Origin of the sequence: Pseudomonas sp. NPDC089741, from assembly GCF_044748825.1 — a bacterium.
Lineage (GTDB): Bacteria > Pseudomonadota > Gammaproteobacteria > Pseudomonadales > Pseudomonadaceae > Aquipseudomonas > Aquipseudomonas helmanticensis.
The window spans coordinates 3464-56878 of sequence record NZ_JBIVGT010000003.1; the positions used below are offsets into that span (position 1 = coordinate 3464).

Below are 53415 nucleotides of genomic sequence, written 5' to 3' on the forward strand. Positions count from 1 at the left end.
CCCGACCCCGGGGGTTGGGCAGGGTGTCGACGCCAGTGCCTTCCATTTCGAAGCTGTCTTCTTTCGACATGCAGTAAAGCCCTCGGTATCCAATGAATGGCCCGGTGCAACTGCGCCAGGCAAAAGCGGCGTGCATTGTGCCCGAAAAATGGGGTTTACGCCAAGGGGTTTAGGGTGCGGGTTTAGTTGAGGATGACCCAGCGCTGATTAATCAGCAATTCGATGGGCCGATATTGCGTCTTGTAGTTCATCTTTTTGCAGTTCTTGATCCAGTAACCCAGGTAAACCGCTTCAAGCCCGAGACGCTGGCTCTCGCCGATCTGCCACAGGATCGCGAAACGCCCGAGGCTGCGCCGCTCTTCGTCAGGTTCGTAGAAGGTGTACACCGCCGACAAACCGTTGGGCAGCAAATCGGTCACCGCCACAGCCAGCAACCGTCCGTCGAGTCGGAACTCGTAAAAGCGCGAGAAGGGCAGGTCGCGCACCAGAAACGTCGAGAATTGATCACGGCTCGGCGGGTACATATCGCCGTCGGCATGGCGTTGTTCGATGTAGCGCTGGTACAGATCGAAATATTCTTCGCTGAACTGCGGCTTGGCCGGGCGCACTTGCAAATCGGCATTGCGTTTGAAAATGCGTTTCTGCTGACGATTGGGGGTGAACTGCGCGACCGGAATGCGCGCAGGCACGCACGCATTGCAATTCTGGCAATGCGGCCGGTACAGATGATCGCCGCTGCGACGAAAGCCCATTTCCGACAGGTCTGCGTAGACGTGCACATCCATGGGCTGACTCGGGTCGAGAAACAGGGTCGTGGCCTGCTCCTCGGGCAGATAACTGCAAGAGTGAGGCTGAGTGGCATAGAACTTCAAACGCGCCAACTCGGTCATGATCAACCCTCGGGATAAGCTGGTGAATTAAGTGTAAGCCACGCGCGCAAAAGTCGCTCAGCAAACCCAGGTGGCGCGACTGGGTTGATCCAGGTGGCGGGCCAGATAATCAGCGAATTCGTCGCGGGGAATGGCCCGGGCGCCGAGACTGTGCAGATGATCGGTCGGCATCTGGCAATCGATCAGCACGAATCCCGCGTCTTTCAGGTGCTGTACCAGCGTGGCAAAGCCATATTTCGAGGCATTGTCGGCGCGGCTGAACATCGACTCGCCGAAAAACAGTCGGCCCATCGCCAGTCCATACAGGCCACCGACCAATTCGCCCTGATCCCAAACCTCGACCGAGTGGGCAAAGCTGCGGCGGTGCAGTTCAATGTAAGCGTCTTGCATCGCCTCCGTGATCCAGGTGCCGTCGGCGTAATCGCGGGGCGCGGCGCAGGCGCGGATCACCGCATCGAAGTCCTGATCGAACGTCACTTGATAGCGTTGCTGGCGCAACAGTTTACCGAGGCTGCGCGAGACATGCAGTTCGTCGGGAAACAACACGGTGCGCGGGTCCGGCGACCACCAGAGAATCGGCTGGCCTTCGGAAAACCACGGAAAACAGCCGTGGCGATACGCCTGGATCAAACGATCGGCAGACAGATCTCCGCCAGCGGCGAGCAGTCCGTTGGGGTCGCGCATGGCCTTTTCCAGTGGCGGAAAAGTCAGGGAATTGCGTTGTAACCAAGTCAGCATGGCATCCAGGCTTGCAGAAGGGGAGGGCAGTGCGGACCGTTCGGCCCGCGATAAAGTGTGCCGTTAAATGACAGGAATGTCGTCCAGATACTTCTCGGCATCAAGCGCGGCCATGCAGCCGGCGCCGGCTGAGGTGACGGCCTGGCGATAAACATGGTCAGCGACATCGCCGGCGGCAAACACACCGGGGATGGCGGTGGCGGTGGCATCGCCGTCGCTGCCGCCCTTGACCTGCAAATAACCGTCACGCATCGGCAGTTGGCCTTGAAACAGGTCGGTGTTGGGTTTGTGGCCAATCGCGATGAACACGCCGGCCAGCGCCAGCTCGCGGGTTTCGCCGGTGTGGCTGTCGCGCAGACGGGCGCCGGTCACACCGCTGGCATCACCGAGCACTTCGTCGAGATTCTGGCTCCAGTGCAGGCGCACATTGCCGTTCGCGGCTTTTTCGAAGAGTTTGTCCTGGAGGATTTTCTCTGAGCGCAACTTGTCGCGACGATGGACCAAATGCACTTCTTTGGCGATGTTCGACAAGTACAGCGCTTCCTCCACGGCAGTGTTGCCACCACCGATGACCGCGACCACCTGATTGCGATAAAAGAATCCGTCACAGGTCGCACAGGCGGAAACACCCTTGCCGGCGAAGGCTTCTTCCGACGGCAGGCCCAGATACTGCGCCGAGGCGCCGGTGGCAATGATCAGCGCGTCGCAGGTGTAGGTGCCGCTGTCGCCGACAAGCTCAAACGGGCGCTGCTGCAACTTGGCGGTGTGGATGTGGTCGTAAACGATCTCTGTGGCAAAGCGTTCGGCGTGTTTCTGCATGCGCTCCATCAACACCGGCCCAGTGAGGCCTTCGACGTCGCCGGGCCAGTTGTCGACTTCGACCGTGGTGGTGAGCTGGCCACCGGCCTGCAGACCGGTAATCACCACCGGTTTGAGGTTGGCGCGGGCGGCGTATACGGCGGCGCTGTAACCGGCCGGGCCGGAGCCGAGGATGATCAGGCGTGAATGCTTCGCTGCGTTCATCAAATACACCTCATAAGCCTTTGTCACAAAAGGTAATGCATGCTCAAATTGGCCCACAGGTTTGTGTGCTTGACTATGCTTTACCCTGGGGTTTGAAGCATGGCATCGCACGTACAAACCCGTACAATGCCGGGCTGTTACAGAATATTCGCGCTGTGCCGTGTTTTTAAAAGCCTCGGCGCAGTGTTAAAAGTAGTCCCAGTTGCGCTCGCTCACTTTGTTACCTGCCTGGATTGGGCAGTTTTTTATCGTCATTCAATAGATGGACGCGCCTCGGGCGCAGGAAAAGTAGCGTTTTGAAGAAATCCACCGCAGCACCTAAAACAGTCGTTCCGCTCTGGCGCCAACAGTTGCACTACCGGCTCAAGGAAGGTGCATTGATCGCCATTGGCGCCTTGTGCCTGTTCCTGATGATGGCCTTGCTGACCTACGGCAAGGACGATCCGGGCTGGAGCCACAACAGCAAGATCGACGACGTACAGAATTTCGGCGGCCCGGCGGGCTCCTACAGCGCCGACATCCTGTTTATGGTGCTCGGCTATTTCGCCTATATCTTCCCGTTGCTGCTGGCAATCAAGGCTTATCAGATTTTTCGTCAGCGTCACGAGCCGTGGCAGTGGAGCGGCTGGCTGTTCTCCTGGCGCCTGATCGGTCTGGTGTTTCTGGTGCTGTCCGGCGCTGCGCTGGCGCATCTGCACTTTCATGCGGCGTCGGGTCTGCCGGCGGGTGCGGGCGGTGCGCTGGGCGAAAGCCTCGGCAATCTGGCGAAGAACGCGCTGAACATTCAAGGCAGCACACTGCTGTTCATTGCCCTGTTCCTGTTCGGCCTGACCGTGTTCACCGACCTGTCGTGGTTCAAGGTGATGGACATCACCGGCAAGATCACCCTCGACCTGTTCGAACTGTTCCAGGGCGCACTCAACCGCTGGTGGTCGGCGCGTACCGAGCGCAAACAACTGGTCGCGCAGCTGCGTGAAGTCGACGATCGCGTGCATGATGTGGTCGCGCCAACGGTCACCGACAAGCGCGAGCAAGCCAAAGTCAAAGAACGCCTGATCGAACGTGAGCAAGCCCTGAGCAAGCACATGTCCGACCGCGAGAAACAGGTGCCGCCAGTGATTGCCCCGGCGCCGGTCAAGGCCCCAGAGCCAAGCAAGCGCGTACAGAAAGAGAAACAGGTGCCGTTGTTCGTCGACAGCGCCGTGGAAGGCACCTTGCCGCCGATCTCGATCCTCGATCCTGCGGAAAAGAAACAACTCAATTATTCGCCGGAATCCCTGGCAGCGGTCGGCCACTTGCTGGAGATCAAGCTCAAGGAGTTCGGCGTCGAAGTCACGGTGGATTCGATCCATCCCGGCCCGGTGATTACCCGTTACGAAATCCAGCCGGCTGCTGGCGTCAAAGTCAGCCGCATTGCCAACCTGGCGAAAGATCTTGCGCGTTCGCTGGCCGTGACCAGTGTGCGGGTGGTCGAGGTAATTCCGGGCAAGACCACCGTCGGTATCGAGATTCCCAACGAAGACCGGCAGATCGTGCGCTTCTCCGAAGTGCTGTCGACGCCTGAGTACGACAACTTCAAATCGCCGGTTACCCTGGCGCTGGGCCACGATATCGGTGGCAAACCGGTGATCACTGACCTGGCGAAGATGCCGCACTTGCTGGTGGCCGGTACCACCGGTTCCGGTAAATCGGTTGGTGTCAACGCGATGATCCTGTCGATCCTGTTCAAGTCCGGCCCGGAAGACGCCAAGCTGATCATGATCGACCCGAAGATGCTGGAATTGTCGATCTACGAAGGCATTCCGCACCTGCTCTGCCCGGTTGTGACCGACATGAAAGACGCTGCCAACGCTTTGCGCTGGAGCGTTGCCGAGATGGAACGGCGCTACAAGCTGATGGCGAAAATGGGCGTGCGTAACCTGTCGGGCTTCAACGCCAAGGTCAAGGAAGCCCAGGACGCCGGCGAGCCGTTGAGCGATCCGCTGTACAAGCGCGAAAGCATCCACGACGAAGCGCCGCTGTTGCAGAAGCTGCCAACCATCGTTGTGGTCGTCGACGAATTCGCTGACATGATGATGATCGTCGGCAAGAAGGTTGAAGAACTGATCGCCCGTATCGCGCAGAAAGCGCGTGCGGCGGGTATCCACTTGATCCTCGCGACCCAGCGACCGTCGGTGGACGTGATCACCGGTCTGATCAAGGCCAACATTCCGACGCGTATGGCGTTCCAGGTGTCGAGCAAGATCGACTCGCGGACCATCATCGACCAGGGCGGCGCCGAACAACTGCTGGGCCACGGTGACATGCTCTATATGCCGCCGGGCACCAGCCTGCCGATCCGGGTTCACGGCGCGTTCGTTTCCGACGAAGAAGTCCACCGTGTGGTGGAGGCGTGGAAACTGCGCGGCGCCCCGGAATACAACGACGACATCCTCAACGGTGTCGAAGAGGCCGGCAGCGGCTTCGAAGGCAGCAGCGGAGGCGGCGATGGCGATGATCCGGAAACCGACGCGCTGTATGACGAAGCCGTGCAGTTCGTTCTCGAAAGCCGTCGTGCATCGATTTCTGCGGTACAGCGCAAGCTGAAGATCGGTTACAACCGCGCTGCGCGGATGATCGAAGCCATGGAAATGGCCGGCGTCGTCACCTCCATGAACACCAACGGTTCGCGTGAAGTCCTGGCCCCGGGCCCGGTTCGCGACTGATTGCAAAAGCAAGAGGCGGGACAATGATGTTCCGCCGCTCTCCCACGAGTATTCAAGAGGACTCCCATGCGTCTTATCCGCATGCTGTTGCCAGTACTGGCGTTGACCACCCTCACGGCTCACGCCGATGACAAGGACGTGGCACGTCTGACCCAATTGCTGGAAACATCCAAGACCCTGAGCGCGAACTTTTCGCAGCTGACCCTCGACGGCGGCGGCACGCAGTTGCAGGAAACCACTGGCGACATGACCCTGCAGCGTCCGGGCCTGTTCTACTGGCACACCAATGCGCCGGCCGAGCAGACCATGGTTTCCGATGGCAAGAAGGTAACGCTGTGGGATCCGGACCTGGAACAGGCCACCATCAAGAAGCTCGACGAACGCCTGACCCAGACCCCGGCGCTGCTGCTGTCCGGTGACGTGTCGAAGATCAGCCAGAGCTTCGACATCAGCGCGAAAGAAGCGGGCGGCGTGATCGACTTCACCCTCAAGCCGAAAACCAAGGACACCCTGTTCGACAACCTGCGTCTGTCATTCCGCAACGGTCTGCTTAACGACATGCAACTGATCGACAGCGTCGGCCAGCGCACCAACATCCTGTTCACCGGGGTCAAGGCCAACGAGCCAGTGCCAGCCTCGAAGTTCAAGTTCGACATCCCCAAGGGTGCGGACGTGATCCAGGAATAAATCCAGGCCCCTTGTGTCAGGGCCTTTGTGGTGAGGGCCTGCTGTTGAGGGGCTATTGTGGCGAGGGGATTTATCCCCGTTCGGCTGCGCAGCAGTCGTCGCTTTTGGGGCAGCTTCGCAGCCCAACGGGGATAAATCCCCTCGCCACACGGTTTCACACAGTATTCGAAAAAATAGAGGTTTCAACGCTACGTGATGGATCTGTTTCGCAGTGCACCGATTGCCCAGCCACTGGCCGCGCGTTTGCGGGCGACCAATCTGGATGAGTACGTCGGCCAGGAACACCTGCTCGCTCGCGGCAAGCCTCTGCGTGAGGCGCTGGAGCAGGGTGCCCTGCATTCGATGATCTTCTGGGGCCCGCCCGGCGTGGGCAAAACCACCCTGGCGCGATTGCTCGCGGAAGTCTCCGATGCGCACTTCGAAACGGTCTCGGCGGTGCTCGCCGGGGTCAAGGAGATCCGTCAGGCGGTTGAAATCGCCAAGCAGCAAGCCGGCCAGTACGGCAAGCGCACGATTCTGTTTGTCGATGAAGTGCACCGCTTCAACAAATCCCAGCAGGACGCGTTCCTGCCCTACGTTGAAGACGGCACGCTGATCTTCATCGGCGCCACCACCGAAAACCCTTCGTTCGAACTCAATAACGCCTTGTTGTCCCGCGCGCGCGTCTACGTGCTGAAAAGCCTCGACGAAGCGGCGCTGCGCAAACTGGTGCAGCGCGCGCTCAGCGAAGAGCGCGGCCTGGGCAAGCGCAATCTGACGCTCAACGATGAAGGTTTCCAGATGCTGCTGTCCGCCGCCGATGGCGATGGTCGGCGCCTGCTTAATCTGCTGGAAAACGCCTCGGATCTGGCCGAAGACGACAGCGAGATTGGCACCGAGCTGCTGCAAAGCCTGCTCGGCGACACCCGTCGACGCTTCGACAAAGGCGGCGAAGCGTTCTACGACCAGATCTCGGCGCTGCACAAATCGGTACGCGGCTCCAATCCCGACGGCGCGTTGTACTGGTTTGCGCGGATGATCGACGGCGGTTGCGATCCGTTGTATCTGGCCCGGCGCGTGGTGCGCATGGCCAGCGAAGACATCGGCAACGCCGACCCGCGCGCACTGAGCCTGTGCCTCGCGGCGTGGGAAGTGCAGGAACGCCTCGGCAGCCCGGAAGGCGAGTTGGCGGTAGCGCAAGCCATCACTTATCTGGCGTGTGCGCCAAAAAGCAACGCGGTGTACATGGGTTTCAAAACCGCCCTGCGTGCCGCCGCCGAACACGGCTCGCTGGAAGTGCCGCTGCATTTGCGCAACGCGCCGACCAAGCTGATGAAACAGTTGGGTTATGGCGACGAATACCGCTACGCCCACGACGAACCGGATGCCTACGCTGCCGGCGAAGATTATTTCCCGGAAGAACTCGAGCCGATTGCGTTCTATCAACCGGTGCCTCGCGGCCTGGAATTGAAGATCGGCGAGAAGCTCAACCACCTCGCCCAACTCGATCGTTTAAGCCCTAGGCAGCGGAGAAAATAGTGGTTCCACTGATTATTGCAGTCTCCGTCGGCGGCATGGCCGGCACCTTGTTGCGCTTCGCCACCGGCAATTGGATCAGCGCCAATTGGCCGCGGCACTTCTATACCGCGACGCTGGCCGTTAATATCGTGGGCTGTCTGTTGATTGGCGTGTTGTACGGCCTGTTTTTGATACGCCCGGAAGTGCCGATCGAGGTGCGCGCCGGGTTGATGGTCGGCTTCCTCGGGGGCCTGACGACTTTTTCATCCTTTTCACTGGATACGGTGCGCCTGCTGGAAAGCGGGCAAGTACCGCTGGCCCTGGGCTATGCGGCACTCAGCGTATTCGGCGGGCTGCTCGCAACGTGGGCTGGCCTGTCTTTGACCAAACTTTGATAACGAGAAACCGACATGCTCGATTCCAAACTGTTACGTAGCAACCTTCAGGACGTAGCGGACCGCCTGGCTTCCCGTGGCTTTGCCCTGGATACCGCGCGCATCGAAGCGCTGGAAGAACAGCGCAAGACCGTCCAGACCCGCACCGAAGCACTGCAGGCTGAGCGTAACGCGCGTTCCAAATCCATCGGTCAGGCCAAGCAGCGCGGCGAAGACATCGCTCCGTTGATGGCGGACGTCGAGCGTATGGCGGGCGAACTGAGCGCCGGTAAAGTCGAGCTGGACGGGATCCAGACCGAGCTGGACTCGATCGTGCTGGGTATTCCTAACCTGCCACACGAATCCGTGCCGGTCGGCAAAGACGAAGACGACAACGTCGAAGTGCGCCGCTGGGGCACGCCGACGGCCTTCGATTTCGAAGTGAAAGACCACGTTGCCCTGGGCGAGAAGTTCGGCTGGCTGGATTTTGAAACCGCCGCCAAGCTGTCCGGCGCCCGTTTCGCCTTGCTGCGTGGCCCGATCGCCCGTCTGCACCGCGCACTGGCGCAGTTCATGATCAACCTGCACGTCAATGAGCACGGCTACGAAGAGGCCTATACGCCTTATCTGGTTCAGGCGCCGGCACTGCAAGGTACCGGTCAGCTGCCGAAGTTCGAAGAAGACCTGTTCAAGATCGCCCGCGAAGGCGAAGCCGATCTGTACCTGATCCCGACCGCCGAAGTGTCGCTGACCAACATCGTTGCCGGCGAAATCGTCGATTCGAAACTGCTGCCGATCAAGTTCGTCGCTCACACTCCGTGCTTCCGCAGTGAAGCCGGTGCGTCGGGTCGCGACACGCGCGGCATGATTCGCCAGCACCAGTTCGACAAAGTTGAAATGGTCCAGATCGTTGAGCCGTCGACCTCGATGGAAGCGCTGGAAGGCTTGACCGCCAACGCCGAAAAAGTCCTGCAACTGCTCGGTCTGCCTTACCGCACCCTGGCCCTGTGCACCGGCGACATGGGCTTCAGCGCGGTCAAGACTTACGACCTCGAAGTGTGGATCCCGAGCCAGGACAAGTACCGCGAAATTTCCTCGTGCTCGAACTGCGGCGACTTCCAGGCCCGCCGCATGCAAGCGCGTTTCCGCAACCCGGAAACCGGCAAGCCTGAGCTGGTGCACACTTTGAACGGTTCGGGTCTGGCGGTTGGTCGTACGCTGGTGGCCGTGCTGGAAAACTACCAGCAGGCCGACGGTTCGATCCGCGTGCCGGACGTACTGAAGCCGTACATGGGTGGCCTTGAGGTCATCGGCTAAATGAAATATCTGCCGCTGTTTCACAACCTGCGCGGCAGTCGTGTGTTGGTCGTCGGTGGGGGGGAAATTGCCTTGCGCAAGTCCCGCCTGCTGGCCGACGCCGGTGCGCTGCTGCGGGTGGTCGCACCTGAAATCGAAGCGCAACTGCGTGAACTGGTCGTCGCCTCTGGCGGTGAATGCCTGTTGCGCGGTTACGTCGAGGCCGATCTGGACGGTTGCGGGCTGATCATCGCCGCCACCGACGACGAAACGCTGAACGCACAAGTCTCGACCGATGCTCATCGGCGCTGCGTGCCGGTCAACGTGGTCGATGCGCCTGCCTTGTGCAGCGTGATCTTCCCGGCGATCGTCGATCGCTCGCCGCTGATCATCGCGGTGTCCAGCGGCGGCGATGCGCCGGTACTGGCGCGGTTGATTCGCGCCAAGATCGAAACCTGGATTCCATCGACTTACGGCCATCTGGCCGGGCTCGCGGCACGCTTCCGCAATCAGGTGAAAACCCTGTTTCCGGATGTGCAGCAGCGCCGTGGCTTTTGGGAAGACGTGTTCCAGGGCCCGATTGCCGATCGGCAACTGGCCGGGCAGGGCGCCGAAGCCGAGCGTTTGCTACAGGCGAAGATCGATGGCGAAGCCACGGTCACCACTGGTGAAGTGTATTTGGTCGGAGCAGGGCCGGGCGATCCGGATCTGCTGACCTTCAAGGCCTTGCGCCTGATGCAGCAAGCTGATGTGGTGCTGTACGACCGCTTGGTCGCGCCGGCGATTCTTGAACTGTGCCGTCGCGATGCCGAACGCATTTATGTCGGCAAGCGTCGTGCCGATCACGCCGTGCCGCAGGATCAGATCAACCAGCAACTGGTCGATCTGGCGAAGGCCGGTAAGCGTGTGGTGCGTTTGAAGGGCGGTGATCCGTTTATCTTCGGCCGTGGCGGCGAAGAGATCGAAGAGCTGGCGGCCCACGGCATTCCGTTTCAGGTGGTGCCGGGAATTACGGCGGCCAGCGGTTGCGCGGCGTATGCCGGGATTCCGCTGACTCATCGTGATTACGCGCAGTCAGTGCGTTTTGTTACCGGGCATTTGAAGGACGGTTCCACCGATCTGCCGTGGGCCGACCTCGTCGCGCCGGCGCAGACGCTGGTGTTCTACATGGGCCTGGTGGGTTTGCCGGTTATCTGCGAACAGCTGATCAAGCACGGTCGTTCGGCGGATACTCCGGCGGCGTTGATTCAGCAGGGCACCACGGTCAATCAACGGGTCTTTACCGGCACGCTGGCTGATCTGCCGCGATTGGTGGCGGAGCATGAAGTGCATGCGCCGACATTGGTGATCGTTGGGGAAGTGGTGCAACTGCGCGAGAAACTGGCGTGGTTCGAGGGCGCTCAGGCGCAGGTCTGAAGCAGATCAAAAGATCGCAGCCTTCGGCAGCTCCTACAGGGGAACGCATTCTCATGTAGGAGCTGCCGAAGGCTGCGATCTTTTGTTGTTAACCCTTCAACCAAACCCCTTTGCCAGCCAACCGCGCCCGATCATGGGCCACAGTGAAATCCTGCTCCGGTCCCTTCGGCACAACTCCCGTCGGGTTGATGGTCTTGTGGCTGCCGTAGTAGTGATTTTTGATGTGCTGAAAATCCACCGTCTCGCCAATCCCCGGCAACTGATACAACTCACGCAACCAGTTCGACAGATTCGGGTAATCGGCAATCCGCCGCAGGTTGCACTTGAAGTGGCCGTGGTACACCGCGTCAAACCGAATCATGGTGGTGAACAGACGCACGTCCGCTTCAGTCAGGTATTCACCGCTCAGATAACGGTTGGCGCCTAACACGCGCTCCAGATGATCGAGCTCGGCAAACACCTCATCGAACGCTTCTTCATAAGCCTGTTGCGACGTGGCGAACCCTGCGCGATACACGCCATTGTTCACCGCCGGATAAATCCGCTCGTTCAGCGCATCGATTTCACCGCGCAACGGCGCCGGGTAGAAGTCCAGATCGTTGCCGGTCAAGCCATCGAACGCGCTGTTGAACATGCGGATAATCTCCGCCGATTCGTTGCTGACGATGCGCTTGAGCTTTTTGTCCCACAGCACCGGCACGGTCACACGCCCGGTGTAGTCGGCGGTATCGGCGGTGTAGCGTTGGTGCATGAAGTCAAAGCCATCGAGTTTGTCGCCGGTCGAGCCGTGCGACTTGTCGAAGGTCCAGCCGTTTTCCAGCATCAACCAACTGACTACCGAAACGTCGATGAGACTTTCCAGGCCTTTGAGTTTGCGCAGGATCAGCGTGCGATGCGCCCATGGACAAGCGAGCGAAACGTAGAGGTGATAACGCCCGGCTTCAGCGGCGAAGCCACCTTCACCGCTCGGGCCGGGCTGGCCGTCTGCGGTCACCCAGTTGCGGCGCTTGGCCTGTTCGCGCTGGAACGCGCCGTCCTTGCTGCTTTCGTACCACTTGTCCTGCCAGTGGCCGTCGACGAGTAAACCCATGATCAAGACTCCGTAAACCAATAATAATCGTTGGAGTCGAGTCTATTCCGATGAGTTCGAACAAAAAGCGCAAAGATCGGGCGTGAATGATCGGTTAAATCGATTTGTCCCGAGCGGCCCAATATTGCTCGGCGGTGGCGAAAGCCTGTTCACGGTTTTGACCGAGACCGCGCAATGCCAGGGCCATGGTCGCAATCAGGGCCATTTGCGGGTAGCTGTCGACCACGTCGCCGCGCCACACGGCCTTCAGGTGTTCGACCTCCAGCGAGGCCGGTTTGACGTGACGTTGCGCCGACAGTTGCGGCCATTCCTCGTCCCAGCTCTCGCCGCCGGTAGTACCGTAAAGGTGACTGTCGGCATCCGGGTTGATCTCGATTTCGCCGCCGTCGCCCTTGACCACAATCGCCGTGTCGCCAAGCAGACCGCTGGCATCGCGGTGCACAGCCTGATAGCCGGGGTGGAAGATGCTTTGCAGCCCGCAACGTGCGCCCAGCGGATTGAGAATCCGCGCCAGCGAATGAATCGGTGAGCGCAGGCCCAGCGTATTGCGCAGGTCGATCATCTTTTGCAGCTGCGGCGCCCAGTCCACCAGCGGCATGAACGCCAGACCACCGTTATCCAGCGCCGTGCCAACCTGCTGCCAATTGCGGCACAACGCAATGTTCAGCTCGCCGAGCAGTTGTTCGCTATACAGACGCCCGGCGGTGTGTGCGCCGCCGCCGTGCATGAAAATGCGCAGGCCGTTCTGCGCCAGGCACTTGGCCGCCAGCAGATACCACGGCAGATGGCGCTTCTTGCCGGCATAGGTCGGCCAGTCCAGATCGACATTCAAGGCCGGCGCCTGCAAACGTGCGCGCAGGGCTTCGGTGAAACCGGCCATTTCCTCGGCGCTTTCTTCCTTGTGCCGCAGCAACATCAGAAAGGCGCCGAGCTGAGTGTCTTCGACCTTGTCGTCGAGGACCATGCCCATCGCCTCGCGAGCCTCTTCGCGGGTCAGGTCGCGAGCGCCGCGTTTACCCTTGCCGAGAATGCGCACGAATTGGGCGAACGGGTGCTCGGCGGGTGTTTCGAGGGTCAGCGCTGGAAAGTCGGTCATAAGCAATTCGTCGGTTTGGGCAGGCCCGCCAGTTTCGCGGCGAGTTTGGCAGGGGTGCCTTTGAACAGTCGGTTCAGGTGCAGGCTGTTGCCTTTATCCGGGCCGAGTTTCAGCGCGGTGTACTTGATCAGCGGACGTGTGGCCGGCGACAGCTGGAATTCTGCATAGAAGCTGCGCAGCAGTTCGAGGACTTCCCAGTGTTCAGGCGTCAACTCGATCTCTTCTGCGGCGGCGAGGGCGCTGGCGACGTCGGCCGACCAGTCGCTCAAGTCGACCAGAAAACCGTCCTTGTCCAGTTCGATGGCGCGGGCGCCGACGGTGATCGAATTCATAGCCAGCTATTGACCTTGTCGTGGTGGATCGACAGCTCGACGAAGGCCGGGTAATCGATGGCTTCGGCCCAGTCCGGGATCTCGATGGCGCGGGCCTGCGCGTCTTCCGCGAGGATGAACAGTTTCACCTGACGGCTTTGCAGCGCATTAAACGGCGCAGTGCCGGGTTGCAACGCATAAGCCGCGTCGCCGGACAGCAGCAACGCGTCTGCATTGCCGATGATGCGCAGGCAACTGTTCAAGCGATCATCGCCGAACGGGGAATGAGACAACACGTGCAAAGTCGACATCAGAGGGTGATCACTTGGTCGTAACGGTCAATAAGGGCGGTGATTTGCTCGGCGGCCAGCGCCTGCGCTTCGTCCAGCGACAACTGGTCGAGGCCACGGGCGCTGGCGCTGTCGGCGCAGTAGAACAACTCTTCTACACCAAACATCGGCAGCGCTTGCAGGTTGGCGCTGAGGTCTTTCTGTTGCAGGGCCTTGGCGTTCTGCCCGGCAGCGAGTTGCAACACACCGTCATCGAGAAACAGCAGACCGATCGGCAGATCGAAGGCACCACCGGCGAGGACGATGTCCAGCGCTTCGCGGGCAGCCGGGCCGGACCATGGCGATTGGCGGCTGATGAGCAGCAGGGATTTGGCCATGTTACGCACCTCCGAAGCAGATCAGACGGTCGGCGTCTTGCACCGCGTCGTGCAACTGACCGAGACCGGACAACTCCCACGGCGCGCTGACGGAAACCGCTTCACGCTGATAACGCTGGGCTTCCTCATTGTTCAACACACCACGACGCAGGGCAGCGGCGATACACACCACGCCGTCGAGCTTTTGCTCACTGATGAATGCGCGCCACTGCTTGGGCAGGTCGAGTTCGTCCTGCGGCGTGACCACCGCGTCCGAGGCGTTGTAGACGCCGTCCTGATAGAAAAACAGCCGGACAATTTCATGCCCACCGGCCAGCGCAGCCTGAGCAAACAGCAGGGCGCGGCGCGAGGAGGGCGCGTGGGCGGCGGAAAACAGCGCGATGGCGAACTTCATGACGGACTCGATCAGCAAAACTGCGGCCATGATAAAGCATTGCGGCCGCCAAAGGATCGCGCAAACCCGATCCCTGTAGGCACTGCGGCACGCTGCGATCTGTTGATCTTGATTTTAAAAAACCAGATCAAAAGATCGCAACCTCGTTTCACTCGTCAGCGCCTACAGGGGATTTGCGGTTAGCGGGGCATGTAGCCGAGTTGCCAGCGCCGCGGGATTTTCAGCGAGAGCAGCCCGATCATCGCGGCCAGTAAACCGCTGGCAAACATCGCCTTGAGTCCGAAATGATGTTCCAGCACCGCTCCCAGAATCGCGCCGATGAACATCCCGCTCCACGGCACCAACTGCACCCGCCAGCCGCTGCGCCGTTCGCCAAGCATCCAGCGGCCCAGTCCGCGTCCGAATCGCGACAACGCGCCGGTGACATAGGTGAGTCCGACCGGTAAACCATTCACTTCTTCGACCGACGCGTTGAGCATGCCCATCGCAATGATCGCTGCGAGCAATGCCGGCAGTTGCGTGTCATACGGCCAGGCTGCCGCCGCACAGAGCAGGGTGGCGATGCACAGCAAAAGCGGCAGCGCGCGTCGTCCGGCCAGACGCGCCACGACAACCCCCAAGGCGTTACCGACCACGAACGTGGTGACAAGAATCACCAGGCGCATGGTCAGTCCGATGTCACCAACGCTGATTGCCACGGCCAGTCGGGTAGTGTTTCCGCTCATGAACGAGACGAAGTCGCCGCTGGCCATGAAGCCGATGGCATCGGTCATTCCGGCCAGTACCGACAGGCTCGCCACCAGTGCCAGACCCACGCGGCCGCGCCACTTTTGCGTGTGCAGATGGCCAGGGCTGGCGCGATGAGTCGAGGCGGATGGCAGCATCGGTGCAGGTGTCCTTGAGCGGCAGTTACGGTTCTATCCCATACAAATCGCAATATTCCAGCCAATCCATCCCGGCCATTTCTGCGACTTCACGATGCACTTCCAAACGTTGCACCTGATATTCCTCGGGCGAATCAGCCGTCAATTGCAAGGTCAATTCCCAGGCAAACAGTCCGAGATTTTCCGCCTCGGCCTCAAACGCTTCATGCAGGCGCTCTTCGCGATACTGTGCCTGGGTTTCGCCCTTGGCCTGGGCCAGCAACGGATTGAGATGGTCGAGACTTTCGCGCAGCTCGGGGCGGGCATCGAGAAATACTTGCAGGGCGTGTTCATGTCGTTGGTCGGTAGGCGCCATGGGTTTTCCTTGTGAGGCTGATGTCCTTAGGTTGCCGCAGCGGCGGGCAGGTGTCGCGCTATAAATGCAGTAAAGCAGAACGATTTCCCGCGTTGCAGTGATACAGTCCGCTTTTTTCTGAATGAGCGAATGCAATGCGAATTCTGATGGTAGCGCTGGCCGCGACGGTGCTGGCCGGTTGCGCGGGTTCGGCGATGAACGATGCTCGCACGCAAGCCCCTTACAAAGTACTGACCTCGGACAAAGCCGAGAAAGTCGTGGCTCAGTGCGTGCAATTCGGCTGGCAGGACGAGGCGGTGTTCGGTGTCGATGCGGCGGCTTATCTGGAGCCACGCAAGCTTGGCGGGACAACGGTCTATACGCGTTCGGCGGAGTCGTTTGTCGACGTGATCACCGAGGCGTCGGGCACGACGTTGAATTACTACGCGCAGAAGGATGATTTTGTTGCCAAGCGGCGCCTGGCGGCGTTGGCGACCTGCCTTTGATCGTGCGGTGATGCTAAAGCCGCCATCGCGAGCAGGCTCACTCCTACATTGTCCGTGTCGTGCACAAATCCAATGTAGGAGTGAGCCTGCTCGCGAAGAGGCCCTTGAATTCAACCGATAAGCCGCTTCTGAAAGAAATGCCGCTTATGCCCCAGCGGATAATCGACAATCTCGCCACACTCGCTAAACCCCACCTTGCGGTAAAACTCCGGCGCCTGAAACGAAAAGGTGTCGAGCCAGATCCCGACGCAATCGTTGTCCCGGGCAAAATCCTCGGCCATCTGCATCAACTTTGACCCGATGCCCTGGCCGCGCCCTTGCTCCGGCACTGCCAGCAGCTCAATGAATAACCAGCGATAGAACGTGTGGCCATACAGGCCGCCGAGAATCGCGTCGTGCTCGTCGCGCACCAACAGCGCCAGCGGTTCCTTCTTCGAGGCGCCGGCCTGGGCGATGTTATGCGCGCGCAGCGGCGCCAGAATCGCGTTGCGTTGTTCTTCGGTGGGGTTCTGCGACAACTCGATATGCAAGTTCATGCATGACTTCCTTGTGGTCTGAATCAACAGCCTATCCTGCCCGACGGACATCTTCCAAACGCTTCTTCAACTCGGTGGAACTGCCGCTCTCACGCCGGGGTCTAGCCTTTACAGCGTCATTCCAGCACGCGGTTGATGAGGACATCCCATGAACATTTTCGAAGCCCTTCGCGAAAGCCACGACCGCCAGCGCAGCTACGCCAAAACCCTGATCGAGACCAGCGGTGACACGCCAGAACGGGTCGAGGCCTACAAACAGCTCAAGGCTGAGCTGCAAGCTCATGAAACCGCCGAAGAACGGCACTTCTACATCCCGTTGATGGAGTTCGACAACGGCGTCGATCTCAGCCGTCACGCGATTTCCGAACACCATGAAATGGACGAGATGATGGAAGAACTCGACGAGACCGAGATGTCCAGCCCCGCGTGGCTGGCCACGGCGAAAAAACTCTCGGACAAGGTTCATCATCATCTCAAGGAAGAAGAGCAGAAGTTCTTCCAGATGGCCGGCAAACTGCTCAACGAAAAGCAGAAAGAGCAGCTGGCCGGGCAATACGAAAAGGAGTTCAAGGCGCAGTTGCCGTGATGGGTGAATGCAAGATTTCGTAACATCGACGTGTACGCCTTTGGCTACACGTCAGGTACGAATCGTTGCAATGCACTGTTTATCCATCCAGTATTTTCGCCGTTTCAGTGGTTTTCGACGTCAGGCTGCGACAAAAGCGCCGATGGACAAAAAATACCCCTCCGTTAGCTTGAAGGCCTCTCCTCGGACAGGAGAGTTCTTAAATCAACGGAGTGAAAAACATGAATCAACCACAAGCACAAACCCAACTGCGACACGGTCGTGTCATTTCCCCTGCCAGCCGCGGTGCGGTTGCCATCGAGCAAGGATTGCTCGGTGCCTGGCAGGTCAACGAGATGGAAGGTGGCAAGAACTTCCCGGCACTGACGGCGGGGCCTTTCCCGGCGCCGTATCAGACCGACTCTGACAGTGTCACGCCGCCAGCCGACGGTTACATCCTCAGCGGTGGCAAGACCGATGCCCGCGACTGCGTGAACTTCACCAGCGAGGAAATGAGCAAGAAACTCGCTCGTCCGTTCACTTGGCCGCTGCTTAACGTCACCCCGGGGCAGACCCTCGAAATCAAATGGGAATACACCGCGCCGCACACCACTCGCGGCTATCGCTGGCTGATCACCAAGGATGGCTGGGACCCGAAACAACGCATCACCCGCGCGCAACTGGAAACCCAACCGTTCTTCGAGGATTTCTACCCGCAGGTGCCGTACTACAGCTATCCGAACGAGCTGAAGGCCAAGGTCAATCACGCGGTGAAACTACCGGCCAATAAAAAGGGTCATCACGTTATCGTGCTGATGTGGATCGTCGCCAACACTGGCAACGCTTTCTATCAGGCTTTTGACGTCGACTTCAAATAGCGTTCGTAACGCCAAATCCACACGTTCTGAAGGATTAGAACATGTCAAACATCGATTTTTCTTTAATGCACAACGCGGCGAGCGATGCTGCCTCGCTGATGCCGGACATTGCCGGCAAGAAGATCCTCATGGGCTTCTGGCACAACTGGTCGGCGGGGCCTAGCGATGGTTATCGCCAAGGCCGTTTCGCCAGCCTCGCGCTCGAAGAGGTGCCCAAGGAGTACAACGTGGTTGCGGTGGCCTTCATGAAGGGCAGCGGGATTCCGACCTTCAAACCGTTCAATGTCTCCGATGCCGAGTTTCGCCGCCAGGTCGGTGTGCTCAACAGTCAGGGGCGGGCGGTGCTGATTTCCCTCGGCGGTGCCGATGCGCACATCGAGCTGCGCGCCGGCCAGGAACAACCGCTGGCCAACGAGATCATCCGGCTGGTGGAAACCTACGGCTTCGATGGTCTGGACATCGATCTTGAACAGAGCGCGATTGATTTCGCTGCCAACAAGACTGTCCTGCCGGCTGCGCTGAAACTGGTCAAGGATCATTACGCCGGCCAGGGCAAGCACTTCATCATCAGCATGGCCCCGGAGTTTCCCTACCTGACCAGTAACGGCAAATACGTCGGTTACCTGCAGGCACTGGAAGGCTACTACGACTTCATCGCGCCGCAGTTCTACAACCAGGGTGGTGACGGCGTCTGGGTGCCTGAAGCGAATAACGGTGCGGGCGCGTGGATCGCGCAAAACAACGATGCGCTGAAGGAGGACTTCCTCTATTACCTGACCGAAAGTCTGGTAACCGGCACGCGTGGCTTCACCAAAATCCCGGCGGACAAGTTCGTCATCGGTCTGCCAGCGAACAATGATGCGGCTGCCACCGGTTACGTGATCGATAACACCGTGGTCGGCAATGCGCTGAAGCGTCTGGCGATCAAGGGGCATCCGATCAAGGGCTTGATGACCTGGTCGGTCAACTGGGACAACGGCGTCAGCAAGGATCGCGTGCCGTACAACTGGGAATTCAGCCGGCGTTATGGGCCGCTGATTCATGGGGCGCGGTTGTCTGATCAGGCGTTTGATGCGCTCGTGGAGGGTATTGCTCATCAGCGGTAAGTGAACAAAAAGCCCGGTAGCGCTGCCGGGCTTTTTTGTGGGTTGGTGAAGATCAAAAGATCGCAGCCTGCGGCAGCTCCTACATTTAGAAGCCTTCCAAACGTCCGGTGGTTCCTGGCCACTGCCCACCTTCAAGCACCAACAGCCGCTCTTTTGCCTCAAGGCCTCCGGCAAATCCGGTCAGTTTTCCGGATGCGCCAATCACCCGATGACACGGCGCGACGATGGAGATCGGATTACGCCCGTTCGCCGCACCCACCGCTCTTACCGCTGCAGGATTGCCGATCTGCTCGGCGATCTGGCTGTAGGTGCGTGTTTGGCCAAACGGAATGGTCAGCAATGCGGCCCAGACCTGTTTCTGAAACGCCGTGCCGGCGAAGTCCAGTTCAAGATCGAAGCAATCGCGCGTACCGGCAAAATATTCTTCGAGCTGCCGGGCGGTTTTCAGCAGGATCGGATTGTCCGGCGCTGCGCTCATCGGCCCGAGGGGCACGCGGTTCGGTTTGTCGTTTTCCCAGAGGATGGCCGCCAGTCGTGCGCCGTTCGCGACCAGCTTCAGCTCGCCGACCGGCGAGGGCAGGGTGATGAACGTGTAGGGCATGACGACAGGCTCCGGCGCAAAGTGTGAACGGCGTCCAGCATAGCGCCCGTGCAGGGAGGCGCAATACGCAAAGCCGACCATACTGCTTGTTGCTCTTGAAGCGTTCCCCTGGGTTTTGCCCAACTCCTAAAAACAAAAAAAGAGATCGACTCATGAAGTACGAACCTTTGGCCAAATCGCTGATAGCGACCTCACTGGCACTCAGCTGCCTCATGGCTCACGCCGCCTCGGTGGCACCGGTTGCCGCCGAAAACGGCATGGTGGTCACCGCGCAACACCTCGCCACTCACGTTGGCGTCGACGTCTTGAAGAGCGGCGGGAATGCCGTGGATGCCGCTGTTGCAGTGGGTTATGCGCTGGCGGTGGTGTATCCCGCCGCCGGTAACCTGGGCGGTGGCGGTTTCATGACCATTCAATTGGCGGACGGGCGCAAGACCTTCCTCGACTTCCGCGAAAAAGCTCCGCTGGCAGCGACCGCCAACATGTATCTCGACAAGGACGGCAACGTCGTCCCGGATCTGAGTACGCGTGGCCATCTGGCCGTCGGCGTGCCGGGCACCGTGTCCGGCATGGAGCTGGCCCTGAGCAAGTACGGCACCAAACCGCGCAAGGAAATGATCGCGCCGGCCATCAAACTGGCTGAAGACGGTTTTGAACTGGAGCAGGGCGACGTCGAACTGCTGGACTACGCCACCGATGTGTTCAAAAAGGACATGCGCGATTCCGGTTCGATTTTCCTGCACAACGGCGAGCCGATGCAGGTCGGGCAGAAACTGGTGCAAAAGGATCTCGGTAAAACCCTGCGGACGATTTCCGAAAAAGGCGCCGACGGATTCTACAAAGGCTGGGTGGCCGATGCCATCGTGACCTCCAGCCAGGCCAACAAGGGCATCATCACCCAAGCCGACCTCGACAAGTACAAGACCCGCGAACTGGCGCCAGTGGAGTGCGATTACCGTGGCTATCACGTGGTCTCCGCGCCACCGCCAAGCTCCGGCGGTGTGGTGATCTGCCAGATCATGAACATTCTTGAAGGCTATCCGATGAAGGATCTGGGCTTCCATTCGGCCCAGGGCATGCACTACCAGATCGAAGCGATGCGCCACGCTTACGTGGATCGCAACAGCTACCTCGGCGATCCGGATTTCGTCAAGAACCCGATCGAGCACCTGCTCGACAAGAACTACGCGACCAAACTGCGCGACGCCATCCAGCCACAGAAGGCCGGTGTGTCGGCTGAGCTGAAACCCGGCGTCGCACCGCATGAAGGCAGCAACACCACGCACTATTCGATCGTCGACAAGTGGGGCAACGCAGTCTCGGTCACCTACACCCTCAATGACTGGTTCGGCGCCGGCGTGATGGCAAGCAAAACCGGGGTGATCCTCAACGACGAAATGGACGACTTCACCTCCAAGGTCGGCGTGCCGAACATGTACGGCCTGGTGCAGGGCGAAGCCAACGCCATCGCCCCGGGCAAGGCGCCGCTGTCGTCGATGAGCCCGACCATCGTCACCAAGGACGGCAAAGTGGTGATGGTGGTGGGCACACCGGGTGGCAGCCGGATCATCACCGCGACCTTGCTGACCATGCTCAACGTCATCGACTACGGCATGGGCTTGCAGGAAGCGGTCGATGCGCCACGCTTCCACCAGCAGTGGATGCCGGAAGAAACCAACCTCGAAGACTTCGCCGCCAGCCCGGATACGAAGAAGATCCTCGAAAGTTGGGGGCACAAGTTTGCAGGTCCCCAGGATGCCAACCACATCGCCGCGATTCTGGTCGGCGCGCCGTCACTGGGCGGTAAACCGGTCGGCAAAAACCGCTTCTACGGCGCCAACGATCCACGGCGCAACACCGGGTTGTCACTGGGTTACTGAGGGGCGTAAAAAGGGGGCGGAGTCATATCCGCCCCTGTCTCAAGGACTGATCAAGGAAGGCACACCATGACCACCGCATTGCTGATCATCGACGTCCAGCGCGCCCTCTGCTCGGGCGAATACCAGTGTTTCGACATTCACCGCGTGATCAATACGATCAATGACCTCAGCGGCCGTGCGCGCAAAGCCGGCGTGCCGGTGGTGTTGATTCAGCACGAAGAAAAGGGCAGCCCGCTGGCCCATGGTGCTGACGGCTGGCAATTGGCCGAAGGCCTTGAAACAAGTGCGAAAGACCTGCGCGTGCGCAAGACCACCCCGGATTCGTTCTACCAGACTGATTTGCGCAAGCTGCTGCCCGGCGAAGATTTCGAGCAACTGGTCATCTGCGGCCTGCAAACCGATTACTGCGTCAATGCCACCGTGCGACAGGCCCATCAACTGGGTTATGACGTGGTGCTCGCCGCCGATGCGCATTCGACCATCAACAACGGCAACACCAGCGCCGAAGACATCATCGCCGAACACAACAAGGACCTCGCCCACCTGACCGGCTCCGTGGCCCGAATCGACGTAAAACCCGCCGCCGCCATCACCTTCAAATAACCCCCCCCCCCCGAGCCACTGCAGGAGCAACGCATGCTCGCGAAGGCGGCAGCACTGACAACACTTCGCTGGCATAATGCCGCCGCCCCGAAGAATGGAATCTGTCGATGTTGTCTTGCAAACTCCGCCACGCTTTTCTGCTGGCTTCCCTGATGTTTTTTCCCGCTGTACACGCCAGCAGTTTCGATTGCGCCAGCGCCTCCAGTCCGGCTGAGAAAACCATTTGCTCCGACCCCTACATCTCCAATCTTGATGAGAAACTGGCCTCGCTGTGGCGTGCGACGTTGCCGAACGTTGTGGATGCGAAAGCCTTGAAAGTCGATCAACGAGGCTGGCTGAAGCAACGTAATCAATGTGCTGCGGATGTTGCGTGTTTGCGCCGGCAATACCTGATGCGCCTCAAGGCCCTGGAGTTCATGGCCAAACCCTTCGATTGGGATGCGACCTGGCAGCTCATTCCATGGGGCGTTTCATCGGCGGTTGTGGTGAATACCAAGTGTATCGATGCCACTCATATCGCCTTTGATATTTCTGGCGTGGCCGGCGCCAACTCCGGCGACATGGATGGCGTCGCCACCATTGAGGGCAGCGAAGCGCACTATGCCCAAGACAACTGTTCGTTGAAGTTCAGCGCATTCAACGGACTGCTGGACATTGCACAAGAGGGTGCAGACCCAACTTGCGGTGGTGGCATGGGGGTTTATTACGGCGGGCGCTACGTAGCGTCGGAACAGTCGCTGTCGATTGATTACGACCTGCTCAGCCTGGGCGTGGCGCGGACTGAGCAGGAAAACGAGCTATTGCACACGCTGCTCAAAGGCGATTATCAGACGTTGTTGCAAAACAGTGGATCGATGGTGACGGGCGAGCCTTCCAGCGACGTGCCGGATGCTCAGGTCGATGAGTTCTGGTTACGTGGGCTGGCCAATACCAATGCCGGCATCCTGATGCGAGCGCCGGACGCTCGGGTATGGCTCGTGTTATTGGTGTTCGATGAGCAGCGTCAGTTGCGTGCCCGCTATTACACCAACGTACCTCAATGGAAAAAACGTGTGCCCGAAGCACTGCTTGCCTGGCACAAGCGAACAACGGACGGTGAAACTTTGCCGCTGGATTTCATGCCCTGACACCCTGCGGCGAGGTACTTGGCGAACATCCTCGGGGCTGCCTCGCAGCCCCGCGTCATTCACGTCGCAAACAACCATCCACGCGCACTCTCCACGGGTTCCGACACCACCCCCTCCAGCACCATTCGCGTAATCGTTTCCGCCGCTGCCTGATAGTCCTCATCCTGCGGATCGGGTCGACCGGTGATGCAGCCCATCTGCCAGCCGATGTTGGTGTACGTGCGCGTCGCCGACCAGATGAACAGCATCAAATGTTGCGGATCCACCGGCGCGAGCAAGCCGCGCTCGATCCAGCTGCGCAGGCATTCGACATTGCGCCGCGCTTCGGCGTGCAGCAGGTCGCGACATTCGTCGGGCAATTGTCGGCCACCGAGCAACAGTTCGCCGCTGAACACCTTGGCAATCGCCGGATGTTCCCGGGCGATGCGAATCCGCGCCGCCACGTAGGCACGCAGACCAATCAGCGGATCATCGCTTTCACGTAGCACCGCCGAAGCTTCCAGCAGCGGTTCGACAAAACCCAGCAGCACTTTGCCGTAGAGGTTTTCCTTGGTCTGGAAGTAGTAATACAGGTTGGCCTTGGGCACCCCGGCACGGGCCGCGATGTCGCGAGTCTGGGTGGCGTCGAAGCCTTTGGCGGCGAATTCTTCGCTGGCGGCGGCGAGGATCAACTGCTCGTTACGTACGCGTATGGCACTCATGGAGACACGAATTGATTGGACGGCATGGAAAGCTTCTGGCGATTTCGGTTTCGCAATATACAAAACTATATAGCGGTGAATCCAGCATACTCGACGCGCAGCGCTATGCTGGTTCGATCATTGATGTAAAAAAGGAGGGGAAATGGCCATTCAGGCATTGCGCGCGGGCGCTGCACAGCTGGACGCGGTGGCGCAGTTATTCGACGCCTATCGAGGTTTTTACCAGCAACCGCCGAATCTTGAGCAATCACGCGCGTTCATCGCCGAGCGCATGGCCGGCAATGAATCAGCGATTTTTCTGGTGCAGGATGAGTCCGGCGCGGCGCTGGGATTTGTGCAGTTGTACCCGACGTTTTCGTCGATCGACGCCCATCGCACCTGGTTGCTCAGCGATCTGTTCACCACACCCGCTGCCCGTGGTCGCGGGGTAGGTCGCTTGCTGATGAACACGGCGCGAGAGTTTGCACTGCAGACCGGCGCCAAAGGCCTGATGCTGGAAACCGCCACCGATAACGTCACGGCGCAGGGTTTGTACGAGTCGCTGGGGTACGTGCGCGACAGCGGTTACTACACCTACCTGCTCGATTTGCGTCAGGGTTGAGTGGCTTCGCGCAGTAACGTTTCGATCTGCGCCAATTCCCAGGTGCTAAGCAAACTCACCGGATCGGTGCCGTAACGCTGCCAAGTGTCGAATGCGCCATGCCTGCCATCGCCAGTGCGGGCGTGTTCACAGTGATGTAATCGGCCATCTGCAAAATCCAGCAGCAGAGACCAGCCGTCGATGTCGACCGCGACCATCCCGGCCGCGTTCGGCCGCTCGCAGACGTTGAACGCCAGCACGCCGAGCGCAGCGTCACGCAAACGCTGGCACACTTCGCGGGCGGTAATAAAAGAGCCCATGTTTCAACTCGACGAACAGAAGAGCGCGCCAGCATAAAGCCGAAGTCGACAAGTGTCAGCGATCACTGGCCCGATCCCGGACATTTCCGTAACATCCGCACCCCTCAAATCCCGCGAACATCTGCGGCCGCGCACGGCGGCCGCTCAGTCAGGTACAGCATGAAACCGATTCGTCTGCGCGCCGATGTCCTGGCCGGACTCACCACCTCGTTTGCCCTGTTGCCCGAATGCATTGCGTTCGCGCTGGTGGCGCACCTCAATCCGTTGATGGGCCTGTACGGCGCCTTCATCATTTGTACATTGACCGCGTTGTTCGGCGGGCGGCCGGGCATGGTCTCCGGCGCGGCCGGTTCGATGGCGGTGGTGATCGTTGCGCTGGTGGTCCAGCACGGCGTGCAATATCTGCTGGCGACGGTGCTGCTCGGCGGCTTGATCATGATGGCGTTCGGACTGTTGCGCCTGGGCAAACTGGTGCGGATGGTGCCGCACCCGGTGATGCTCGGCTTCGTCAACGGCCTGGCGATCATTATCGCGCTGGCGCAACTGGAGCATTTCAAAAGCGGCGAAGCGTGGCTCAGCGGTACGCCGTTGTACTGGATGACCGGGTTGGTGGCGCTGACCATGGCCATCGTTTACGTCCTGCCGCGCCTGACCAAAGCGGTGCCGCCGGCGCTGGTGGCGATCCTCGGCGTCGGTCTGCTGGTCTACCTGTTCGGCCTGCCGACGCGCACCCTCGGCGACATGGCGCACATTGCCGGCGGCTTGCCAACGTTGGCCTTGCCGGACATCCCGTTGACCTTCGAGACCCTGCGCATCATCGCCCCGTACGCGATCCTGATGGCGCTGGTCGGTTTGCTGGAAACCCTGCTGACGCTTAATCTCACCGACGAAATCACCGAAACCCGTGGCTACCCGGACCGCGAATGCGTGGCGCTGGGCGCGGCGAACATGGTCTCGGGTGCATTCGGTGGCATGGGCGGTTGCGCGATGATCGGCCAGACCGTGATCAACCTCAGCTCGGGCGGGCGCGGGCGTTTGTCCGGGGTGGTCGCGGGCGTGCTGATTCTGTTGTTCATCCTGTTTCTGTCACCGCTGATCGAGCGCATTCCGCTGGCGGCGTTGGTCGGTGTGATGTTCGTGGTGTCGCAGCAGACCTTCGCCTGGGCGTCGTTGCGCGTGATCAACAAAGTCCCGCTCAACGATGTGCTGGTGATCATCGCGGTGACTACCATCACCGTGTTCACCGATCTGGCCACCGCCGTGCTGTGCGGGATCATCATTGCCGCACTGAATTTCGCCTGGCAGCAGGCCCGCGAGCTGTACGCCGATGAACATCTGGAGGCGGACGGCAGCAAGCTCTATCGCCCGCATGGCACGCTGTTCTTTGCCTCGACCACGCCGTTTCTCAACCAGTTCGACCCGGCCAACGACCCGCAAAAGGTCACGCTGGATTGCCGGCATCTGAGCTTTGTCGATTACTCGGCGATTGCCGCACTGAAAACCCTGCGCGAGCGTTACGCCAAGGCCGGCAAGCACCTGCAAGTGTTTCATCTCTCGGAACGCTGCAAAAAACTGCTGAAACGCGCCGACATCCATCACGACTGACACACCCCGTGTAGGAGCTGCCGCAGGCTGCGATCTGTTGATCTGGTCTTTAAAAACCAAGTCAAAAGATCGCAGCGTGCCGCAGCTCCTACAGGGAGTGGGTTAGATGGCGGGGAAGTCGATGTCCGTCAGCGCGGGGTGGTTTGGATGGCGGGTAAATCGATGTCCGTCAGCGCGGGGTGGTTTAGATGGCGGGGAAATCAATGTCTGTCAGGGCGCTGTTGTTCAGGTAGTTGGTCAGCGTCTGCACCGCCACCAGCGCGATCACTTCAATGATTTTCACGTCGTCGATCCCGGCAGCGCGGGCGGCGGCGATCTGCTCGTCGCTCAAGTGCCCGCGCGTCTCGGTCAGTTGCTGGGCGAGGGCTGCGTAGGCGTTCAATTCGCCCTGACGCGCCGCGCCGATCTCCTGCGCCGACAGCCCGGCCTTGCCGGCAAACAGGGTGTGCGCCGCCAGGCAATAATCGCAGCCGTTGACCTGGGAGGTGGCGAGGTACACGGCTTCTTTTTCCTTGGCGCTCAATGAGGTCTTGCCGAGGATCGCCGAGGCTTGCACGTACGTTTCCAGCGCGACTGGGGCCTTGGCCAGGGTCGTGAAGACGTTGGGCAGGAAGCCGATTTTCTTCTTCACACCCTCCAGCACTGGACGGCTGGCGTCGGTGGCGTTTTCGAGGCTGATGGCGGTGATGCGGCTCATGGTGATTCTCCGAAAGTCCGGCGCGAAATGCGCCGGCGATGGAGAGGATGTTAGGGATCGCGGATGGTGCTTTGGCGGCAAATCGTCGAGGATATGCGACAGATCGTCCAGAAATGCCCGCGCACTGATAAATTTATGCTGACATGGCGGACGCCTTCGCGAGCAAGCCCGCTCCCACAGGGGAACGCGTTTCAAATGTGGGAGGGGGCTTGCTCGCGAAGATCGCGCCACGGTATCGACGGTGAAACTACACAAGCAGCAGCCAAATACAGCCGGAGTCGACCATGGATCGCCTGTCTACGTTACTCAGCCATTTCGGCGTGAATGCCGGCACCTTCCACAGCGGCGCGTTTTGCGGTGTCGCCGTGCATGAAGGCGAGCCGGCCGGCCATGTGCATCTGTTGCAGTCCGGTGAGTTGCTGCTCAAACCCGGCAATGGGCGTGAGATCAAACTCAACGAGCCTTCACTGATTTTCTTCCCTAGACCGTTTCCCCATCGAATGTTTGCCGACGAAGCCACGAACACCCAAGTGGTCTGCGCCACGCTGACGTTTGACGGTGGTTCAGGCAATGCGCTGGCGGCGGCGCTGCCGGATTATCTGGTGCTGAAGCTCACTGAAATCCCAGAGCTGGGCGGCACCCTCGAATGGTTGTTCAAAGAAGCCTTCGAAGGCCATTGCGGGCGTGTCGCGGTGATGGACCGGCTGTTTGAATTACTGGTGATTCTGCTGTTGCGCCACCTGATCGGCAGTCGTGATCAGCAGCCGGGAATGATGGCCGGGCTGGCCGATCCACGGTTGTCGCGCGCCTTGAACCTGATGCACGAGCAACCGCAAAAGCCGTGGAGCGTGGCCGATCTCGCGACCGCTGCCAACCTGTCGCGCGCAGGTTTTGCCGAGCATTTTCGCCGTGTAGTCGGGCAGACTCCGGCGGATTATCTGCTGAGCTGGCGGGTCAGCCTCGCGCAAAAGCGTCTGCGCGAGGGCAAGCCGATTGCGCTGATTGCCGAAGAGATCGGCTATGAAAGTCCCTCGGCGCTGGCCCGGGCGTTTCGTCGCAAGACCGGGCTCAGCCCACGCGAGTGGAAGGCTGGCGCCTGAGTGTTTATCGGGCGAATTTCTTCGCCCCGGCCACACACAGAATCACCCCCAGCGTCACGGCGAGCATGCTGAGGCTGACCTGCTCGTGCAGCAATGTCGCCGCCAGCGCCAGGCCAAAAAACGGTTGCAGTAACTGCAATTGCCCGACAGCGGCGATCCCGCCCTGAGCGAGTCCGCGATACCAGAACACGAAGCCGATCAGCATGCTGAACAGCGAGACGTAAGCCAGACACAGCCACGCCGACAGGCTGATGTGGCTGAACGAGGCGGGCGCCAGCCACAGGCTGAGCAGCGCCATCAATGGCAACGACAGCACCAGCGCCCAACAAATCACCTGCCAGCCGCCAAGGGTTCGCGACAGTTTTGCGCCTTCGGCGTAACCGAGGCCACAGGCCATAATGGCCGCGAGCATCAGCAGATCACCGGTGGGCGAGGCAGTCAGTCCCTGCGACAGCGCGAAGCCGACCACCAGGGCACTGCCAAGCAGCGAAAACAGCCAGAACACTGACCGTGGGCGTTCGCCGCCACGCAGCACGGCGAAAATCGCCGTCGCCAGCGGCAGCAGGCCGACAAACACAATCGAATGCGCCGACGTCACGTGTTGCAGGGCCAGCGCGGTCAGCAGCGGAAAGCCGAGCACCACGCCCATCGCCACGATAAACAATGACAACCATTGCTGGCGCGCCGGGCGGCGTTGGCGAAACAACCACAACAGCGCCACCGCGAGGACGCCGGCGATGGCCGCACGCATCACCGTGAGAAACACCGGATCGAACTCCAGCACCGCCAGGCGCGTGGCCGGCAGCGAGCCGCTGAAGATCACCACGCCGATGAAGCCATTGATCCAGCCGCTGGTTTTTTCCAGCGCCGGGGTAGTCAGATGGGTGGTTCGTTCCATACGAGGTCGCGCTCAGAGGTGGGTTGCATTGGCGCAATCCTATGGCTGAGAATCAGCACAATCAAAGAATTGTCATGGATACATCCCGGCATGCCGCGCTCCCGCTACAAGACCCTCGTTGACACCTTTGCGGCAGATATTCGTTCGGGGCAACTGGCGCCAGGAACGCGCTTGCCGACGCATCGCCAATTGGCCACGCAGGAGGGCCTGGCGCTGGTCACCGCTTCCCGGGTTTACGCCGAGCTGGAAGCGATGGGCCTGGTCAGCGGCGAAACCGGGCGCGGCACGTTCGTGCGCGAAACGTCGCTGGCGCCGGGGCAGGGCATCGATCAGAAAGACGTGGCGGTCGGCATGATCGACCTCAATTTCAATTACCCGTCATTGCCCGGTCAGGCCGACCTGTTGCGCACGGCGTTGCGCCAACTGGCGTTGTCCGGTGACCTCGAAGCCTTGTTGCGTTATCAGCCGCATGCCGGCCGCTCGCACGAGCGCGCCTCGGTCGCCCGTCACCTGCTGAGCCGTGGCGTCAACGTCGACGCCGAGCAGGTGCTGATCGTCAACGGCGCCCAGCAAGGGTTGGCGGTAACGCTGATGGCGCTGCTCAAGCCTGGCGATGTGATTGCGGCAGATGCGCTGACCTATTCCGGGTTCAAGGTGCTGGCCGAAGCGCTGCATCTGGAAGTCGTGGCGATCCCGTTCAACGATCAGGGACCGGATCTCGCCGCACTGGACAAGCTCTGCCACAGCCGCTCGGTACGTGCCGTCTACAGCATGCCGACGCTGCACAATCCGTTGGGTTGGGTGATGCCATTGGCGCAACGCGAGCAACTGGTGGCGATTGCCCGTCGGCATGATCTGATCCTCATTGAGGACGCGGCCTACGCGTTTCTGGTCGACAACCCGCCAGCCGCGCTGATCGACCTGGCACCGGAGCGCACCCTGTACGTCTCGGGGCTGTCGAAAAACATCGCCACCGGCCTGCGCGTCGGCTTCATCGCCGCGCCGGCGCAGAAGGTGCCGGCGCTGGAGCGGATCATTCGTGCCACGACCTGGAACACCCCAGGTGTGATGACGGCGATCGCTTGCGGCTGGCTGGATGACGGCACTGTCACCGCGCTCGAAGAGCAAAAGCGCAACGACGCCAGGGCGCGGCAGGCGTTGGCTGCAAAACTGCTGAAAGGATTGAAAGTCATCGGCCATCCGGCCTCGTACTTCGTGTGGCTGCCGCTCCCGGAAGACGTGCGTGCCGATCAGATCGTCGTCGAGTTGATGCACGCACAGATTTCGGTGACCAGCGCCGAACCGTTTTCAGTGTCGGCGCATGTGCCGCATGCGATACGTCTGGCGCTGGGCTCGGTGGACATGGAGGTTTTGCGTCAGGCGTTGATCACGGTCAGAAAAGTCATCGGCGCTTATTTGTAAAAACCGCTCTAGCCCGAGAGCAAGCGCCCTCGCCACAAAATGGTAGCCTTGGCACAATTGCATGACACCGTTCTGGATGGCCCGATGAAAAACACCGCGTCACTGTTCCTTACCCTGATGTTCAGCGCAGGCCTGTTCAGCAGCATCGCCCAGGCTGCGGGCGATCCCGAAGCCGGTGCGAAAATCTTCCCGCGCCTGTGCGGCGGCTGCCATCAGGTCGGCGAATCCGCGCGTCCGGGGTTCGGCCCGCAACTCAACGGCATCTTCGGCCGACCCGCCGGCACATCGGCGAACTACGTGTATTCCGAGGCGATGAAAAATTCCGGGGTGACCTGGGACCGGGACACGCTGACGGCCTATCTGAAAGATCCCAAAGGCGTGGTGCCGGGCACGCGCATGATTTTCTGGGGCCTCAGCGACGAAGAGAAACTCGATAATCTGTTGGCCTATCTGCAAACCTTCCCGGCACAACTGTAGGAGCTGCCGCAGGCTGCGATCTTTTGATCTTGTCTTTAAAAACAAAATCAACAGATCGCAGCCTGCGGCAGCGCCTACAGGGGGATTTTGGTTGTGGCTTGGTTGGCAAACCATTGCATGACCAGCGCGCAGGCCGGATGCGATGCAGCTTCCGGTTGCAGGCACAACGCATAAACGCCGCCAGTGCGCAGCGGTTCACCGAATGGCACGACCAGCAAACCGCGTTCGATCGACTCCGCCGCCAAGGTCATGTCCGTCACCGCCACGCCCAATCCCCGCGCCGCCGCATCCAGAGCCAGCTCATCGAGGTTGAACGGGATGTGCCGGTATTCCTCCAGCGGTTTTCCCTCGTTTGCTGCCAGCCATTCGATCCATGCCTGACGATCCGCCGAGCGATGCAGTAATGGAAAGCGCCGCAGTTCTTCCACCGATCGAGGCGCGTCTGCCAGGTTCGGTGAACACACCGGCACCAGCGTTTCTTCGAACAGCGTCAGGCAATCGGGATCGCTGGACGGCTGCGGCAGATAGACGATGTAGGCGTCACTGTCGCTCGCCGGCTCGACCACCTCGGTGGCGACGGTTTCAATCGCCAGTGACACCTCGGGATGGCGCAGGTAAAAGTCGCTGAGTTTCGGCAACAGCCAGCGCACCGCGAGCGACACATGCATGCGAATGCGCAACGGGCGCTTTTGCGGGGCGAGGCGTTCTTCCAGGGTTTTCAGTTGGTCAAGGATGCTGCGGGCGCTGGCCAGTACCTGTTCGCCCTCCGTGGTCAGGCGCAGGCTGCGACTGGTGCGGATGAACAACGGCACATTGAAGTGATGTTCCAGTTGCTGGATCTGCCGGCTTATCGCGCTTTGCGTCAGGCAAAGGCTTTGTGCCGCGCTGGTAAAACTGCCGCAGCGAGCGACTTCGACCAAGGCTTGCAGGGCTTGCAGTGAGGGCACGTGGCGGATTTTATCCATGCGTTTTCCGAATGGCTCGATGATTTTATAACGTTGGTTGTGGTGACGAAGACCTTATAGATTTTAGCTCTGGCGGCAATCTTCTCAAGCAGCTCATGCGATTCACGCATGGACGCTGTGCAGAAGCAAGCCGCAGAACGACAGTCGAATGAGGTGGTGCATGGAAAACGTATGTGGCTGGATCGCGCAGGCTGGCAGCTCGCCGGAACGTGGTCGCCTGAGTGGTGCGCAGAAGGCCGACTGGCTGGTAATCGGTGGCGGCATCACCGGCCTCAGCGCCGCGCATACCCTTGCCGAAATGCATCCGCAGGCACGCATCGTCGTGGTTGATCGGCAGCGGGCGGCGCAAGGCGCATCGGCACGCAACTCGGGATTCGTCGTTGCCCATGAGCATCCGGCGCACAGCGAACTGATGGGCGCGCCTGGCTTCGCCGGGTTTGAAATCGACACGAATATTTCCCGCGCCGCCAGCGAGGAAGTGCGCCAACGCATCGCCCGCCACGGCATCGAATGCGACTTTCGCGACAGCGGTTATTACTTTGCCGTCAACGATCGGGCCAAGCTCGACCAGGTCGACGCCAAACTGGCGACCCTGCGCGCCCTCGGCGCCCGTGCGGAATTTCTGCAAGGCGCGGCATTGGCGCAAAAGCTCGGCACTTGCCACTACGAGGCGGCGATCTGCTGTGGCAATGGCAACGCGTTGTTGCAGCCAGCCAAGTACGTGAAGGGCTTGCTCAATGCCTTGCCGGGCAGCATCACCGTGTACGAAAACACCGACATCAGCGGTCTTGAACGCCTGAGCCAGGGGCGTCTGCGCGCCAATGCCGTAGAGGGCAGCATCGAAGCGAAAAAAGTCCTGGTGTGCCTCAACGCTTTTATTCCCCGGGTCGGAATCGCTGACAGCGCCACGTTCCCGATGGAACTGAGTGCCAGCCTGACGCGGCCCCTCACCGATCAGGAGTTCCAGGCCATCGGCGCCGTCGAGCCTTGGGGCGTGCTGTCGACGCGGCCGCTCGGGGCCACGGTGCGGTTGACCCCGGATCGTCGGGTGATGATCCGCAACACCGCCGAATACCGTACGCGCGATCTCTCCAACAGCGAACTGGCGGTGCGCCGTCAACACCACGTTCGCGGCTTGCAGCGACGTTTTCCGTTCATCGGCGAACAAGACATCGACTACTCCTGGACCGGTCACTTGAGCGCGAGCCGCAGCGGCCAGGCGTTTTTCGATCGGGTCGAGGAGGGCGTGTTTGCCGTGGCCGGCTGCAATGGTTCCGGCGTTGCGCGCGGCACGTTGTGGGGCCGCCTGTTGGCGGAGCTGGCGTCGGGCGTCGACTCGCCACTGTTGCAATCAGTGATGCAGCGGGCCGAACCGGGCTGGCTGCCGCCACGTCCTTTTTTCGATATCGGTGCCATGCTTCGCATGCGCGTGGAGGCGGTCAGGGCCAGAACAGAAATCTGAATTTCCGCCTATCACACAAGAACAAAAGCCATTCCCTACAGGTGACAGAACATGCGCATCCACCGACTTTCTCTGGCAATCGCCCTCGCCGCAACGACAGCGAGCGCTTGCGCCGACGAAACCGTGAACATCTCCAACTGGAACAGCTACATCGCCCCTGACACGTTGGCCAATTTCACCCAGGCCACCGGCATCAAGACCACTTATGACATCCACGACAGCAACGAAGTGCTGGAGTCGAAGTTGATGACCGGCAACACCGGCTACGACGTGGTCAGCCCGTCGAACCATTTTCTCTCGCGGTTGATCAAGGCCGGAGCGATCCAGAAACTCGACAAGTCGCAGTTACCCAACTGGAAAAACCTCGATCCGGTATTGATGCAGAAACTTGAAGTGAACGACCCCGGCAACCAGTACGGCTATCCGTATATGTGGGGCACTGCCGGCATCGGCTACAACGTCGAGAAGATCAAGGCGATCTTCGGCAACACCGATGTCACGCATTCCTGGAAGATGTTTTTCGCCGAAGAAAACATCAAGAAACTCAGCCAGTGCGGCGTTGCGATCATTGACAACCCGACGCAGGTGTTGCCGATCACCCTTAATTATCTCGGCTTGCCGCCGCACAGCCACGAACCGGACGATTACAAAAAGGCCGAACAGGCATTGCTGAAGATCCGTCCGTACATTCAGTACTTCCACGCCTCGAAATACATCAGCGACCTGGCCAACGGCAACGTCTGTGCGGTGATTGGTTTCAACGGCGACATCGTTCAGGCAGCGGCGAGCGCCAAGGAAGCGAAAAACGGCATCGACATCGCTTATTCGATTCCCGACGAAGGCACGACCTTGTGGTTCGACATGCTGGTGATGCCAAAAAGCGCACCGCATGAGCACAATGGCTACGCCTATATGAATTACCTGCTTGAACCGAAAGTGATCGCCAACATCAGCAACAGCATTCACTACGCCAACCCTAACGCGGCGGCCAATGAGTTCCTCAAACCGGACGTGAAGGAGGACGCGGCGATCTACCCGCCGAAAAGCGTGATGGAGAAACTGTTCACCGTGGAAGAATTGCCGGCGAAGATCGCACGCCTGTCGACGCGGTTGTGGACCAAGCTGAAAACCAATACCTGAGCCAATTCAATCCAACCCAACCTGATGCGACCTGACGCGACGTTACCTGTAGGAGCTGCCGCAGGCTGCGATCTTTTGATCTTGTTTTTTACAATCAAAAGATCGCAGCCTGCGGCAGCTCCTACAGGGTCGTGGATGTGGATGTGGATGTGGATGTGGGCGTGGTGTTGTGGCTGGCGACTTGATTGCGGCCCGCCGCTTTTGCCTGATACAGCTGTTGATCGGCGCGTTTGATCAGCGCCGTGTGGCTGTTGTCCGCCGGGTCCGCCAGAGCGACGCCGATACTCACCGTCACATGCCCGACGTCCGGGAAGTGCGCCGCCGCAATCGCCGTGCGAATCTTCTCGGCGACCACTTCAGGGGTATCGGGCTGGGCAATTTCCGGCAGCAGCACCGCGAACTCTTCGCCGCCGTAACGAGCGACGAAATCGGTGGTGCGCAGGCTGCTCTCAATCAATTGCGCCAACTGCTGCAAAACCTCATCGCCGATGGCATGGCCGTACGTGTCATTGATGCGTTTGAAATGGTCGGCATCGATCAACAGCAGGGCAAACGGGCGTCCCGTCCGTCGCGACAGCAGGGTGTATTCGCTGATCTTTTCGTCGAAACGCCGGCGGTTGTAGACGCCGCTCAAGGCATCGTGCGTTGCCAGGCTCAACAGTTCGGCGTTGGCCTGAGTCAGTGCGGCGGTGCGCTGCGCCACGGTCGCCTCCAGCGAAGCATTGGCTTCCTGCAACTCGCGCTCCTTGCCGAGCAGCGATTGCGTCATCGCATCGATGGATTGGCCGAGCTGGGCAATTTCCCGCACCGGATGCTGCAACGGGAAATGCGCGCCGGGCTGGTTGTCCTGCACCTGCTTGGCCGAGCGCGCGAGCTGCTCGATCGGCCGGCTCAGGTACAGCGCCAGATAATAGGCAACGAGGCCGAACACCACAGCCGCCAAGACACCGGCGATCAGCAACTTATACAGCAGCAGATGCGCCGGTTGCAGCGCGGTTTCCAGTGGCTGGCGCACGGCAATCGACCAGGACAATTGCGTGCTTGACGGAGTCGGCACGGTGACCATGCTGGTCAGATAACCGTTGCCCACCGTCCAGCCCGGCGACTTTGCATCACTCACCGGTAATTGCTGGCCCATCAAGGCCTCGGGGTACAGCACTTTACCGTCGTGATCGATGATCAACGCCTCGATATCCGGCGCCGAACTCTTATGCGAAAACGTCGCCGATTCGACAATGTGCGTGACCCAGTTCCAGTGCGCGTGCGCGCCCAGTACGCCAATAACCTGGCCGTCGGCGTTACGAATCGGTGCGGCGAAATCGATAAAACGCAGGGGTTTGCCATTCGGCAAACCCGGCAGCAGTTTGGCCAACAACACGGCTTCGTGCGGATCGCCGGTGTATTCGCCACGCAGTCCGGCCTGGAACCATGGGCGCTGCTGCACCGATTGACCGACCAGCAAACCGTTCACCGCTTGATGCACCTGGCCTTCGGCATCGGTCACGCCCATCCACGCATATTCGGCGCGGGCCTGCGTGCGCAATTGCATCGACTTGAGAATCGCCGGGTTATCCAGATCGCCGCGCTCAAGATGTGGCGCGCGGCTGAGCAGATAAACCTCCAGCTGCCGCTCACGCAATTGTTCGCCGAGCAACGCCGCTGCCGAGCGCGCGGTATTGAGCAACGCATTGCCGCTGGCCTGCTTCATCTGTTCGGTGGCGATATGGCCGACATAGAAGCCCACGCTCAACAACGTCAGCAGGGACAAACCGGCAAACCAAAGGGTGAGATGGCTACGCAGACTGGCTTTGAACATGGGCAATGGCTGTCTTGATTGGCGTGGCGCCATGGTATGCGACATCGCCAACGGGCTGCCAGCGAAGCGCTAGATGAAACTTTCCCAGGTTGATACCAATGAGCCACTATTTTGGGTAAGGTGTGCGCCGCTCGAGAGACGGATCCCGGGCGTTTTCCATGGAGTTTTACAGTGAAGTATCTCAGCAAAGTAGTCGCCGCCGCCCTGTTCGGTGCGGTTCTGGCAGGTTGCACCGGCACCCCGATGAACACCCAACATTACGACAGCAGCCAATACACCGTGGTTGGTCACAGTGAAGCCACCGCCACCGGTCTGCTGCTGTTCGGCGTGATCCCGATCCAGCAGAACAACCGCTTCGTCCGCGCCCAGACTGCCGCGATCAAAGCCAAGGGCGGCGACGCCATGATCAACACACAAGTCCAGGAAAACTGGTTCTGGGCATGGGTCCTGACCGGCTACACCACCAAGATTTCCGGTGACGTGGTCAAACTGAAGACCGTGCAATAAGCCACGGTTGAACGCAAAAAAGCCCGGCTGATCAGGCCGGGCTTTTTTGTGGGTGTAGCGGTAGAACGATTGATTCAGGCAACACGGCGTTCGAGCAGACGATCGGAGCCACCTTCAGCAACACGGCGTTCGAGCAGACGATCAGAGCCACCTTCAGCAACACGGCGTTCGAGCAGACGATCGGAGCCACCTTCAGCAACACGGCGTTCGAGCAGACGGTCGGAGCCACCTTCAGCAACACGGCGTTCGAGCAGACGGTCGGAGCCACCTTCAGCAACACGGCGTTCGAGCAGACGGTCGGAGCCACCTTCGGCAACACGGCGTTCGAGCAGACGGTCGGAGCCACCTTCGGCAACGCGACTTTCAATCAGCTTGTCCGAACCGCCTTCGGCGATCATGGTGTGGGCCGGGGTAGCGGCAAAAGCGTTAACTGCGAAAACCGAGAAAGCGATGCTGAGAAGGGTTTGGCGTTTCATGATCGTGTGCTCCAGAAGTTGTTTGTTTGTCTGGAGCCGATCTTACGCCGCGGATTTTTTATGAGAACTTCATTGACGTGATGGTGACTATCGACGCCAGCGATGGTTGACCCAGCCCCGATTTACGGGGCCTTCGCGCGAATACACAACTCACCGGTGGCACGCGTCAGCGCCAGTTCATGCAACGCATCCTTGGTCAGGCCGCTGCGTGCCTTGGCCAGCCACGCCGGGCAGTTCGGGTCTTGGCGATACGGTAGGAAAGCGGCGTATTGCTGCAGTAACCGGGTTTGCAATTCGTCGAGCCGTGGACGAATCTGCTGACCGAGATCCGGGCGCGGCGTATCCGGTGCGGCACCGGCCGCCTGCCATTGTGCGAGCAGACCGTACTGCACCAGTTTATTTGCCTCCATCTGCGCCCCGATCAACTGCGCGACATCCTCCGCGTCGAGCTTGCGCTCGGCGGCCAGCGTGCGCGCATTGGCGATGACTTGCGCCTCGCGCGGACTGTCCTGGATGGGTTTGCCGCTGTCCCATTTAGTCAGGGCGACGAGGTCGCCGATGTTCAGGCGTTCGTTCAGGGTTTCCAGCAACGGCTTTAACGATTTCGGGGGCGCTGCGGCGGTGGCAGCGTGCGCACCGCTGGCCAATAAAGCGAGGAGGGTGCAGCTCAGCAGGTGGCGAACGTGGGGCATTAATCAGGCCTCGATCAGTAAAAAATGCAAGGCGTGTTGTTTATCACAGCTGCCGCTCCGCACCTACCGGCCCTTACCGAAAAAAAAAGCAATGGAGCAGCCAGTCGACACCGATTTGAAATGTTAATTGCGCCCCGCGAGCAAGTCACCGAAGCTATCCTGTCATAGCCCTCCCGCCGTCGAGATGGACCTCCATTCAATGCAAACCGCCACCGCCGTCAAACCCCTCTGGCACACCTACCTGCTGTTCCTGGCCCCCATGGTGCTGTCCAACTTCCTGCAATCGATGTCGGGCACGGTCAACAGCATCTACATCGGCCAGATGCTCGGTACCCAGGCGCTGGCGGCGGTGTCCGGGATGTTTCCCATCGTGTTCTTTTTCATTGCCCTGGTGATCGGCCTTGGTGCCGGCGCGGGCGTGTTGATCGGTCAGGCGTGGGGCGCGCGCGAACCGCACATGGTCAAGGCAATTGCCGGGGCGACGCTGTTGCTCGGGGTGTTGATCGGTCTGGTGGCGGCGGTGTTCGGCAGTGTGTTTGCGCGCCAGGCGTTGAGCGGGCTGGGGACGCCGGCGGATGTGCTCGACGATGCGGTGGCGTATGCCCATGTGATGATGTGGATTCTGCCGTCGTTGCTGGTGTTCGTATTGTTCACGCAGTTGCTGCGCGGGGTCAGCGACACGCTGTCGCCGTTGCTGGCGCTGATTGTGTCGACCTCGGTCGGCCTGGCGCTGACGCCGGCGCTGATTCGCGGCTGGTTCGGCCTGCCGCAATTGGGCATTCAGAGTGCGGCGTATGCCGGTCTGGCCGGTAACCTCGCGGCGATGGCGTGGTTGGCGTGGCGGTTGATTCGCAAGGGCCATCCGCTGGCGCCGGACCGCGAGTTCTTTGCCGCACTGCGACTCAATGGGGCAATTCTCGGCAAGGTGTTGCGCATCGGCCTGCCGACCGGGGTGCAGATGATTGTGCTGTCGTTGTCGGAGCTGGTGATTCTCGCGCTGGTCAACCAGCACGGCTCGCAAGCGACGGCGGCGTATGGTGCGGTGACACAGATCGTCAACTACGTGCAGTTCCCGGCGTTGTCGATTGCGATCACCGCGTCGATCCTTGGCGCGCAAGCCATCGGTGCCGGGCGCCTGGAACGCATGGGGCCGATTCTGCGCACCGGGCTATTGATCAACGTGTGCCTGACCGGCGGTCTGATCGTGCTGGGCTATCTGCTCTCGCATTGGCTGCTCGGGCTGTTCCTCACCGAGGACTCGACCCGGTTGATGGCCGAGCATCTGCTGCACATCATGTTGTGGAGCCTGTTGGTGTTCGGTTTCCAGGCGATCATCGGCGGGATCATGCGTGCCAGCGGTACGGTGCTGGTGCCGGTGGCCATCGCGATTATCTGCGTGGTCGGCGTGCAATTGCCGGCGGCCTACTGGCTGGATGCGCAATATGGTTTGCCGGGTGTGTGGATGGCGTTTCCGGTGGCGTATCTGGGGATGCTGATCTTGCAGACGCTGTATTACAAACTGGTCTGGCAACACCAGAAGATCGAACGACTGGTGTAGGAGCTGCCGAAGGCTGCGATCTTTTGATCTTTTGATCTTGCGCCGGCGTAATAAAAACAAGATCAACGGATCGCAGCCTGCGGCAGCTCCTACAGGGATGGATATTTTGCTGTTGTCCGGGGAGAAAGCATCGTAGGTTACGCGCCATAACGATAAGGACGTTTGAGGGTGTAAATGGGGGCTTTTCGACTGCTGTTGGCGGTGCTGGTTGCCGTTTCGCATATGGGCGTAACGTTCGCCGGGCTCAATCCCGGTGTGGTGGCGGTGATTTCCTTTCTGATCATCAGCGGTTTCGTCATGACTTCGCTGATCGAGCGTAACTACAGCTCGACCGGTAAAATCGCCTCGTTCTATCTGGACCGGGCCTTGCGCCTGTATCCGCAGTTTTTGTTCTACTTCATCGCGTCGTGCATCGTCGTGCACGTGCTGATGCCCGGTTCGGCGCCTGACCTCGAACTGACGGTGCCGCGCGTGGCCGCGAGCCTGTCCATGGTGCCGCTGGGTTTCTATATGTTCGGGGTTTCGAGCCTGTGGATTCTGCCGCCCGCGTGGTCGCTGGGGCTGGAGATGTGTTTTTACCTGGTGATTCCCTTTCTGCTTATCTTCAAGTGGCGCGGCGCGGCGTTCGCCTTGTCTGTCGGCGTATTTGTGCTGGCGTGTTTCGGCTACATCAACACCGATTACTACGGCTATCGCTTGTTGCCGGGCGTTCTGTTCATGTTTCTGTGCGGCAGCTATCTGTACAAAGCCAACAGCAGAGGAATGGCAGTGGTGGCCGCGACAACGATCGGCGCAGGGTTGCTGTTCGCGGCGATCATGGCGGGCGTGATCGAGCGTCAGCCCTACAACGCCGAGGTGACGTTGGGCACCGCATTGGGAATTCCAGCGGTGTATTGGCTGAGCCGGCTCAAGTATCACCGGGTCGACGAGTTTCTCGGCAACCTCAGTTATGGCGTGTTTCTCAATCACTTTGTGCTGATTTACGCGCTGCACGGTTTCTGGTCGGGGACGTACGACGCCGCAATCATTCTGGGCGTGTTGCTGGTCGCCTTTTCGCTCAGCTACCTGACTTACTACTGCATCGAACGGCCGGCGTTGAAATTGCGCCATCGGCTTCGGGCAGGCGTGCGAGCGGGAGCAACTGAAACGCGCAGCGCTGAAGCGCTGCTCTGATCCCAGGCGCGCCACGGTGGCAACTGGCGTAACCGGTGGATGTTTGCTTAAGTCAATCGAGGCCCATGACGTCTAGCGCTGTCCGGAGAATCCCATGTCGTTGCGATTGCTGCCAGCCGCTGCGTTTGTCCTGTGCGCCATTCCCGCTGCGCAAGCCGTCGAATACACACGGGTCAACACCCACGCCAGTCAGATCAGCTTCACTTACAACCAGATGGGTTCGCGGATGTACGGCACCTTCGGCAAGTTCGAGGCGACGCTGGATTTTGACAGCGAGCATCTCGACCGTGCCCACACCACCTTGCACATCGATCTGGCGAGCATCGATGCCGGTAGCGAGGATGCCAATACCGAACTGGTGAAACCGGCGTGGTTCGACACGGAAAAATTCCCCATGGCCGTGTTCGAATCGAGCCACTTCACCGAGGTCGCGCAAAACCGCTACCTGATTGCCGGCCAACTGACCCTCAAAGGCATTACCCGCGAGGTGCAAGTGCCGGTGGAATTGAAACCGGACAACGCGATCGGCATCTTTGACGGCGAACTGTTGCTCAAACGCGACGAGTTCGGCCTCGGCGCGGGGGAGTGGGCGGACACCGTGGTGTCCAAGGACATCGCGATCAAGTTCAAGGTGGTGGCGCCACAGCAGTGACGCCACGCGCGCCCATCAATACGCGCGCCAGTGCCCTGGCATCCAGCGCCACTGATTACCGGCCCAACGATAGTGGCCGCCGATCCAGTGATAACCCGGCGCCGGCATCACCGTTACCACTTCCACTGGCGGCGGAGGCCGATGTGGGCGGGCCGGCGCGACGACGCAACCGGACAGGGTGATTGCCACCAGCGTGGCGCCTAGCAGTGCTTTCAGATTTCTCGGCATAGGGGTTTCCCGGCAGATGAGGTGAGCAGGCGCTGGGGCAAATCAACGCACCCAATGCCCTTCGATCCAGAACCAGTTCGGCCCGCGAGCCTGCCAGTGGCCCGGTTTCCAGCGGGCGCCATAGCGCACCGGTTGCCAGTGCCCGGGCATCCACACATAACCGCGTCCTTGCCAACGCCAATGGCCCTGATCCCAGACATAACCGGGACGCGCGCCGGGCATCACTTCCATGCGCATTGGCGGCGGGGCTTGCTGGACGATCACCACCGGTTGCGCAAACACCGGCGCGCTGCTCAGCGCGGCAAGCGTCAACGGCACCAGCAACAGGGATTTCCGCCATTTCGACAGGGAACGCAACACGCTCATGACAACTCCTCGAGGCCTGCGTCGAAAAGTGAACGCAGCTGAGCAATTGGACGCTGAATCGGCGAAAGATCGCGTCTGGCGCGGATGAAATTTTTGTCAGGGACGCAGTGCGTGTGATTTGGGTTTTATGCCGGGCGGTTCGAAGTAAAAAAACTCGGTTATTCGCGAGCAAACGCTGGTCCCGTCACCACAGTTACAAGCTCAGCTGACCCACAAGGTATGATGTCGCGGTTTTCCGTCGGAGCTCACCCACCATGCCACGCATCACCCACTTCAAATCCCCATGCCCCGAAGGCGTCAACAGCCAGATTCTGCAAATGGTCGTCGATTACCTGACCGACATCAGCGCGGTCGGTCTCGGCCCGAGCAATCTGCTGTACAACGTCTATCAATACGCGGTCGGCTATGAGGTGCATCTGTATCTGGAAGCGCTGAGCGGCGAGAAGGGCACTGAGGTGGAATTGTTGGTCGCCACGGCTGAGGAAGACCCGGAACAGGTCACCGGTTTCCTCTTGTACCTGCCAGTGCAGGGCGATTGGGAGGCGTGCAGCGTTGCCTACATGGCGGTGCGCGAAGGGCATCGGCGTCAGGGCGTGGCGCGGGCGCTGATCAGCGAAATGGTCGGGCGTTATCCGCATGCCGAACTGGCCTGCACGGTCGGCAAAGTGCCGTATTTCGAAGCGATGGGCTTCGAAGTGATCGGCTCGCGCGAGACGCAGGTGCTGATGAGCACCCGGCATTACCGCAGTAACGGCTTGCGCGGTTTTATCGACACCACGCCGATCTACCGCTCGCTGGAAGTGCAGCAGATACACACCTATCTGCTGCAAAAGAACGGCAAGCGCGCCATGCTCGATGCCGAGAAACAGCGCGACCGGCATCTGGACCAGACCACCCGCCACGCCGAAGAATTCGTTCGTCAGCGCCTGACGGTGCACTGATTCGCGCACCCAAAAAAGCCATTCCCCCCCCCTATTCATACATCCCTTGTAGGAGCTGACGAGTGAAACGAGGCTGCGATCTTTTGATGTTGTTTTTCAAGAAAGATCGCAGCCTCGTTTCACTCGTCAGCTCCTACAGTTCAATTGAGGTAGTTGAGGCAGGCAGGGCTTAACGCGAGCCCGGCCAGCCAGCCTTGTCCAGTGCGGCAAGCAGCGTTTGCGCATCCAGCCCCGGCACCGAATGCCCGTTGCCTGCGGTGCTTTCACTGGCCAGCAAGGCATTGATGATCGCTTCTTCAACCGCCTCGGTCGCCGCCAGAAACAGCTCGCTGATGTGGTCGTTGTTGACCATGCGCAAGCCCTCGCAGGTCGGCGCGCCTTTGCCTTCATAAGCGGCGGGCGGCACCTGATTACCGGTGGCGAACGCGATGAAAATATCGCCGCTGTGGTCCTCGTTACCGCCCCCGGTACGCGCCAGCCCTAGGCTCGCGCGCTGCGCCAGACGCGTGCATTGATGCGGCAACAGCGGCGCATCGGTGGCCAGGCAGACGACGATCGAACCCATGCCCGGATGCGGTAACGATGCGCGCAAAAACGGCGAGTCCTTCTGCTCCATATAGCGTCCGACCGGATAACCATCGACGCGCAATTCGCTGCGAATGCCGTGATTCGCCTGGACGATTGCGCCCACCGTCCAACCGCCCTGAGCGCTGCTCAAACGGCGCGACGCGGTGCCGATGCCACCCTTGAATTCATGGCAGATCATGCCGCTGCCACCACCGACCGCACCTTCCTCTACCGCGCCGTCGACCGCGTTGCTCAGGGCTTCGGCGACATGCGCGGGCTGGACATGAAAGCCGTTGATGTCGTTGAGCAGACCGTCGAAAGTTTCCAGCACCACCGGCATGTTCCAGTAGAGGCGACCGTCGTCCGGTTGCTGCTCACGGTCCAGCGCCACCAGTGCATCGCGCACCACGCCGAGGCTGTGGGTATTGGTGAAAGCGATCGGGCTGGTGAGCAGACCGGCTTCACGAATCCACTCGAGTCCGGTGGCGTCACCGTTGCCGTTGAGCACATGCACGCCGGCGAAACACGGTTGCTGATTGGTTGAACCACGGCGCGGTTCGATCACGGTGACGCCGGTGCAGATATCGCGCCCGGCGCTGCTGCGGCCACGCACATTGCTATGGCCGACGCGCACGCCGGGCACATCGGTGATCGCATTGAGCGGGCCGGGCAGCATCTGGCCGATGCGGATATTGAGGTCACGGGCACGGGGTTTCATGGTTTGTCTCTCTATAAAAGGGCAGAAATGAATGGGCGGGTTTTGTGTTGTCTGCGAGTGGGGTTACTGGCCGTTCTTGACCTTGCTCCACACCCGCGTCCGTACGCGTTCGGTGGCTTTGGGCAGCGGTTCGAGGGTGTACAGCGTGGCCATCGCCGTAGCGGAGGGGTACACCGCCGGATTGTCGCGGGTGGCTTCGGCCACCAGCGGCGTCGCCGCACGATTGCCGTTCGGGTACGACAGATGATCGCTGACCGGCGCAATCACTTCGGGGCGCAGCAGGTAGTCGATAAAGGCCAGGCCCTGGGTCGGGTTCGGCGCGTCCTTGAGCAGCACCAGCGTGTCGAACCACACCGGCGCGCCTTCCTTCGGCAGGCTGTAGGCGATCTTCACGCCGTTGTTGGCCTGCTCGGCATTGGTCTTGGCTTCGAGCATGGCGCCGGACCAGCCGACCGCCACGCAGATGTTGCCGTTGGACAGATCGCTGATGAACTTCGACGAGTTGAAGTAGGCAATGTGCGGGCGCAGTTTCAGCAGCAGCGCCTCGGCTTTTTTATAGTCTTCGGGATCGGTGCTGTTCGGTGGCAAACCGAGATAGTGCAAGGCGACCGGGAGCATTTCCGACGGCGAATCGAGCATCGCCACACCGCACTGGCCGAGCTTGGCGAGGTTGTCTTCGTTGAACACCAAGTCCCACGAATCCACCGGCGCCCTGTCGCCGAGCGCAGCGCGAACCTTGTCGACGTTGTAGCCGATGCCGTTGGTGCCCCACAGATACGGCACTGCGTATTGATTGCCGGGATCATTGTTGGCGAGTTTTTTCAGCAGATCGCTATCGAGGTTGTTCCAGCCCGACAACTGCGCCCGGGGCAGCGGGGCGAGGGCGCCGGCCTTGATCAGCGTCGGCAGGCTGAAATTGCTCGCCACCACCACGTCATAGCCGCTGTGGCTGGTCATCAATTTGCCTTCGAGTACTTCGGCACTGTCGAAGGTGTCGTAGACCGGTTGAGTGCCACTGTCGCGCTGAAAATCGTGGAGGGTGGTCGGGCCGATGTAGTCGTACCAATTGTAGACATGCACGCTCGGCGCATCGCCGGCCATGACGGTCGCGGCGGCGCCAATACTGGCGAGCAGGCCGAGGTTGATGCCCAGGTTGATATAGCCACGGTGACGACGCATGATGCGGCACTCCAGGCCTGTGCAGGCCGGTGATGAACAGGAGTGGTCAGCCTATCGGGCCGGTCGCGCCGGACCCATTCCCATCATGGGTTACTCAAAAGGGGTAGTGCGTGGACGCGTTGTTGCAGGAAATGCCAGTGCATCAAAGTCTCGCGCGGGTGTTTGCCGGCGTCGGGCAGGAGGGTTTCTGGCGGGCGCTGGTCGACACCTTGCGCTTGCTGGTGCCGCTGGATAACGCACTGGTGGCGCTGATGAAAGCGGGGCAGGCGCCACAATTGCTGATCGACTTCGACAGCAAAGGCCGATCCGACGAACAGGAAGAATTGGCCAGCTACACGGCCGGGATGTACCTGCTCGACCCGTTCTATCAGAGCGCGTCCAGCGGCATTGCCGATGGCTTGCACAGCCTCGCCAGCGTGGCGCCGGACCAGTTTCTGCACAGCGAATATTACCTGAGCTACTTCCGTTCGGTGGTGGGCGAAGACGAGTTGCAGTTCATGATCAACGTTGAGGGCGGCGTGCTCGGTTTGTCACTGGGACGCTCGACGACGTTCGCCATGGCCGAGCAAGGCCGCTTGCTGTGCGTGCGCGATTGGGTGTTGGCGGCGATGCGTCGACATGTGCAGTTGTTGCCGCCGCAAGGGCCGGCGGCGGAAGGGGTGGCGGGGGATCTGGCGACCTTGCTGGATCGCTTCGATGCGCGGCTGACGGTGCGCGAAGTCGACACGGCACGGCTGATTCTGCAGGGCTTTTCGAGCAAGGCGATGGCCCAGCAGATGGGCATTTCGCCGGAGACGGTCAAAGTTCATCGGCGCAATCTGTATCACAAGCTCAACGTCACCGGGCATGGCGAACTGTTCGCCCTGGTCCTGCGCCCGAACTGACATCCAAGGCCTGTGTAGGAGCTGCCGCAGGCTGCGATCTTTTGATGTTGTTTTTTAAAAGACAAGATCAACAGATCGCAGCCTGCGGCAGCTCCTACAGGGCTGCCTTTAGATTGTGCGTTGGAAGACCAGGGCCTTGAGGCCGCTTTGCGGGTCGATATCCGGGAACTCCGGTGGGTTTTCCAGCCGCTGCTCAAAGCGCAACTCCGGCGCCTCCTGGGTCACGCCATCAATCAGGAATGCCGAACCGAACGCCGGATCATTCATGCACGCCAGCACCGTCCCCTCGGCGGTCAGCAGTTCCGGCAAGCGGCGCAGCACGCGCTGGTAATCCTTGGTCAGCAGGAAACTGCCTTTCTGGAACGACGGTGGATCGATGATCACCAGATCGTACGGGCCGCTGTTGATCACTTTGCCCCAGGACTTGAACAGGTCATGCCCGAGGAAGCTGACTTTGCTCAGGTCGTGGCCGTTCAAACGGTGATTGTCGCGGCCACGACTCAGCGCCGCGCGTGACATGTCCAGATTGACCACGTGGCTGGCACCACCCTCGATCGCCGCCACGGAAAAACCGCAGGTGTAGGCGAACAGATTCAGCACGCGCTTGCCATTGGCCTGTTCACGAACCCAGTCACGGCCGTAGCGCATGTCGAGAAACAGCCCGGTATTCTGCTTGCGACCCAGATCGACAAGGTAGTGCAAACCGCCCTCGACGATGGTCATTTCGTCGATCTCGTCACCGAGCAGCCATTCGGCGGTGCTCTGCGGCAGATAGCGATGCTGGATCAGCAAGGTGTGTGCACCGGACTGCTGCCATTCATTCGAAATGCTGATGTCCAGCAGCAATTCCTTGAGATTTTCCAGTTGCTCAGGCGCAGGTTCCTTGAACAGCGACACCAGCACCACGCCTTGCAGCCAGTCCACGGTCAACTGCTCCAGGCCCGGCCAGCAACGTCCGCGCCCGTGAAACAGGCGACGGGTTTCGCTCGGCGCCGCCGCGAGCGCGGGCAGCAGATGGGCATGGAGGGTGGCGAGGGCTTCAGGGTTCATCGGTCAGGGTCGGCAAGCAAAAGGGCCGGCATTTTAACCACAAATAGACCGTTGCGAACGCTTGCCACAGCAATGCAAAAAAAGCCTTTTGGAAAAGACCTGTATCAAAAATGAATTTCTGCAGGGCGTACTGCTCATACCAGATAAGCAGCGGATTCAAGCCGCTAAATCGTTAATGCAAAAACCGGGAGTGCCAGTTCATGTGCCCAACACCTACGGCGAGCGCGCACCTTCCTGGCGGGTTGATTCTGGTCGTTGAAGATGATCCGTTGATTCTGGAGTTTCTCTGCGAAATTCTTCAGGAGGAAGGTTTCAAGGTCGAGCCGCATATCAGCGCCGACGCCGCATCACTTTATCTTGAGCAGCACGCGCCGGAAGTTGCGCTGCTGCTCACCGACATCACCATGCCCGGCACCTTGAATGGCGCCGACCTGGCCAACCTGGTCGGCGAGCGCTGGCCGGAAAAACCGGTGATGGTCATGTCCGGTTATGAAACGCCCGAGACCTCGGGGGTCAAGCATTCGGTGGCGTTCATCAAAAAGCCGTGGGCCATCGGTCAGTTGCTCGATTGCGTCGACAGTGCGTTCAAATCCAAGGCCCCGCGCCTGCACTGACGTTGGGTGGATCGGCCGGGCAAGTGCTACATTGCCGGCCCGGTCTTTTGCCAGAGGATGCAAACCTTTGTCTGCTAACGAAACTGTTTTTGCGCGCGCGTTCGGCGCGTTTCTGTTCGACATGGACGGCACTGTCCTCAATTCCATTGCTGCCGCCGAGCGAATCTGGTCTGCCTGGGCGGTGCGCCATGGCGTTGATGTCGAAAAGTTTTTGCCGACCATTCATGGCGCGCGGGCCATCGACACCATCAATCGTCTGAACCTGCCAGGGGTGGACGCCGAGGCCCAAGCCGCGTTCATCACTGAGGCGGAGATCGAAGACGTTGAAGGCATCGTCGAGATCCCCGGTGCGGCGGCGTTTCTCGATAGCCTGCCGAAAGATCGCTGGGCGATGGTGACCTCGGCGCCGCGGGATCTGGCGTTGCGGCGGATGGCGGCGGCGGGTATTCCGGCGCCAGCGGTGATGATTACTGCAGAAGACGTGAAGGCGGGCAAGCCTGATCCGGCCGGGTATATTCTCGCGGCCAAACGCTTGGGGCTTGAGCCGCGTGATTGTCTGATCTTCGAAGATGCCACCGTCGGTATCCAGGCTGCACAAGCTGCTGGCGCGCCGCTGATGATCATCACCACGACGCATCAGCACCCGCTGCAAACGAGCCACGCGACGCTGGCGAGTTACACCGACATCAGCGTCAAGATCGACAGCACCGGCCAACTGCACCTGCAACCCAACTGACGTCCTGTAGGAGCTGCCGCAGGCTGCGATCTTTTGATGTTGTTTTTAACAAGACAAGATCAAAAGATCGCAGCCTGCGGCAGCTCCTACAGGGATTGGGGTCAGTAGATGCCTGGCAACAAGCGCCAGCTGCGGGCGCAATAGGCGTCGTATTCGGCGCCGAACTGGGTGCGCAGCAAGGCTTCTTCGGAATGAATGCGGGCGATCAGCGGGATCAACGTCAGTGCCGCGAGCAACAGGCCGACCGTGGATCGGAACGCCAGCGCCCAGCCCACCGCGTTGATCACCAGCCCCAGATAACTCGGGTTGCGCAGCCGTTGATAGATGCCATCGGTGACCAACCGATGCCCCGGTTGAATCGCCACCAACCCGCTGAAGCGTCGGCCCAGCACAAACACCGGCCACAACCGCAGCGCGCCACCGACGATAAACAGTAACGCCCCGAGCCAGCGCACGCCTTCGCCACCGAACGTCCAGACATTCACCCGGTCGCAGTAGGCCGGCAGAAAACCACTGATCAAGCCGATGACCCCGAACGCCGGAAGCACCCAGCGATTGGCCCGGTCTTCGCGTTCGCCGGAACTGAGATTGACCTCGGTAAACAGCGAAGCCACGACCATCGCCACGGTGGCCAGCGCCACCAGCACCAGCGAACCGTGAGAGAAAAAAATCGCCACCCCGCCAATGCCCCACACCGCCAGGCCCAGATAGGCGAGGGTGGCGAGCACCGCGACGACGGTCATTTGCGCAGACATTCTCATGGCAATCTCACGACAGATGGCTGATCCGTTCAGTGTAGATCGCCACAAACCCTGTGGGGGATTGGAGCCGGCGACGGACTTGAGGATTGCCACAAAACATCGTGGTAGCTGGCGTGGCAATAGAACTTTGGCGCAACACATAACCCCTGTGGGAGTGAGCCTGCTCGCGATAGCGGTGTAGCTGCCAACAAAGATAGCGACTGACACGACGCCATCGCGAGCAGGCTCACTCCTACACAGGGAGCCTGGCTTGCCAAGAGATCATTGGCTAAACACATAACCCTGTGGGAGTGAGCCTGCTCGCGATAGCGGTGTATCAGCCAACAAAGATAGCGACTGACACGACGCCATCGCGAGCAGGCTCACTCCTACACAGGGAGTCTGGCTTGCCAGGAGATCATTGGCTAAACACATAACCCTGTAGAAGTGAGCCTGCTCGCGATAGCGGTGTATCAGCCAACAAAGATAGCGACTGACACGACGCCATCGCGAGCAGGCTCACTCCTACACAGGGAGCCTGGCTTGGCAGGAGATCTTGGGCGCAACACACATAACCCCTGTGGGAGCGGGCTTGCTCGCGAAGGGGCCGTTTCAGTCAGCGCAAATTTCGCCGTCGGTGAGCACTTTCCTGAACGTTTCCACCAACGGCCGCAAATTGATCCGGTGCCATGCTGCCCACAGCGGGGTGGTGAATGCCAGCCACGGCACTTCGCGCAGCACCACGCCCGGTGGCGCGTTATGGCTCAGGCCTTTCTGAATCATCGCAATCCCCAGCCCCGAGGCCACCAGCCCCAGCGCGGTAAACGGTTCGGTCGCCTGCATGCGCACATCCGGGGTAAACCCCGCGCGGATGCACGCACTGACAAACTCATCGCCGGCGTCCTGGCGCGGCTGTACGCCAATCCACTCCTGATCCGCCAGGTCCTGCGGACTCAACACCGCCTGCTGCGCCAACCGATGCTGTTCCGGCAGCGCCAGCAACATCGGGTCATCCAGCACCTGGAAACCCAGCAAATCCGGATCGTCATCGGTCGGCGGCTCACTCACAAGTGCAATATCGAGACTACGCTGTCGCAGGCCTTCGAGTTGTTCAGCGGAACTGAGGTTGTACAAGGCGACGTGGACATTCGGCCGATCCGCGCGCAATACGCGCAAGGCATTCGGCAGCACCCCGGCATGCATGGCGTTCTCGATATAACCGATGCACAAGCCGCCTTCTTCGCCACGGCCGAGACGTTTGCCAAGCGATTCCAGGCGATTGGCGTGCGTGAGCAGGGCACGGGTTTCGGCGAGAAACGTCTGTCCGTCGCGGGTCAGGCGAATGCGTTGCTGGCTGCGTTCGAACAGGGTCAGACCCAGACGCTCTTCAAGCTGGGCGATCTGCCGGCTCAGTGGCGATTGGGAAATGTGCAGGCGTTCGGCAGCGCGGCCGACGTGTTCTTCTTCGGCGACTACCACGAAGTAGCGCAATTGGCGGATGTCGATCATGTCAGACCTGTAAGGACTCAAGTGCTGCACATTATGTCTTGGACGGTCTAAGCGTCGCAATCTAGGATCTGCTCAACGGTCACACAGACCCAGAACGAATGAGGACAATCCGATGAGCTTGAAAGACAAACTGCCCGGCCAACTGGGCTTCGGCACCGCACCACTGGGCAACATGTTCCGCGCCATCCCGGAAGCCGAAGCGCAAGCCACCGTGCATGCCGCATGGGATGCCGGCGTACGCTACTTCGACACCGCGCCGTTCTACGGTTCGGGCCTGTCGGAAATCCGCCTCGGGGAAGGATTGAAACAGTACAAGCGCGACGACTACGTGCTCAGCAGCAAAGTCGGGCGGGTGATTCTCGACGAAGTCGAAGACGCCGCCGCCCGCGATCTTGGTGAAAAAAGCGGCGTGTTCGAACATGGCCGGCCGAACAAGATCGTCAACGACTACAGCGCCGACGCCACCCTGCGCTCCATCGAAGATAGCCTCAAGCGCCTGCAAACCGATCGCCTCGACATTGTCTGGGTGCATGACATCGCTCAGGATTTCTACGGCGATCAATGGCTGGAATACTTCAATCAGGCGCGCACCGGCGCTTTCAAGGTGCTGACCCGTTTGCGTGAAGAGGGCGTGATCAAGGCCTGGGGCCTGGGCGTGAACAAAGTCGAGCCGTGCGAACTGACTCTGGATCTGGCCGAGGCGCAGCCTGACGGCTTTCTCCTCGCCGGACGCTACACGCTGCTCGACCACGAACGGCCGCTGCAACGTCTGATGGATGCGGCGCTGGCACAGAACGTTGAAATCGTCGTCGGCGGTCCTTACAGCTCAGGCATTCTGGCCGGTGGTTCGCACTTCGAATACCAGAAAGCCAGCCCTGAGATCATCGCAAGGGTGGAACAGATCAAGCGCATCGCCGCGGCCTACAACGTGGATGTAAAAGCCGCCGCGCTGCAGTTTTCGCTGGCCAACCCAGCGGTCGCGGCGGTGATTCCGGGCGCGAGCAAGCCGGGGCGGATTGCTGAAGATGTCGCGGCGTTGTCGGCGGTCATTCCTGCCGGTTTCTGGCAGGCATTGCGTGAAGCGAAACTGGTTTCTGAACGGGCGCCGTTGCCGGATCAAAAGATCGCAGCCTTCGGCAGCTCCTACATGGGAGGTGTGTAATGAAGATTGACTTGGGTGGCAAACTGGCGATTGTCAGTGGCAGTACGGCGGGCATTGGCTTGGGCATCAGCCAGTCATTGGCTGAGGCGGGGGCCACGGTGGTTGTCATTGGCCGTGACGCCGGCAAGGTCGAACAGGCGCTGGCGAGCATCCGGGAGAAAGTGCCGGGTGCACAATTGCGCGGTTTGACCGCAGACTTGGGCACAGCGGAGGGCGCGCAGAAACTGTTTGCCGCCGAGCCACGTGCGGACATTCTGGTGAACAACCTCGGCATCTTCGACGCTGTCGATTTTTTCGAAGCGCCGGACAGCGAGTGGACGCGCTTCTACGAGGTCAACGTGATTTCCGGCGTGCGCCTGGCGCGGCACTATGTGCCGGCGATGGTCGAGCAGGGCTGGGGCCGGGTGATTTTCCTGTCTTCGGAATCCGGCGTGGCAACCCCGGCAGACATGATCAACTATGGCGTGACCAAAAGTGCCAATCTGGCGGTGTCCCACGGTTTGGCCAAACGTCTGGCTGGCACCGGCGTGACGGTCAATGCGATTCTGCCGGGGCCGACCTTCACCGATGGCCTGCAAGACATGCTCAAGGATGCGGCCGCCGAATCCGGGCGCAACCTGCGTGATGAGGCCGACGCCTTTGTGCTCAAGGCCCGCCCGACCTCGATCATCCAGCGTGTCGCGGATGTCGAAGAGGTCGCGCATCTGGTCACCTACATCGCTTCGCCGTTGTCCTCGGCCACCACGGGCGCCGCTTTGCGCGTCGATGGCGGCGTGGTCGACAGCCTGACAATCTGAGTATCTGGAGAACTGTTTTTTATGCCAACAGCATCAGCAACCATCGACATCCCGGCTTCGGTCGATCAGGTCTGGCAATTGATCGGCGGCTTCAACACGCTGCCCGATTGGCTACCCTTCATTCCCAACAGCGAACTGAGCGACGGTGGCCGTGTGCGCACCTTGCAGACCGCTGATGGCGGCGTGGTGATCGAGCGTCTGCAGGCGTTCGATAACACAGCGAAGACCTACAGCTATTCGATCGAGCAAGCGCCGTTCCCGGCCACGGATTATCTGGCGACGATCAAGGTCGAAGCCCTGGGGCAGGGCGCACGGGTGACGTGGTCGGGGCGTTTCACCGCCAAAGGCGTAAGCGATGAGGAAGTGGTGGCGCTGTTCAGCGGCATCTACCAGGGCGGCCTCGAAGCGTTGCGCGCCAATTACCCAACCTGAAGAACACCACGACCCAATGTAGGAGTGAGCCTGCTCGCGATAGCAAT

58 protein-coding genes and 2 pseudogenes are annotated in these 53415 nt (G+C 60.3%); 31 read left to right on the plus strand and 29 right to left on the minus strand.

From position 1 onward, the window contains the following. From ACIPZE_RS04000 to trxB, 4 genes and pseudogenes are all read right to left on the minus strand, one after another. A pseudogene (locus ACIPZE_RS04000) lies at window positions 1-70 on the minus strand (hypothetical protein); the annotation flags it as partial. Window positions 71-182: 112 nt separating this feature from the next. Further along, on the minus strand, window positions 183-890 hold the full coding sequence (locus ACIPZE_RS04005; RefSeq protein ID WP_129394511.1) for an arginyltransferase: 708 nt from the start codon (window positions 888-890) through the stop codon (window positions 183-185). Between the two features lie 57 nt (window positions 891-947). Further along, a complete protein-coding gene (gene aat / locus ACIPZE_RS04010) occupies window positions 948-1628 on the minus strand; it encodes a leucyl/phenylalanyl-tRNA--protein transferase (RefSeq protein WP_400771522.1) in 681 nt (226 codons plus the stop codon). A 63-nt stretch (window positions 1629-1691) separates the two neighbouring features. After that, window positions 1692-2651 carry a thioredoxin-disulfide reductase gene (gene trxB / locus ACIPZE_RS04015; RefSeq protein WP_400771524.1) on the minus strand — a complete coding sequence of 320 codons (960 nt, stop codon included), beginning with the start codon at window positions 2649-2651 and terminating at the stop codon, window positions 1692-1694. Window positions 2652-2947: 296 nt separating this feature from the next. Between trxB and ACIPZE_RS04020 the strand changes: the two genes are divergently transcribed. From ACIPZE_RS04020 to cysG, 6 genes are all read left to right on the plus strand, one after another. Beyond that, complete coding sequence (locus tag ACIPZE_RS04020; protein WP_129394507.1) at window positions 2948-5356, plus strand: DNA translocase FtsK; 2409 nt, start codon at window positions 2948-2950, stop codon at window positions 5354-5356. Window positions 5357-5422: 66 nt separating this feature from the next. Continuing rightward, window positions 5423-6043 (plus strand): outer membrane lipoprotein chaperone LolA, encoded by a 621-nt coding sequence (lolA, locus tag ACIPZE_RS04025; RefSeq protein ID WP_129394506.1) that lies wholly within the window; start codon window positions 5423-5425, stop codon window positions 6041-6043. Window positions 6044-6238: 195 nt separating this feature from the next. Continuing rightward, window positions 6239-7561 carry a replication-associated recombination protein A gene (locus ACIPZE_RS04030; protein WP_283436001.1) on the plus strand — a complete coding sequence of 441 codons (1323 nt, stop codon included), beginning with the start codon at window positions 6239-6241 and terminating at the stop codon, window positions 7559-7561. Further along, complete coding sequence (gene crcB / locus ACIPZE_RS04035; RefSeq protein ID WP_093100589.1) at window positions 7561-7935, plus strand: fluoride efflux transporter CrcB; 375 nt, start codon at window positions 7561-7563, stop codon at window positions 7933-7935. The genes ACIPZE_RS04030 and crcB overlap by 1 nt, the downstream gene beginning before the upstream one ends. A 15-nt stretch (window positions 7936-7950) precedes the next feature. Next, entirely contained in the window at window positions 7951-9231 is a 1281-nt protein-coding gene (gene serS, locus ACIPZE_RS04040) for a serine--tRNA ligase (protein WP_129394503.1), read from the plus strand. Further along, entirely contained in the window at window positions 9232-10626 is a 1395-nt protein-coding gene (gene cysG, locus ACIPZE_RS04045) for a siroheme synthase CysG (RefSeq protein WP_400771530.1), read from the plus strand. 88 nt (window positions 10627-10714) lie between these two features. On the opposite strand, the gene ACIPZE_RS04050 is transcribed toward cysG, so the two are convergent. The 8 genes from ACIPZE_RS04050 to ACIPZE_RS04085 form a co-directional block, all read right to left on the minus strand. Next, window positions 10715-11716 (minus strand): glutathione S-transferase family protein, encoded by a 1002-nt coding sequence (locus ACIPZE_RS04050; protein ID WP_283436003.1) that lies wholly within the window; start codon window positions 11714-11716, stop codon window positions 10715-10717. A gap of 94 nt (window positions 11717-11810) precedes the next feature. Next, window positions 11811-12812, minus strand: a complete 1002-nt coding sequence (locus tag ACIPZE_RS04055) for a glycosyl transferase family protein (RefSeq protein ID WP_129394500.1) — start codon at window positions 12810-12812, stop codon at window positions 11811-11813. Next, window positions 12809-13144 (minus strand): TusE/DsrC/DsvC family sulfur relay protein, encoded by a 336-nt coding sequence (locus ACIPZE_RS04060; protein WP_283436005.1) that lies wholly within the window; start codon window positions 13142-13144, stop codon window positions 12809-12811. The genes ACIPZE_RS04055 and ACIPZE_RS04060 overlap by 4 nt, the downstream gene beginning before the upstream one ends. Continuing rightward, the gene (gene tusB / locus ACIPZE_RS04065; RefSeq protein ID WP_400771533.1) at window positions 13141-13434 is read right to left on the minus strand and encodes a sulfurtransferase complex subunit TusB; all 294 of its coding nucleotides are present in this window, start codon (window positions 13432-13434) and stop codon (window positions 13141-13143) included. The genes ACIPZE_RS04060 and tusB overlap by 4 nt, the downstream gene beginning before the upstream one ends. Beyond that, window positions 13434-13790, minus strand: coding sequence for a sulfurtransferase complex subunit TusC (gene tusC, locus ACIPZE_RS04070; RefSeq protein ID WP_129394497.1), 357 nt, complete (start codon window positions 13788-13790; stop codon window positions 13434-13436). Before tusC ends, tusB begins: the two co-directional genes overlap by 1 nt. 1 nt (window position 13791) lies before the next feature. Next, complete coding sequence (tusD, locus tag ACIPZE_RS04075; protein WP_283436007.1) at window positions 13792-14184, minus strand: sulfurtransferase complex subunit TusD; 393 nt, start codon at window positions 14182-14184, stop codon at window positions 13792-13794. A gap of 179 nt (window positions 14185-14363) precedes the next feature. Further along, complete coding sequence (locus ACIPZE_RS04080) at window positions 14364-15068, minus strand: YoaK family protein (RefSeq protein WP_283436008.1); 705 nt, start codon at window positions 15066-15068, stop codon at window positions 14364-14366. Between the two features lie 25 nt (window positions 15069-15093). Continuing rightward, the gene (locus tag ACIPZE_RS04085; protein WP_400771537.1) at window positions 15094-15423 is read right to left on the minus strand and encodes a DUF6388 family protein; all 330 of its coding nucleotides are present in this window, start codon (window positions 15421-15423) and stop codon (window positions 15094-15096) included. A 134-nt stretch (window positions 15424-15557) separates the two neighbouring features. Here ACIPZE_RS04085 and ACIPZE_RS04090 point away from each other — a divergent pair, with 134 nt between their 5' ends. After that, window positions 15558-15908, plus strand: a complete 351-nt coding sequence (locus ACIPZE_RS04090) for a hypothetical protein (RefSeq protein ID WP_400771540.1) — start codon at window positions 15558-15560, stop codon at window positions 15906-15908. A 110-nt stretch (window positions 15909-16018) separates the two neighbouring features. Here the strand turns inward: ACIPZE_RS04090 and ACIPZE_RS04095 are convergent, their stop codons facing one another. Continuing rightward, a complete protein-coding gene (locus ACIPZE_RS04095) occupies window positions 16019-16444 on the minus strand; it encodes an N-acetyltransferase (protein ID WP_129394492.1) in 426 nt (141 codons plus the stop codon). Between the two features lie 148 nt (window positions 16445-16592). Between ACIPZE_RS04095 and ACIPZE_RS04100 the strand changes: the two genes are divergently transcribed. The 3 genes and pseudogenes from ACIPZE_RS04100 to ACIPZE_RS04110 all read left to right on the plus strand — a co-directional run. Then, the gene (locus tag ACIPZE_RS04100; protein WP_283436012.1) at window positions 16593-17030 is read left to right on the plus strand and encodes a hemerythrin domain-containing protein; all 438 of its coding nucleotides are present in this window, start codon (window positions 16593-16595) and stop codon (window positions 17028-17030) included. Between the two features lie 221 nt (window positions 17031-17251). Then, window positions 17252-17887 carry a lytic polysaccharide monooxygenase auxiliary activity family 9 protein gene (locus ACIPZE_RS04105; RefSeq protein ID WP_283436013.1) on the plus strand — a complete coding sequence of 212 codons (636 nt, stop codon included), beginning with the start codon at window positions 17252-17254 and terminating at the stop codon, window positions 17885-17887. 41 nt (window positions 17888-17928) lie between these two features. Then, window positions 17929-18951, plus strand: a pseudogene (locus ACIPZE_RS04110) (chitinase); the annotation flags it as partial. A gap of 127 nt (window positions 18952-19078) precedes the next feature. Here ACIPZE_RS04110 and ACIPZE_RS04115 read toward each other — a convergent pair. Further along, entirely contained in the window at window positions 19079-19594 is a 516-nt protein-coding gene (locus ACIPZE_RS04115) for a methylated-DNA--[protein]-cysteine S-methyltransferase (protein WP_400771545.1), read from the minus strand. 152 nt (window positions 19595-19746) lie between these two features. On the opposite strand from ACIPZE_RS04115, the gene ggt reads away from it, so the two are divergent. From ggt to ACIPZE_RS04130, 3 genes are all read left to right on the plus strand, one after another. Further along, window positions 19747-21474: a gamma-glutamyltransferase gene (gene ggt, locus ACIPZE_RS04120; RefSeq protein ID WP_283436015.1), complete on the plus strand. Its 1728-nt coding sequence runs from the start codon at window positions 19747-19749 to the stop codon at window positions 21472-21474. A 66-nt stretch (window positions 21475-21540) separates the two neighbouring features. Then, entirely contained in the window at window positions 21541-22077 is a 537-nt protein-coding gene (locus ACIPZE_RS04125) for a cysteine hydrolase family protein (RefSeq protein ID WP_283436016.1), read from the plus strand. Between the two features lie 107 nt (window positions 22078-22184). Next, on the plus strand, window positions 22185-23204 hold the full coding sequence (locus tag ACIPZE_RS04130) for a lysozyme inhibitor LprI family protein (RefSeq protein ID WP_400771547.1): 1020 nt from the start codon (window positions 22185-22187) through the stop codon (window positions 23202-23204). A gap of 59 nt (window positions 23205-23263) precedes the next feature. Here ACIPZE_RS04130 and ACIPZE_RS04135 read toward each other — a convergent pair whose 3' ends face one another. Continuing rightward, entirely contained in the window at window positions 23264-23905 is a 642-nt protein-coding gene (locus ACIPZE_RS04135) for a TetR/AcrR family transcriptional regulator (RefSeq protein ID WP_400771550.1), read from the minus strand. 142 nt (window positions 23906-24047) lie between these two features. Here ACIPZE_RS04135 and ACIPZE_RS04140 point away from each other — a divergent pair, with 142 nt between their 5' ends. Further along, a complete protein-coding gene (locus tag ACIPZE_RS04140) occupies window positions 24048-24506 on the plus strand; it encodes a GNAT family N-acetyltransferase (RefSeq protein WP_400771553.1) in 459 nt (152 codons plus the stop codon). On the opposite strand, the gene ACIPZE_RS04145 is transcribed toward ACIPZE_RS04140, so the two are convergent. Continuing rightward, window positions 24497-24805, minus strand: a complete 309-nt coding sequence (locus ACIPZE_RS04145; protein ID WP_283436019.1) for a hypothetical protein — start codon at window positions 24803-24805, stop codon at window positions 24497-24499. The genes ACIPZE_RS04140 and ACIPZE_RS04145 overlap by 10 nt on opposite strands. A 159-nt stretch (window positions 24806-24964) precedes the next feature. Between ACIPZE_RS04145 and ACIPZE_RS04150 the strand changes: the two genes are divergently transcribed. Beyond that, window positions 24965-26410 carry a SulP family inorganic anion transporter gene (locus tag ACIPZE_RS04150; protein WP_400771556.1) on the plus strand — a complete coding sequence of 482 codons (1446 nt, stop codon included), beginning with the start codon at window positions 24965-24967 and terminating at the stop codon, window positions 26408-26410. A gap of 184 nt (window positions 26411-26594) precedes the next feature. Here ACIPZE_RS04150 and ACIPZE_RS04155 read toward each other — a convergent pair whose 3' ends face one another. Further along, complete coding sequence (locus tag ACIPZE_RS04155; RefSeq protein WP_283436021.1) at window positions 26595-27107, minus strand: carboxymuconolactone decarboxylase family protein; 513 nt, start codon at window positions 27105-27107, stop codon at window positions 26595-26597. Window positions 27108-27391: 284 nt separating this feature from the next. Between ACIPZE_RS04155 and ACIPZE_RS04160 the strand changes: the two genes are divergently transcribed. Next, a complete protein-coding gene (locus ACIPZE_RS04160) occupies window positions 27392-28207 on the plus strand; it encodes a cupin domain-containing protein (RefSeq protein ID WP_400771559.1) in 816 nt (271 codons plus the stop codon). A 4-nt stretch (window positions 28208-28211) separates the two neighbouring features. Here the strand turns inward: ACIPZE_RS04160 and ACIPZE_RS04165 are convergent, their stop codons facing one another. Next, entirely contained in the window at window positions 28212-29105 is an 894-nt protein-coding gene (locus ACIPZE_RS04165) for a DMT family transporter (protein WP_400771562.1), read from the minus strand. 90 nt (window positions 29106-29195) lie between these two features. Here ACIPZE_RS04165 and ACIPZE_RS04170 point away from each other — a divergent pair, with 90 nt between their 5' ends. Together ACIPZE_RS04170 and ACIPZE_RS04175 are read left to right on the plus strand one after the other, a co-directional pair. Next, complete coding sequence (locus tag ACIPZE_RS04170; protein ID WP_400771565.1) at window positions 29196-30527, plus strand: PLP-dependent aminotransferase family protein; 1332 nt, start codon at window positions 29196-29198, stop codon at window positions 30525-30527. Between the two features lie 84 nt (window positions 30528-30611). After that, the gene (locus ACIPZE_RS04175) at window positions 30612-31004 is read left to right on the plus strand and encodes a cytochrome c family protein (protein ID WP_283436025.1); all 393 of its coding nucleotides are present in this window, start codon (window positions 30612-30614) and stop codon (window positions 31002-31004) included. A gap of 74 nt (window positions 31005-31078) precedes the next feature. Here ACIPZE_RS04175 and ACIPZE_RS04180 read toward each other — a convergent pair whose 3' ends face one another. Then, entirely contained in the window at window positions 31079-31969 is an 891-nt protein-coding gene (locus tag ACIPZE_RS04180; protein WP_400771568.1) for a LysR substrate-binding domain-containing protein, read from the minus strand. A gap of 160 nt (window positions 31970-32129) precedes the next feature. Between ACIPZE_RS04180 and ACIPZE_RS04185 the strand changes: the two genes are divergently transcribed. Further along, entirely contained in the window at window positions 32130-33431 is a 1302-nt protein-coding gene (locus ACIPZE_RS04185; protein WP_400771571.1) for an NAD(P)/FAD-dependent oxidoreductase, read from the plus strand. 51 nt (window positions 33432-33482) lie between these two features. Next, entirely contained in the window at window positions 33483-34571 is a 1089-nt protein-coding gene (locus tag ACIPZE_RS04190; protein WP_400771573.1) for a polyamine ABC transporter substrate-binding protein, read from the plus strand. A 121-nt stretch (window positions 34572-34692) separates the two neighbouring features. Here ACIPZE_RS04190 and ACIPZE_RS04195 read toward each other — a convergent pair whose 3' ends face one another. Beyond that, window positions 34693-36387, minus strand: a complete 1695-nt coding sequence (locus tag ACIPZE_RS04195) for a diguanylate cyclase (protein ID WP_400771576.1) — start codon at window positions 36385-36387, stop codon at window positions 34693-34695. 171 nt (window positions 36388-36558) lie between these two features. Between ACIPZE_RS04195 and ACIPZE_RS04200 the strand changes: the two genes are divergently transcribed. Beyond that, window positions 36559-36894 (plus strand): hypothetical protein, encoded by a 336-nt coding sequence (locus ACIPZE_RS04200; RefSeq protein WP_129394472.1) that lies wholly within the window; start codon window positions 36559-36561, stop codon window positions 36892-36894. A gap of 74 nt (window positions 36895-36968) precedes the next feature. On the opposite strand, the gene ACIPZE_RS04205 is transcribed toward ACIPZE_RS04200, so the two are convergent. Further along, window positions 36969-37370, minus strand: coding sequence for a hypothetical protein (locus ACIPZE_RS04205; protein ID WP_400771579.1), 402 nt, complete (start codon window positions 37368-37370; stop codon window positions 36969-36971). A gap of 122 nt (window positions 37371-37492) precedes the next feature. Then, window positions 37493-38062 carry a chorismate mutase gene (locus tag ACIPZE_RS04210; RefSeq protein WP_400771582.1) on the minus strand — a complete coding sequence of 190 codons (570 nt, stop codon included), beginning with the start codon at window positions 38060-38062 and terminating at the stop codon, window positions 37493-37495. 199 nt (window positions 38063-38261) lie between these two features. Between ACIPZE_RS04210 and ACIPZE_RS04215 the strand changes: the two genes are divergently transcribed. The 3 genes from ACIPZE_RS04215 (at window position 38262) to ACIPZE_RS04225 (ending at window position 41445) form a co-directional block, all read left to right on the plus strand. After that, window positions 38262-39620 carry an MATE family efflux transporter gene (locus ACIPZE_RS04215; RefSeq protein ID WP_400771584.1) on the plus strand — a complete coding sequence of 453 codons (1359 nt, stop codon included), beginning with the start codon at window positions 38262-38264 and terminating at the stop codon, window positions 39618-39620. A 174-nt stretch (window positions 39621-39794) separates the two neighbouring features. After that, complete coding sequence (locus ACIPZE_RS04220) at window positions 39795-40793, plus strand: acyltransferase family protein (protein WP_400771587.1); 999 nt, start codon at window positions 39795-39797, stop codon at window positions 40791-40793. A 94-nt stretch (window positions 40794-40887) separates the two neighbouring features. After that, entirely contained in the window at window positions 40888-41445 is a 558-nt protein-coding gene (locus ACIPZE_RS04225) for a YceI family protein (RefSeq protein ID WP_283436034.1), read from the plus strand. Between the two features lie 15 nt (window positions 41446-41460). On the opposite strand, the gene ACIPZE_RS04230 is transcribed toward ACIPZE_RS04225, so the two are convergent. Next, entirely contained in the window at window positions 41461-41673 is a 213-nt protein-coding gene (locus ACIPZE_RS04230; protein ID WP_283436035.1) for a YXWGXW repeat-containing protein, read from the minus strand. 42 nt (window positions 41674-41715) lie between these two features. Next, complete coding sequence (locus tag ACIPZE_RS04235; protein ID WP_129394465.1) at window positions 41716-42039, minus strand: YXWGXW repeat-containing protein; 324 nt, start codon at window positions 42037-42039, stop codon at window positions 41716-41718. A 254-nt stretch (window positions 42040-42293) separates the two neighbouring features. Here ACIPZE_RS04235 and ACIPZE_RS04240 point away from each other — a divergent pair, with 254 nt between their 5' ends. Next, a complete protein-coding gene (locus ACIPZE_RS04240; protein WP_400771592.1) occupies window positions 42294-42980 on the plus strand; it encodes a GNAT family N-acetyltransferase in 687 nt (228 codons plus the stop codon). A 169-nt stretch (window positions 42981-43149) separates the two neighbouring features. Here ACIPZE_RS04240 and ACIPZE_RS04245 read toward each other — a convergent pair whose 3' ends face one another. Beyond that, window positions 43150-44265, minus strand: coding sequence for a P1 family peptidase (locus ACIPZE_RS04245; RefSeq protein ID WP_129394463.1), 1116 nt, complete (start codon window positions 44263-44265; stop codon window positions 43150-43152). A gap of 63 nt (window positions 44266-44328) precedes the next feature. Then, window positions 44329-45444, minus strand: coding sequence for a polyamine ABC transporter substrate-binding protein (locus ACIPZE_RS04250; protein ID WP_400771595.1), 1116 nt, complete (start codon window positions 45442-45444; stop codon window positions 44329-44331). A gap of 110 nt (window positions 45445-45554) precedes the next feature. On the opposite strand from ACIPZE_RS04250, the gene ACIPZE_RS04255 reads away from it, so the two are divergent. Further along, window positions 45555-46328, plus strand: coding sequence for a LuxR C-terminal-related transcriptional regulator (locus ACIPZE_RS04255; protein ID WP_400771598.1), 774 nt, complete (start codon window positions 45555-45557; stop codon window positions 46326-46328). Window positions 46329-46436: 108 nt separating this feature from the next. Here the strand turns inward: ACIPZE_RS04255 and ACIPZE_RS04260 are convergent, their stop codons facing one another. After that, complete coding sequence (locus ACIPZE_RS04260) at window positions 46437-47378, minus strand: class I SAM-dependent methyltransferase (RefSeq protein ID WP_283436039.1); 942 nt, start codon at window positions 47376-47378, stop codon at window positions 46437-46439. Between the two features lie 200 nt (window positions 47379-47578). Between ACIPZE_RS04260 and ACIPZE_RS04265 the strand changes: the two genes are divergently transcribed. Beyond that, on the plus strand, window positions 47579-47992 hold the full coding sequence (locus tag ACIPZE_RS04265) for a response regulator (RefSeq protein WP_283436040.1): 414 nt from the start codon (window positions 47579-47581) through the stop codon (window positions 47990-47992). 67 nt (window positions 47993-48059) lie between these two features. Then, the gene (locus tag ACIPZE_RS04270; protein ID WP_283436041.1) at window positions 48060-48728 is read left to right on the plus strand and encodes an HAD-IA family hydrolase; all 669 of its coding nucleotides are present in this window, start codon (window positions 48060-48062) and stop codon (window positions 48726-48728) included. 101 nt (window positions 48729-48829) lie between these two features. Here ACIPZE_RS04270 and ACIPZE_RS04275 read toward each other — a convergent pair whose 3' ends face one another. Both ACIPZE_RS04275 and ACIPZE_RS04280 read right to left on the minus strand, forming a co-directional pair. Then, a complete protein-coding gene (locus tag ACIPZE_RS04275) occupies window positions 48830-49489 on the minus strand; it encodes an isoprenylcysteine carboxylmethyltransferase family protein (protein ID WP_129394458.1) in 660 nt (219 codons plus the stop codon). A gap of 591 nt (window positions 49490-50080) precedes the next feature. Further along, on the minus strand, window positions 50081-50977 hold the full coding sequence (locus tag ACIPZE_RS04280; RefSeq protein WP_283436042.1) for a LysR substrate-binding domain-containing protein: 897 nt from the start codon (window positions 50975-50977) through the stop codon (window positions 50081-50083). Between the two features lie 112 nt (window positions 50978-51089). On the opposite strand from ACIPZE_RS04280, the gene ACIPZE_RS04285 reads away from it, so the two are divergent. The 3 genes from ACIPZE_RS04285 to ACIPZE_RS04295 are packed head-to-tail and all read left to right on the plus strand — an operon-like array spanning window position 51090 to window position 53368. Then, complete coding sequence (locus ACIPZE_RS04285) at window positions 51090-52139, plus strand: aldo/keto reductase (RefSeq protein ID WP_400771603.1); 1050 nt, start codon at window positions 51090-51092, stop codon at window positions 52137-52139. Next, window positions 52139-52936 (plus strand): SDR family NAD(P)-dependent oxidoreductase, encoded by a 798-nt coding sequence (locus ACIPZE_RS04290; RefSeq protein WP_283436044.1) that lies wholly within the window; start codon window positions 52139-52141, stop codon window positions 52934-52936. The genes ACIPZE_RS04285 and ACIPZE_RS04290 overlap by 1 nt, the downstream gene beginning before the upstream one ends. 21 nt (window positions 52937-52957) lie before the next feature. Then, window positions 52958-53368, plus strand: coding sequence for an SRPBCC family protein (locus tag ACIPZE_RS04295; RefSeq protein WP_400771605.1), 411 nt, complete (start codon window positions 52958-52960; stop codon window positions 53366-53368). Window positions 53369-53415 lie beyond the last annotated feature (47 nt).

Excerpts from the sequence above, each read along its gene's own strand:
- ACIPZE_RS04235 (WP_129394465.1), bottom strand. The coding sequence starts at position 42,039 with ATGAGCGTGTTGCGTTCCCTGTCGAAATGGCGGAAATCCCTGTTGCTG.
- ACIPZE_RS04245 (WP_129394463.1), bottom strand. The coding sequence starts at position 44,265 with ATGAAACCCCGTGCCCGTGACCTCAATATCCGCATCGGCCAGATGCTG.
- ACIPZE_RS04250 (WP_400771595.1), bottom strand. The coding sequence starts at position 45,444 with ATGCGTCGTCACCGTGGCTATATCAACCTGGGCATCAACCTCGGCCTG.
- tusC (WP_129394497.1), bottom strand. The coding sequence starts at position 13,790 with ATGGCCAAATCCCTGCTGCTCATCAGCCGCCAATCGCCATGGTCCGGC.
- ACIPZE_RS04260 (WP_283436039.1), bottom strand. The coding sequence starts at position 47,378 with ATGAACCCTGAAGCCCTCGCCACCCTCCATGCCCATCTGCTGCCCGCG.
- ACIPZE_RS04205 (WP_400771579.1), bottom strand. The coding sequence starts at position 37,370 with ATGAAACGCCAAACCCTTCTCAGCATCGCTTTCTCGGTTTTCGCAGTT.
- tusD (WP_283436007.1), bottom strand. The coding sequence starts at position 14,184 with ATGAAGTTCGCCATCGCGCTGTTTTCCGCCGCCCACGCGCCCTCCTCG.
- ACIPZE_RS04210 (WP_400771582.1), bottom strand. The coding sequence starts at position 38,062 with ATGCCCCACGTTCGCCACCTGCTGAGCTGCACCCTCCTCGCTTTATTG.
- ACIPZE_RS04230 (WP_283436035.1), bottom strand. The coding sequence starts at position 41,673 with ATGCCGAGAAATCTGAAAGCACTGCTAGGCGCCACGCTGGTGGCAATC.
- aat (WP_400771522.1), bottom strand. The coding sequence starts at position 1,628 with ATGCTGACTTGGTTACAACGCAATTCCCTGACTTTTCCGCCACTGGAA.
- ACIPZE_RS04130 (WP_400771547.1), top strand. The coding sequence starts at position 22,185 with ATGTTGTCTTGCAAACTCCGCCACGCTTTTCTGCTGGCTTCCCTGATG.
- serS (WP_129394503.1), top strand. The coding sequence starts at position 7,951 with ATGCTCGATTCCAAACTGTTACGTAGCAACCTTCAGGACGTAGCGGAC.
- ACIPZE_RS04125 (WP_283436016.1), top strand. The coding sequence starts at position 21,541 with ATGACCACCGCATTGCTGATCATCGACGTCCAGCGCGCCCTCTGCTCG.
- ACIPZE_RS04080 (WP_283436008.1), bottom strand. The coding sequence starts at position 15,068 with ATGCTGCCATCCGCCTCGACTCATCGCGCCAGCCCTGGCCATCTGCAC.
- ACIPZE_RS04220 (WP_400771587.1), top strand. The coding sequence starts at position 39,795 with ATGGGGGCTTTTCGACTGCTGTTGGCGGTGCTGGTTGCCGTTTCGCAT.
- ACIPZE_RS04095 (WP_129394492.1), bottom strand. The coding sequence starts at position 16,444 with ATGAACTTGCATATCGAGTTGTCGCAGAACCCCACCGAAGAACAACGC.
- ACIPZE_RS04265 (WP_283436040.1), top strand. The coding sequence starts at position 47,579 with ATGTGCCCAACACCTACGGCGAGCGCGCACCTTCCTGGCGGGTTGATT.
- ACIPZE_RS04185 (WP_400771571.1), top strand. The coding sequence starts at position 32,130 with ATGGAAAACGTATGTGGCTGGATCGCGCAGGCTGGCAGCTCGCCGGAA.
- cysG (WP_400771530.1), top strand. The coding sequence starts at position 9,232 with ATGAAATATCTGCCGCTGTTTCACAACCTGCGCGGCAGTCGTGTGTTG.
- ACIPZE_RS04170 (WP_400771565.1), top strand. The coding sequence starts at position 29,196 with ATGCCGCGCTCCCGCTACAAGACCCTCGTTGACACCTTTGCGGCAGAT.
- ACIPZE_RS04285 (WP_400771603.1), top strand. The coding sequence starts at position 51,090 with ATGAGCTTGAAAGACAAACTGCCCGGCCAACTGGGCTTCGGCACCGCA.
- ACIPZE_RS04085 (WP_400771537.1), bottom strand. The coding sequence starts at position 15,423 with ATGGCGCCTACCGACCAACGACATGAACACGCCCTGCAAGTATTTCTC.
- ACIPZE_RS04195 (WP_400771576.1), bottom strand. The coding sequence starts at position 36,387 with ATGTTCAAAGCCAGTCTGCGTAGCCATCTCACCCTTTGGTTTGCCGGT.
- ACIPZE_RS04275 (WP_129394458.1), bottom strand. The coding sequence starts at position 49,489 with ATGAGAATGTCTGCGCAAATGACCGTCGTCGCGGTGCTCGCCACCCTC.
- ACIPZE_RS04240 (WP_400771592.1), top strand. The coding sequence starts at position 42,294 with ATGCCACGCATCACCCACTTCAAATCCCCATGCCCCGAAGGCGTCAAC.
- ACIPZE_RS04295 (WP_400771605.1), top strand. The coding sequence starts at position 52,958 with ATGCCAACAGCATCAGCAACCATCGACATCCCGGCTTCGGTCGATCAG.
- ACIPZE_RS04175 (WP_283436025.1), top strand. The coding sequence starts at position 30,612 with ATGAAAAACACCGCGTCACTGTTCCTTACCCTGATGTTCAGCGCAGGC.
- ACIPZE_RS04215 (WP_400771584.1), top strand. The coding sequence starts at position 38,262 with ATGCAAACCGCCACCGCCGTCAAACCCCTCTGGCACACCTACCTGCTG.
- ACIPZE_RS04280 (WP_283436042.1), bottom strand. The coding sequence starts at position 50,977 with ATGATCGACATCCGCCAATTGCGCTACTTCGTGGTAGTCGCCGAAGAA.
- ACIPZE_RS04290 (WP_283436044.1), top strand. The coding sequence starts at position 52,139 with ATGAAGATTGACTTGGGTGGCAAACTGGCGATTGTCAGTGGCAGTACG.
- ACIPZE_RS04105 (WP_283436013.1), top strand. The coding sequence starts at position 17,252 with ATGAATCAACCACAAGCACAAACCCAACTGCGACACGGTCGTGTCATT.
- ACIPZE_RS04140 (WP_400771553.1), top strand. The coding sequence starts at position 24,048 with ATGGCCATTCAGGCATTGCGCGCGGGCGCTGCACAGCTGGACGCGGTG.
- ACIPZE_RS04225 (WP_283436034.1), top strand. The coding sequence starts at position 40,888 with ATGTCGTTGCGATTGCTGCCAGCCGCTGCGTTTGTCCTGTGCGCCATT.
- ACIPZE_RS04135 (WP_400771550.1), bottom strand. The coding sequence starts at position 23,905 with ATGAGTGCCATACGCGTACGTAACGAGCAGTTGATCCTCGCCGCCGCC.
- ACIPZE_RS04090 (WP_400771540.1), top strand. The coding sequence starts at position 15,558 with ATGCGAATTCTGATGGTAGCGCTGGCCGCGACGGTGCTGGCCGGTTGC.
- ACIPZE_RS04115 (WP_400771545.1), bottom strand. The coding sequence starts at position 19,594 with ATGCCCTACACGTTCATCACCCTGCCCTCGCCGGTCGGCGAGCTGAAG.
- lolA (WP_129394506.1), top strand. The coding sequence starts at position 5,423 with ATGCGTCTTATCCGCATGCTGTTGCCAGTACTGGCGTTGACCACCCTC.
- ACIPZE_RS04150 (WP_400771556.1), top strand. The coding sequence starts at position 24,965 with ATGAAACCGATTCGTCTGCGCGCCGATGTCCTGGCCGGACTCACCACC.
- ACIPZE_RS04165 (WP_400771562.1), bottom strand. The coding sequence starts at position 29,105 with ATGGAACGAACCACCCATCTGACTACCCCGGCGCTGGAAAAAACCAGC.
- ACIPZE_RS04180 (WP_400771568.1), bottom strand. The coding sequence starts at position 31,969 with ATGGATAAAATCCGCCACGTGCCCTCACTGCAAGCCCTGCAAGCCTTG.
- ACIPZE_RS04055 (WP_129394500.1), bottom strand. The coding sequence starts at position 12,812 with ATGACCGACTTTCCAGCGCTGACCCTCGAAACACCCGCCGAGCACCCG.
- ACIPZE_RS04100 (WP_283436012.1), top strand. The coding sequence starts at position 16,593 with ATGAACATTTTCGAAGCCCTTCGCGAAAGCCACGACCGCCAGCGCAGC.
- ACIPZE_RS04160 (WP_400771559.1), top strand. The coding sequence starts at position 27,392 with ATGGATCGCCTGTCTACGTTACTCAGCCATTTCGGCGTGAATGCCGGC.
- ACIPZE_RS04190 (WP_400771573.1), top strand. The coding sequence starts at position 33,483 with ATGCGCATCCACCGACTTTCTCTGGCAATCGCCCTCGCCGCAACGACA.
- ACIPZE_RS04050 (WP_283436003.1), bottom strand. The coding sequence starts at position 11,716 with ATGGGTTTACTCGTCGACGGCCACTGGCAGGACAAGTGGTACGAAAGC.
- ggt (WP_283436015.1), top strand. The coding sequence starts at position 19,747 with ATGAAGTACGAACCTTTGGCCAAATCGCTGATAGCGACCTCACTGGCA.
- tusB (WP_400771533.1), bottom strand. The coding sequence starts at position 13,434 with ATGTCGACTTTGCACGTGTTGTCTCATTCCCCGTTCGGCGATGATCGC.
- ACIPZE_RS04005 (WP_129394511.1), bottom strand. The coding sequence starts at position 890 with ATGACCGAGTTGGCGCGTTTGAAGTTCTATGCCACTCAGCCTCACTCT.
- ACIPZE_RS04030 (WP_283436001.1), top strand. The coding sequence starts at position 6,239 with ATGGATCTGTTTCGCAGTGCACCGATTGCCCAGCCACTGGCCGCGCGT.
- ACIPZE_RS04060 (WP_283436005.1), bottom strand. The coding sequence starts at position 13,144 with ATGAATTCGATCACCGTCGGCGCCCGCGCCATCGAACTGGACAAGGAC.
- trxB (WP_400771524.1), bottom strand. The coding sequence starts at position 2,651 with ATGAACGCAGCGAAGCATTCACGCCTGATCATCCTCGGCTCCGGCCCG.
- ACIPZE_RS04145 (WP_283436019.1), bottom strand. The coding sequence starts at position 24,805 with ATGGGCTCTTTTATTACCGCCCGCGAAGTGTGCCAGCGTTTGCGTGAC.
- ACIPZE_RS04155 (WP_283436021.1), bottom strand. The coding sequence starts at position 27,107 with ATGAGCCGCATCACCGCCATCAGCCTCGAAAACGCCACCGACGCCAGC.